The 57479-nt window shown below is 64.8% G+C and carries 50 protein-coding genes (1 of these 50 running past the window's edge); 22 read left to right on the plus strand and 28 right to left on the minus strand.

Annotated elements, in window-relative coordinates; all coding sequences use genetic code 11:
- Positions 1 to 394 precede the first annotated feature (394 nt).
- The 12 genes from B2246_RS27265 to B2246_RS27320 all read right to left on the minus strand — a co-directional run bounded on the left by B2246_RS27265 (position 395) and on the right by B2246_RS27320 (position 12030).
- Positions 395 to 1804, minus strand: a complete 1410-nt coding sequence (locus B2246_RS27265; protein ID WP_286882512.1) for a hypothetical protein — start codon at positions 1802 to 1804, stop codon at positions 395 to 397.
- 848 nt (positions 1805 to 2652) lie between these two features.
- Positions 2653 to 3846: an MFS transporter gene (locus B2246_RS27270; protein ID WP_286882511.1), complete on the minus strand. Its 1194-nt coding sequence runs from the start codon at positions 3844 to 3846 to the stop codon at positions 2653 to 2655.
- 18 nt (positions 3847 to 3864) lie between these two features.
- Complete coding sequence (gene arsH / locus B2246_RS27275) at positions 3865 to 4629, minus strand: arsenical resistance protein ArsH (RefSeq protein ID WP_286882510.1); 765 nt, start codon at positions 4627 to 4629, stop codon at positions 3865 to 3867.
- On the minus strand, positions 4626 to 5048 hold the full coding sequence (gene arsC / locus B2246_RS27280) for an arsenate reductase (glutaredoxin) (protein ID WP_286882509.1): 423 nt from the start codon (positions 5046 to 5048) through the stop codon (positions 4626 to 4628). The genes arsH and arsC overlap by 4 nt, the downstream gene beginning before the upstream one ends.
- Before the next feature lie 9 nt (positions 5049 to 5057).
- Positions 5058 to 6122: an ACR3 family arsenite efflux transporter gene (arsB, locus tag B2246_RS27285; protein WP_286882508.1), complete on the minus strand. Its 1065-nt coding sequence runs from the start codon at positions 6120 to 6122 to the stop codon at positions 5058 to 5060.
- Positions 6119 to 6631, minus strand: a complete 513-nt coding sequence (locus B2246_RS27290; protein ID WP_035881345.1) for an arsenate reductase ArsC — start codon at positions 6629 to 6631, stop codon at positions 6119 to 6121. The genes arsB and B2246_RS27290 overlap by 4 nt, the downstream gene beginning before the upstream one ends.
- Before the next feature lie 65 nt (positions 6632 to 6696).
- Complete coding sequence (locus B2246_RS27295) at positions 6697 to 7185, minus strand: ArsI/CadI family heavy metal resistance metalloenzyme (RefSeq protein ID WP_008645246.1); 489 nt, start codon at positions 7183 to 7185, stop codon at positions 6697 to 6699.
- Between the two features lie 3 nt (positions 7186 to 7188).
- Positions 7189 to 7518, minus strand: coding sequence for an ArsR/SmtB family transcription factor (locus tag B2246_RS27300; protein ID WP_008645248.1), 330 nt, complete (start codon positions 7516 to 7518; stop codon positions 7189 to 7191).
- Between the two features lie 193 nt (positions 7519 to 7711).
- Entirely contained in the window at positions 7712 to 8530 is an 819-nt protein-coding gene (locus B2246_RS27305; protein WP_008645250.1) for a class I SAM-dependent methyltransferase, read from the minus strand.
- A gap of 229 nt (positions 8531 to 8759) precedes the next feature.
- Positions 8760 to 10259, minus strand: coding sequence for a lytic transglycosylase F (locus tag B2246_RS27310; RefSeq protein WP_008645258.1), 1500 nt, complete (start codon positions 10257 to 10259; stop codon positions 8760 to 8762).
- A gap of 182 nt (positions 10260 to 10441) precedes the next feature.
- The gene (locus B2246_RS27315) at positions 10442 to 11248 is read right to left on the minus strand and encodes an IclR family transcriptional regulator (protein WP_286882507.1); all 807 of its coding nucleotides are present in this window, start codon (positions 11246 to 11248) and stop codon (positions 10442 to 10444) included.
- A complete protein-coding gene (locus tag B2246_RS27320; RefSeq protein ID WP_286882506.1) occupies positions 11245 to 12030 on the minus strand; it encodes an IclR family transcriptional regulator in 786 nt (261 codons plus the stop codon). The genes B2246_RS27315 and B2246_RS27320 overlap by 4 nt, the downstream gene beginning before the upstream one ends.
- A 217-nt stretch (positions 12031 to 12247) precedes the next feature.
- Here B2246_RS27320 and B2246_RS27325 point away from each other — a divergent pair, with 217 nt between their 5' ends.
- The 5 genes from B2246_RS27325 to B2246_RS27345 all read left to right on the plus strand — a co-directional run bounded on the left by B2246_RS27325 (position 12248) and on the right by B2246_RS27345 (position 17797).
- Positions 12248 to 13207 (plus strand): MBL fold metallo-hydrolase, encoded by a 960-nt coding sequence (locus tag B2246_RS27325; protein WP_008645261.1) that lies wholly within the window; start codon positions 12248 to 12250, stop codon positions 13205 to 13207.
- 102 nt (positions 13208 to 13309) lie between these two features.
- The gene (locus B2246_RS27330; protein ID WP_286882505.1) at positions 13310 to 15064 is read left to right on the plus strand and encodes an FAD-dependent oxidoreductase; all 1755 of its coding nucleotides are present in this window, start codon (positions 13310 to 13312) and stop codon (positions 15062 to 15064) included.
- A 25-nt stretch (positions 15065 to 15089) separates the two neighbouring features.
- On the plus strand, positions 15090 to 15299 hold the full coding sequence (locus tag B2246_RS27335) for a DUF2783 domain-containing protein (protein WP_286882504.1): 210 nt from the start codon (positions 15090 to 15092) through the stop codon (positions 15297 to 15299).
- An 83-nt stretch (positions 15300 to 15382) separates the two neighbouring features.
- On the plus strand, positions 15383 to 16744 hold the full coding sequence (locus B2246_RS27340; RefSeq protein ID WP_286882503.1) for an MFS transporter: 1362 nt from the start codon (positions 15383 to 15385) through the stop codon (positions 16742 to 16744).
- A 144-nt stretch (positions 16745 to 16888) separates the two neighbouring features.
- Positions 16889 to 17797, plus strand: a complete 909-nt coding sequence (locus tag B2246_RS27345) for a glutamate/aspartate ABC transporter substrate-binding protein (RefSeq protein ID WP_017510969.1) — start codon at positions 16889 to 16891, stop codon at positions 17795 to 17797.
- A gap of 12 nt (positions 17798 to 17809) precedes the next feature.
- On the opposite strand, the gene B2246_RS27350 is transcribed toward B2246_RS27345, so the two are convergent.
- The gene (locus B2246_RS27350; RefSeq protein WP_008644433.1) at positions 17810 to 18706 is read right to left on the minus strand and encodes a MurR/RpiR family transcriptional regulator; all 897 of its coding nucleotides are present in this window, start codon (positions 18704 to 18706) and stop codon (positions 17810 to 17812) included.
- Between the two features lie 203 nt (positions 18707 to 18909).
- Here B2246_RS27350 and B2246_RS27355 point away from each other — a divergent pair, with 203 nt between their 5' ends.
- The 3 genes from B2246_RS27355 (at position 18910) to B2246_RS27365 (ending at position 22396) form a co-directional block, all read left to right on the plus strand.
- Complete coding sequence (locus B2246_RS27355; protein ID WP_008644431.1) at positions 18910 to 20235, plus strand: aspartate aminotransferase family protein; 1326 nt, start codon at positions 18910 to 18912, stop codon at positions 20233 to 20235.
- A gap of 11 nt (positions 20236 to 20246) precedes the next feature.
- On the plus strand, positions 20247 to 21116 hold the full coding sequence (locus B2246_RS27360) for a 3-keto-5-aminohexanoate cleavage protein (protein WP_008644430.1): 870 nt from the start codon (positions 20247 to 20249) through the stop codon (positions 21114 to 21116).
- A gap of 80 nt (positions 21117 to 21196) precedes the next feature.
- Positions 21197 to 22396: a pyridoxal phosphate-dependent aminotransferase gene (locus B2246_RS27365; protein ID WP_186425937.1), complete on the plus strand. Its 1200-nt coding sequence runs from the start codon at positions 21197 to 21199 to the stop codon at positions 22394 to 22396.
- A gap of 60 nt (positions 22397 to 22456) precedes the next feature.
- On the opposite strand, the gene B2246_RS27370 is transcribed toward B2246_RS27365, so the two are convergent.
- Genes B2246_RS27370 through B2246_RS27390 form a run of 5 tightly spaced genes read right to left on the minus strand, consistent with a single transcriptional unit; the run spans position 22457 to position 27754 of the window.
- On the minus strand, positions 22457 to 23923 hold the full coding sequence (locus B2246_RS27370) for an efflux transporter outer membrane subunit (RefSeq protein ID WP_286882502.1): 1467 nt from the start codon (positions 23921 to 23923) through the stop codon (positions 22457 to 22459).
- 12 nt (positions 23924 to 23935) lie between these two features.
- Positions 23936 to 25090, minus strand: coding sequence for an ABC transporter permease (locus B2246_RS27375; protein WP_008644415.1), 1155 nt, complete (start codon positions 25088 to 25090; stop codon positions 23936 to 23938).
- The gene (locus tag B2246_RS27380; protein ID WP_286882501.1) at positions 25087 to 26085 is read right to left on the minus strand and encodes an ABC transporter ATP-binding protein; all 999 of its coding nucleotides are present in this window, start codon (positions 26083 to 26085) and stop codon (positions 25087 to 25089) included. Before B2246_RS27380 ends, B2246_RS27375 begins: the two co-directional genes overlap by 4 nt.
- On the minus strand, positions 26082 to 27044 hold the full coding sequence (locus tag B2246_RS27385; protein WP_286882500.1) for an HlyD family secretion protein: 963 nt from the start codon (positions 27042 to 27044) through the stop codon (positions 26082 to 26084). The genes B2246_RS27380 and B2246_RS27385 overlap by 4 nt, the downstream gene beginning before the upstream one ends.
- 17 nt (positions 27045 to 27061) lie before the next feature.
- Positions 27062 to 27754 carry a TetR/AcrR family transcriptional regulator gene (locus B2246_RS27390; RefSeq protein WP_008644410.1) on the minus strand — a complete coding sequence of 231 codons (693 nt, stop codon included), beginning with the start codon at positions 27752 to 27754 and terminating at the stop codon, positions 27062 to 27064.
- A 201-nt stretch (positions 27755 to 27955) separates the two neighbouring features.
- On the opposite strand from B2246_RS27390, the gene B2246_RS27395 reads away from it, so the two are divergent.
- Positions 27956 to 29362 carry a carbohydrate porin gene (locus B2246_RS27395; protein ID WP_286882499.1) on the plus strand — a complete coding sequence of 469 codons (1407 nt, stop codon included), beginning with the start codon at positions 27956 to 27958 and terminating at the stop codon, positions 29360 to 29362.
- A gap of 12 nt (positions 29363 to 29374) precedes the next feature.
- Here the strand turns inward: B2246_RS27395 and queF are convergent, their stop codons facing one another.
- Entirely contained in the window at positions 29375 to 30208 is an 834-nt protein-coding gene (gene queF / locus B2246_RS27400; protein ID WP_008644406.1) for an NADPH-dependent 7-cyano-7-deazaguanine reductase QueF, read from the minus strand.
- A gap of 11 nt (positions 30209 to 30219) precedes the next feature.
- Entirely contained in the window at positions 30220 to 31755 is a 1536-nt protein-coding gene (ilvA, locus tag B2246_RS27405; RefSeq protein WP_286882497.1) for a threonine ammonia-lyase, biosynthetic, read from the minus strand.
- 192 nt (positions 31756 to 31947) lie between these two features.
- Between ilvA and otsB the strand changes: the two genes are divergently transcribed.
- From otsB to otsA, 3 genes are read left to right on the plus strand one after another with little or no spacing between them, the layout of a single operon-like run.
- Positions 31948 to 32748 (plus strand): trehalose-phosphatase, encoded by an 801-nt coding sequence (gene otsB / locus B2246_RS27410; RefSeq protein WP_008644402.1) that lies wholly within the window; start codon positions 31948 to 31950, stop codon positions 32746 to 32748.
- The gene (locus B2246_RS27415; RefSeq protein ID WP_286882496.1) at positions 32745 to 34610 is read left to right on the plus strand and encodes a glycoside hydrolase family 15 protein; all 1866 of its coding nucleotides are present in this window, start codon (positions 32745 to 32747) and stop codon (positions 34608 to 34610) included. Before otsB ends, B2246_RS27415 begins: the two co-directional genes overlap by 4 nt.
- 31 nt (positions 34611 to 34641) lie before the next feature.
- A complete protein-coding gene (otsA, locus tag B2246_RS27420) occupies positions 34642 to 36036 on the plus strand; it encodes an alpha,alpha-trehalose-phosphate synthase (UDP-forming) (RefSeq protein ID WP_008644400.1) in 1395 nt (464 codons plus the stop codon).
- Between the two features lie 36 nt (positions 36037 to 36072).
- Here the strand turns inward: otsA and B2246_RS27425 are convergent, their stop codons facing one another.
- The 8 genes from B2246_RS27425 to B2246_RS27460 form a co-directional block, all read right to left on the minus strand.
- Entirely contained in the window at positions 36073 to 36675 is a 603-nt protein-coding gene (locus B2246_RS27425; protein ID WP_286882495.1) for a nucleotidyltransferase family protein, read from the minus strand.
- Positions 36672 to 37718, minus strand: coding sequence for an XdhC family protein (locus B2246_RS27430; protein WP_286882494.1), 1047 nt, complete (start codon positions 37716 to 37718; stop codon positions 36672 to 36674). Before B2246_RS27430 ends, B2246_RS27425 begins: the two co-directional genes overlap by 4 nt.
- On the minus strand, positions 37691 to 38260 hold the full coding sequence (locus B2246_RS27435) for a CoxG family protein (protein WP_286882493.1): 570 nt from the start codon (positions 38258 to 38260) through the stop codon (positions 37691 to 37693). Before B2246_RS27435 ends, B2246_RS27430 begins: the two co-directional genes overlap by 28 nt.
- Positions 38251 to 39450, minus strand: a complete 1200-nt coding sequence (locus B2246_RS27440) for a vWA domain-containing protein (protein ID WP_286882514.1) — start codon at positions 39448 to 39450, stop codon at positions 38251 to 38253. Before B2246_RS27440 ends, B2246_RS27435 begins: the two co-directional genes overlap by 10 nt.
- A gap of 89 nt (positions 39451 to 39539) precedes the next feature.
- Positions 39540 to 40436 carry an AAA family ATPase gene (locus tag B2246_RS27445; protein WP_008644391.1) on the minus strand — a complete coding sequence of 299 codons (897 nt, stop codon included), beginning with the start codon at positions 40434 to 40436 and terminating at the stop codon, positions 39540 to 39542.
- A gap of 76 nt (positions 40437 to 40512) precedes the next feature.
- On the minus strand, positions 40513 to 41313 hold the full coding sequence (locus B2246_RS27450; protein WP_286882492.1) for an FAD binding domain-containing protein: 801 nt from the start codon (positions 41311 to 41313) through the stop codon (positions 40513 to 40515).
- Between the two features lie 16 nt (positions 41314 to 41329).
- The gene (locus tag B2246_RS27455) at positions 41330 to 43708 is read right to left on the minus strand and encodes a xanthine dehydrogenase family protein molybdopterin-binding subunit (RefSeq protein WP_286882491.1); all 2379 of its coding nucleotides are present in this window, start codon (positions 43706 to 43708) and stop codon (positions 41330 to 41332) included.
- An 11-nt stretch (positions 43709 to 43719) separates the two neighbouring features.
- The gene (locus B2246_RS27460) at positions 43720 to 44214 is read right to left on the minus strand and encodes a (2Fe-2S)-binding protein (protein WP_008644388.1); all 495 of its coding nucleotides are present in this window, start codon (positions 44212 to 44214) and stop codon (positions 43720 to 43722) included.
- Between the two features lie 249 nt (positions 44215 to 44463).
- Here B2246_RS27460 and B2246_RS27465 point away from each other — a divergent pair, with 249 nt between their 5' ends.
- The 10 genes from B2246_RS27465 to B2246_RS27510 all read left to right on the plus strand — a co-directional run.
- On the plus strand, positions 44464 to 45042 hold the full coding sequence (locus B2246_RS27465; RefSeq protein WP_008644387.1) for a YqaA family protein: 579 nt from the start codon (positions 44464 to 44466) through the stop codon (positions 45040 to 45042).
- Between the two features lie 169 nt (positions 45043 to 45211).
- Complete coding sequence (locus B2246_RS27470; protein ID WP_286882490.1) at positions 45212 to 49186, plus strand: FAD/FMN-binding oxidoreductase; 3975 nt, start codon at positions 45212 to 45214, stop codon at positions 49184 to 49186.
- 77 nt (positions 49187 to 49263) lie between these two features.
- Complete coding sequence (locus tag B2246_RS27475; protein WP_035881359.1) at positions 49264 to 49698, plus strand: HIT family protein; 435 nt, start codon at positions 49264 to 49266, stop codon at positions 49696 to 49698.
- A 150-nt stretch (positions 49699 to 49848) separates the two neighbouring features.
- Entirely contained in the window at positions 49849 to 51759 is a 1911-nt protein-coding gene (locus tag B2246_RS27480; RefSeq protein WP_008644384.1) for an ABC transporter ATP-binding protein/permease, read from the plus strand.
- A gap of 70 nt (positions 51760 to 51829) precedes the next feature.
- Positions 51830 to 52246: a gamma-butyrobetaine hydroxylase-like domain-containing protein gene (locus B2246_RS27485; protein WP_008644381.1), complete on the plus strand. Its 417-nt coding sequence runs from the start codon at positions 51830 to 51832 to the stop codon at positions 52244 to 52246.
- A gap of 35 nt (positions 52247 to 52281) precedes the next feature.
- Positions 52282 to 53013: a bifunctional demethylmenaquinone methyltransferase/2-methoxy-6-polyprenyl-1,4-benzoquinol methylase UbiE gene (ubiE, locus tag B2246_RS27490; RefSeq protein ID WP_008644379.1), complete on the plus strand. Its 732-nt coding sequence runs from the start codon at positions 52282 to 52284 to the stop codon at positions 53011 to 53013.
- Between the two features lie 62 nt (positions 53014 to 53075).
- Positions 53076 to 54056: a Tim44 domain-containing protein gene (locus B2246_RS27495; protein ID WP_186425950.1), complete on the plus strand. Its 981-nt coding sequence runs from the start codon at positions 53076 to 53078 to the stop codon at positions 54054 to 54056.
- 120 nt (positions 54057 to 54176) lie between these two features.
- Positions 54177 to 54848 (plus strand): ubiquinone biosynthesis accessory factor UbiJ, encoded by a 672-nt coding sequence (locus B2246_RS27500; RefSeq protein WP_008645947.1) that lies wholly within the window; start codon positions 54177 to 54179, stop codon positions 54846 to 54848.
- A 41-nt stretch (positions 54849 to 54889) separates the two neighbouring features.
- Positions 54890 to 56467: a ubiquinone biosynthesis regulatory protein kinase UbiB gene (gene ubiB, locus B2246_RS27505; RefSeq protein WP_008645948.1), complete on the plus strand. Its 1578-nt coding sequence runs from the start codon at positions 54890 to 54892 to the stop codon at positions 56465 to 56467.
- Between the two features lie 333 nt (positions 56468 to 56800).
- Positions 56801 to 57479, plus strand: the beginning of a protein-coding gene (locus B2246_RS27510) for a sodium:solute symporter family protein (protein ID WP_008645949.1). The gene runs 758 nt beyond the window's last position; only the first 679 of its 1437 coding nucleotides appear in the window; it begins with the start codon at positions 56801 to 56803; its stop codon lies beyond the right edge, outside the window.

Here is a 57479-nt window from a genome sequence, read left to right on the forward strand (position 1 = left end):
TCACGCGCCCCGAAATACGCACTGAGGCTGAACCGCGTGACTGCAAACCGCATACAGCACCTTTTGCCAACCCGATGCTTCCCGTTCCGTCCGGGCCGGGAGAGGCGTCACCCTCTTCCAGCCTGACTTCCCCCACTTCGGGCACACAAAGCAGTTTTTGATGAACGGCTGCTATCAGCTGCGGATTCAACCGGTCAACGGGCCGGCCGCCGCGTGCGATGGGTCATGGCCGGCAAGCGCCTGTCGAGCCCGAGTCTCGCTACGCCTGCGCCAGGAGGCTGGAGCCGCCCCGTTACGGTCGCTCGCGGTTTCGGACCAGTGCCAGCTGAACGTCGCGCAGGAGCCATCGGGTATGGCTCACTCACTATTTCTTCGACACTGCCGAAGTCGCAAATCAGGGCTGGGGACTTTGAGTACCAGCGGAAACGACAGATTCTGCCTGTTCTCGAAGCGCCGCGAGCGCTTGCTCAATCAGTTGATCAGGATCGTTGCGAAGGTGGGTTCTGGTTAGCCCCTCCTCGAGATTCTCACCCGTGAGCAACAGAACTTCATAGTCTTTTGCCGCGCTAGCATGCACGATGTTCTCTCGCGGTACCCTGCAAACAAGCACAGCGACCGGATCAGTTAGATGGCTTGATGAACCAATTGCCTTCTTAAGAGCCTCTCTTCGATCGACAAGCTTCCCGATTTTGTTCTCAATCTCGCTGGTCTTGAAGGTACATTCGACTAACACCAGTCTGCCGCCAGGTGTCATGACAATCAAATCGGGGGCGTCAGTTTCATTTGGCGCAGCCGGAATGAAACCGAGCATGAAAAGCAATCCTGCGACAGCTTGCTCGAAGTGGCGCGACTGATCGGTATCGAATAATGCGGCTTTGAACCTCCGGAGATCCTTGTCGAAAGTATTCATTGCAACGAGTCTGAGGTTCGGAGCCTTGGTTGGATCCAAAAACCACTGCCGTCGAACGGTGTGCTTCCCCACGACCAGCATAACCAACGCGCTGTTCGCATCCTCAAGATCAACGGTCGCTACCCCCGTTTTCCGCCCGTCCAAGTCGGTCCATGTGAAATTGCCTGAGACGCGGTGTCGAAATTGCATGTTCTTGCCCGGAACGGCTCGCACCGATACGTCCAGGCAAGAAATTTCCAAGTTCGGATGAGCATGGATGACCAAGGTGAGCTCGTTGTTGCTCAGTTTGCAACTTTCCATGATCAAGTCGGCTGGAGGTGAAACCGATATTGAGATTGTCGGTTCGACCAGCGCACCCGCAATGTTGATACCAAGGGACTGTGCTACATCAGCAAGCCCGTCGAACGGCGGATCGGCACGCCGAAGGGCTGTATCGAGCGCGTAGACACTGCGCGTCGGGAATGGCGCCTGGAAATCAGCTCGTACGCGATAGTGCAGGGGCGAAAACCATGTGTCCCGTTCCGAAAGGATCTCAAAGCGCTTGGCTGCCGCCCCCAATCGTGAGTTCCTAGGATCATCGGCCAGCCAGAAGCTTTGATCTCGCACTCTTAGGATGCCTAGCGCCGCGTTCTGTAGAAATTCTTCAAGGTCTCCACGGGACTTCACGCGATACTCCGTATGCCCGAAGATTGCGTCATCGATCTGAATTTCGAAGTCAATACCTTCCCGCGGCGGCTCGCCGCTTACCGCGACCATCGCGCCCCAAAGTTCGGCGCGCGAACCTTGCTGCTGTTCCACCGTTCGAGCAACATAGCTAACTTTTACCGCGTAACCGTCGCATAACCACCCGGCGGCTCCATCTCTGAATGCCTGCCTAATGTCGTTTTCGGTCAATTGGCCCTCGCTCGTTACTCGTTGTTTGTATCGTTGTGATCGGCTGCGCGTTACGCCGAAATCTGCACAACTGCGCGGAAGCTCGTAGACGTTGGCTATGGTAAATCATTCGGATTTTGGCCGCCGCCTCGACTTGTTACGCAGCGCACGATATCCGCTTCAGCGTCTACGAGGACATAGACGTACTCAAGGTTCCCGGTACGTGAAACGCAAGGGTTGACAGGGGAGGACCGTCCCGTGAATGCCCGGCAACAGGCCTAGCCTGCGAGGTCACCCCTTTTGCGCCACTGGTGGCCACCCAAGTCGCCTACAGGCGTCGCTCCGGTCGCCAGGGAGCTCTGGCTACACTCGCATGGAGACCAGATATAGCTCGAAGCGTTGAAATCCATCACCCAGTGCTCGACGCAGAGTCCTAAGCAGCGCCGGGATCTCCTGGTCGCAGGCTGAAAGCGACAGCCGTTGCGCCTGCACACTGACGGCGGCGCTCGTCAGCCCAGCATTGGGTTGCATATCCAACTTTTTCAGAATACTAGTGTTGAATTTTGAGATTTTTCTATTTATGAATCAATATGTTAGGTGTTAATTGTATGTGAGGCGGTGGAAAGAACCATTCTAACCGTTCTAGGACCTCGTAACGGAAAGCTAGAAAGAAAACCCCCGCATTTGAGCGGGGGTTTTCTTTTTTATCAGTACTTTTTGGGTGGTGGTGCCTTGGGCCCCATCGATGAAAACATGGGTGTGGTGGTCCTGGAGGCGCTCACTGACTGGCCGGAGAATTCCGAGCGATTGAAGATGGCGGACGGGAAACGCTAGTTCATGGACCATGGTGCGTAGCGATTGCAGCAGGACTATGTTGCGCTGGTCTTGAGCGGAGCCGATTGCCTGACCGCCATGAGCGCCAAGATCGCCACCATGCCAAGCGCGGAAGACAACCACAGCGACTTCGCTCCGAACTGGTCCAGACACATCCCGAAAATCCAGGGTGCTAACGCTTGTGCGACGCGGGCCGGGACCATCAATACTCCCTGGCGATGACCATAGCCGCCCGGTCCGAAAATGACCAACGGCAGCGTGCCCTTGGCAATGGTGAGGATGCCGTTGCCGGCTCCGTGCAACACGCCGAACAAGGCCGCGGCAGGCGCTCCGACCAGGCCGAATGCAAGTGCGCCAAGGGGATGAAGTGCTGCCGCGATCCGGGCGGACAGCAAGGGATGGACCTTGCGCAGTAGGCCGAACTCCAGAATCCGGGCACCAACCTGCGCCGGGCCGATCAGCGCGCCCACCATAACGGCCGTGGCCAGAGACGCGCCACCCGCTTGAAGCAGCCGCGGCAAATGTGCCGCCATCGCAGTGCTGATAAACCAGGTCGCCGCGAAAACGAAAGCCAACGCATAGGAGTCCGCTCGTTGCGAACGCTCGTCAGCAGGTTGCGTCAGCTCGCTGACCGTTGGCGACGCAGGCCTGCTCGGTGCAGTTGCCGTGGCGGCTACGCGCGGCATGCTCAGGTTCAGCGCAAGTCCTAGCGTGAGATGCAACGCCGCCCAGGACAAGCAGGCCCCCCGCCATCCGATGTGCGCCTCCATAAAGGTGGAAAGCGGCCAGCCGACCGTGCTGGCAAAGCCAGCGATCAGCGTGATCCCGGTGATGGCACCGCGTGAGCGGTTGCCATAGAGCGCGACCAGTGTTGCGAATGCGGCTTCGTAGAGGCCGGCACCCATGCCGATGCCAAGAATTACCCATGCGGCAAAGAGTCCGACGACGCCCTGCGCCACGCCTAGCCCGGCAAGCCCGATGGCGAAAACAAGACTCGTTGCCACGAGGACAGATCGCCCACCGGTACGATCGATCATCCGTCCGGCTGTAGGTCCGAGCAGTGCCGATACCACCAGCGCGACGCTGAACGCCGCAAAGATCGTCGGCGTCGAGACGCCGAGATCCTGCGCCATCGGCGTTGCCAGCATGGCCGGCAGGTAGTACGTCGAACCCCAGGCCAGCGTCTGGGCGACTCCCAGCCTGGCAATCACGCTACTGCTCGGCTCCATGGCCCGTCCCGTGTCTTGTTATTCCACTTCGCCGCGATCGGTGTCGCTGATCTGGGCTTCGATCTCGTGACTCATGGCTGCTGCCGCGAGCGTCGTCGCGTTGACCGGAGCGGCTTCCTTGCGCTCGCTGTAGCGATCGGTCAGGTAGTCGCTGCGATCGCGCACCAGTAGCGTGAACTTGTAGAGTTCTTCCATGACATCGACCACGCGGTCGTAGTAGGACGATGGCTTCATTCGCCCGCTTGCGTCGAACTCCTGGTAGGCCTTGGCAACCGACGACTGGTTCGGAATCGTCACCATGCGCATCCAGCGTCCCAGCACGCGCAGCGCGTTGACGGCGTTGAAGGACTGCGAGCCGCCGCATACCTGCATCACGGCCAGCGTGCGGCCCTGCGTTGGGCGGATGCCACCCATTTCCAGCGGCAACCAGTCGATCTGATTCTTGAAGACGGCCGTCAGCGTGCCGTGGCGCTCGGGGCTGCACCACACCTGGCCCTCCGACCACTCAGAGAGCTTGCGCAACTCAACCACCTTCGGGTGATCGGCAGGCACGCTGTCGGCCATTGGCAACTCGCTTGGATCAAACACGCGGGTCTCCGCGCCGAAATGCTGAAGAATTCGTTCGGCTTCCTGCACCAGCAGGCGGCTATAAGACGTCTCTCGCAGCGATCCGTAGAGCAGCAGGATGCGCGGCGGGTGGGTGCTGATGCGTGCGGGCTCCAGCTTGCGGAGGTCAGGCGTATCGAGCACCGCAGGGACGACGTTGGGCAGATCCACGTTCATCGGATCCTCCGGCCTTGTGTGTCGATCACGGCCTCGCCGTCCTCCTTGGTGAAAGCGCCTTGTTGCGGCGCCGGCAGGATATCCAGCACGACTTCCGACGGCCTGCATAACCGCACGCCGAGCTCGGTGACCACAAAGGGCCGATTGATCAGGATCGGATGGGCCAGCATCGCATCAAACAGTTGGTCGTCGGTCAGCGCGGGATCGCCGAGGCCAAGCTCGGCGTAGGGCGTGCCTTTCTCGCGGATTGCTTCGCGCACGGAAAGACCGGCGGCGCGGATCATCGACTGCAAGGTCTGTCGGTCCGGCGGCATGTTCAGGTATTCGACGACAATCGGCTCGATGCCCGCATTGCGGATCATGGCTAGCGTATTGCGTGACGTACCGCACGCCGGGTTGTGATAGATGGTGACGGTCATGGGGATACCTCAGTGCGATTCGTACCAGTGCTGCGAGCGGTTCACGACGCCCACCACGAAGAGCATCACTGGCACTTCGATCAGCACACCGACGACAGTGGCCAGCGCCGCGCCGGATTGGAAGCCGAACAGGCTGATCGCGGTCGCCACGGCCAGCTCGAAGAAGTTGCTTGCGCCGATCAGCGCCGACGGGCCGGCCACGCAATGCGCTACGCCGAGCTTGCGGTTGAGCAGATAGGCCAGGCCGGAGTTCAACAAGACCTGGATCAGGATCGGTACGGCCAGCAGCAGGATGATCAGCGGCTGTTCGACGATGGCATTCCCCTGGAAGCCGAACAGCAGCACCAGCGTTGCGAGCAGTGCGGTGATCGAGTAGGGCCCGAGTGCGCCGACCACGCGCTTGTACGTAGCGTCGCCTCGGGCCAGCAACACCTTCCGGATGACCTGCGCGATCAGCACCGGCACGACAATGTAGAGCGCAACCGAGGTAATGAGCGTGTCCCACGGCACGGTAATCGACGACAGGCCCAGCAGCAGCGCGACAACAGGCGCGAAGGCCACGACCATGATCGCGTCATTGAGTGCCACCTGCGAAAGCGTGAAGTACGGATCGCCCTTGCAGAGCTGGGACCAGACAAACACCATCGCCGTGCAAGGCGCCGCCGCCAGCAGGATCAGGCCGGCGATGTAGCTGTCGAGCTGATCGGCCGGCAGCCAGCCCGCAAACAGATGGCGCACGAAGATCCAGCCCAGCAATGCCATCGAGAACGGCTTGACGAGCCAGTTCACAAAGAGCGTCACACCGATGCCACGCCAGTGGCCTGCCACTTGGCCCATCGCACCGAAATCGATCTTGATCAGCATCGGAATGATCATGACCCAGATCAGTATGCCGACCGGCAGGTTCACCTGAGCGACTTCCATCGCGCCGATGGCGTGGAACGCCGCTGGCAGCCATTGGCCGAGCAGGATGCCGGCCACGATGCAAAGCGCCACCCAGACCGTCAGGTAACGTTCGAAGAAGCCGATGGCACTGGGTTGGGAGGCTCCTGCCGTCCTTTGTGCCATGCTCATTGCGCGGACTCCACGGGTTGCTCGCCAATGGCGTGCATCTCCTTCTGAATGGCGTTCCGATCCAGCACGTGCAACGGCAGGTTCACGAACTGGCTGACTCGATTCAGAATCTGCCGGAAAACCTGGTCAAATACCTTGCGCTTCTCGTCATCGGCGCCCTGTATGGCTGCCGGGTCCATGAAGCCCCAATGTGCCGTGATGGGTGTACCCGGCCAGATCGGGCACACCTCGCCTGCGGCCTGGTCGCAGACGGTAATGACGAAGTCCATCCTGGGCGCGTCTGGCAGTGCGAACTCGTCCCAGCTCTTGCTACGCAGGCCAGTCGTGTCGTAGCCGATTGCCTGGCATCGTTCGATGGCGAAGGGATTGACCGTGCCAGATGGATGGCTGCCGGCGCTGTAGGCGTGAAAGCGTCCCTTGCCGAGGACATTGAACAGCGCTTCGGCCATCACGCTGCGGGCGGAGTTGCCGGTACACAGCACCAGCACGTTGAAAGTCTTGTCGGTCATGGTCGTAGGGGCGCGCGGATGCCTCCTCGCCCGAGGTATCGGTACGGGAAGCCGTTAGCGAAAGTTCAGCAGCAGCCGGATTCCGGCGTACAGCAGGCGGTCTTGGTTGATGGCTTCGGCGTGGCGTTCAATTGAACCGGCACGCAGCAAGCGGAGGCCTCGGCATTGCGATCGCGCGATTCGCCATAGGTCGGCGCGTTGCCCAGCGTGTGGAACGATTCCCAGGCGATACCCGTTGGGTCCACTGACCAATGCTTGTTCGAGGTCGCGTAGCAGCAGTTTGTCTCGGACTGGGACTGCATGGGCAGGTCGGCGTTGGCCAGCCGCCCCTGCATCTCGGCAAGCTCGGCGTCCGTCTCCACCTGGATCCCGAGATGATCCACGCCCAGCTTCTCGGTGCGATTGGATATGGCGAAGTTCACGCGTGGATCGTCCAGCGCCCACTTGGCATAGTCGTCCCGGACGACAGTCGGTTCTGCATCGAAGAGGGCCGAGTAATAGCGGATGCTGGCCGGCAGGTCGGCCACGCTGACGTGGACGTGGAAGCGCTTCATGGTTCAGGACTCCGTGGCGACTGAACAGGAGGACACCGGCGAACACGGCGCGCCGCCGCAACAGTTCTCGGTGAGATAGCCCAGCAAGGCGTTCATGGTCTCGAATCGAGCCATGTAGATGATCGAGCGGCCCTCCTGGCGGCTCGCCAGCAGTCCGGCGCGGTGCAGTTCCTTGAGGTGGAACGACAGCGACGACGCTGGCATCTCCATCAGCTCGGCAATGCGGCCAGCCGGCAGGCCTTCGGGCCCGGCCTGCACAAGCAGGCGGAAAACGGCCAGGCGGATGCCGTGGGCCAGCGCGGCGAGGGCTTCGAGAGCGTTATCGGTTTCCATGTTTCGAATATAGTCGAAACATGGAAACCGTGCAATGGAAGATTGGAAGTGTCGGTGACCGCCAACGCGTGGCGAATGGGCACAAGCGTGTTGATCGTCACCAGTTCGGCCTCAGCGAAGGCCGCGACAGCCGCAGCAAGGATCCCCGCGCGAGGCGAGGGTCCTTGTGCTCGAAACACCGCTGCCGCAGCGTCTACAACTTTCGCGCCACGAAGTGGAACCAGTTGACGTCGTCGAGGGGGTCGCCGGGCTGAAACGCCTTGTCGTTCAAGTTGCCGAACACCGCTTCGGTCTGCAGGCCGCAGGCCTTCAACTCGCGCAACTGGGTGGGCACGTCCGTATAGACGATGACGATGCCGAACTTGTGGGCAGCGCACACCCGCACCGCGTAGCCATCGAACTCGCGGTTCAGTTGTGAGTTACGCAGGAAGTTGATGGTGGCCAGCGGCAGGTTGACGACTGCGCGCGCGACGTTGAAGCCGAGTCGTACCGGGTTGTTGGACCATGCGGGCAAGCGCAGGAACTGTGTCAGGTTCTCGCGATAGGTGGGGCCGTGCAGGTTATGCGTGGAGAACACCAGCATACCGCCCGGGCGCAGCACGCGGGCGAACTCGGCAAGCACGGCGCGGCGTCCGGCGTAGTCCACGGCATCGATGCCATTGAAGCTGAACACCACCAGGCCGAAGGTATTGTCTTCAAATGCTGACAGGTCACGCGCATCCATTTGACTGACGCGTATATCAGGATGATTGTGCTGGCAGATCTCCACCATCTCCGGCATGTAGTCGATGGCCTCGTAATGCTGGCTCAGCTTGCGCAGCATCGGTACCGTTCTGCCGCCACCTACGCCGACGTCGAGGATGGGTGTGTCGCGCACGGCATCGGCCACGAAGGCTATCGCCGCGGCTTCTCCGGGGTCTGTCCAGTCCGAAAGGATCTTGAACCACCTCCTGGCTCCCCAGCTGCGCCATGCCTTGCGATTGATGGTGTCCTGCGCGACGGCCGTGCTCATGGTTGTCTCCCGACGATCGGTGCATCGCCCTGATGGCGATGGCAGAGAGAGTGTTCCGGCCGTGCACGACGTTCGGTGCGAAACCCCACATCCGTTTTATACACAGAGCGGGCTCAATCCATTGACCCCATCCATATGCATGAGGGCGACGGGCAAGGCGATGGCATCGGTGATCCCAGATACGCCGTCGGTATGAGCCGGGCACCAGACCCGGTGCCGTGGCCAGGCTTTACCCGGTCACCTTCTCCATGGCGCGGCTTCGTTCTTCCTGCGCATCCTCGATCAGCTTGTAGGCGGCGTAGTACTTGTAGATGTTGCGCACGTAGGTGGTGGTCTCGATGCCGATCCGCTCGGAGGTCACGATCTCGACGTTGTTGAACCACTTGTCCGGGTTCAGGCCCCGAGCCTTGGCTTCGGTGCGCATCTTGGAGATATTTCCCGGCCCGGCGTTGTAGCTGGCGAATGCAAACAGTGGCCGGTCCGATTCCGAGAAATTCGCATCGGAGAAGTACCTCGTCATCAGTTGGTCAAGGTATTTGGTACCCGCGTGGATATTGGATTCGGTGATCCTGATGCTGCCGACGTTCAGTTCCTTCCCAGTGGCCGGCATGATCTGCATGACACCGATCGCTCCCACATGGCTACGCGCGTTCTGATTGAGCTGGGACTCCTGGAAGCCCTGCGCCGCCAGCATCAGCGGATCGAAATGGTAGAGCTTGCCGTACTTCTCGAAGAACGCCAGGGTGTCCTGGAACCGCTTGATCTCCGCGCCGTTGGTGTTGTCCGAGATCTGCTTGATGACCTTCATGTATTGCTTCAGCCGGTAGTCGGCGATGCCCTGCTTCTTGATGAAGTTGTCGTTGTAGTCCGAGAGGACCGCGTTCAGCTTTGGACTGCCTTTGCGGATTGCCCAGCCGATCTTGCTGCCTTCACGTACCGCGAGGTCATCGCGAACCTTGATGCGCTTCAGGATCTGGGCCCAGATGCGCGCCTTCCAGTCGTCGACCACCAGGATCTGCAGCGTGCCGGCGTTGAGCATTTCCAGTGCGTCTTCGTCCTCCAGCGCGTCGGGTAGCAGCACCAGGCGCATCTGCGGTTTGCCGGCCTTACGGAAGCGGTCGTTCAACGCGGTCAGGCTTTCGTAGTAGCTGCTGCTGGGGCGCACGTGCACGGCCTTGCCAGCCAGGTCGTCGAGCGTGGCAAGCGTGGGGGATTTCGGGCCCGTGATGACCAGCTCCCGGATCGGCTTGCTGGTCTGCCCGACAACAAAGTCCGCTTGCTTGAGCCGGGAGTCGGTGACCGTGAGATTGCCGGCTGCGATGTCGCCAAGACCGGCATTGAGATCGGGCAGCAAACGGTCGCGCGTGACCGGAATCATGTAGACCGTGAGCGGCCGCTTGGCAAGCTGATCGGCCATGGTCTTGTTGATATAGCGCTCGAAATCCCGCACGGTGTCCGCCGTGACGCCCCGCTCGCGTCCCCGGTCGTTGAAGTACAGGGTGCGGCTGTAGGGCACCAGCACGCGAATGGTGCGGTGCTTGAACATGCCATCGAAGTCACCGGTCCAGGGCTTGTTCGTCAGGTTGAGCTGGCGCGGAGGGGTGAGCCGCTTTTCCTTGGGGGCTGGAATGGCGGGCGTCGCTGCCGCCGCCAGTCCTGACCACGTGATGGAAGCGCCGGCCAGTGCGCGGGCGCCGATGACAAGGAACCGCCTTCGATCGTTGACCATTGCACACCTCGCGACAGTCAGGTCCTGCTGGCACGCGGATGCCGGCCACCGGGAGCGGGCCCGGATGCGCAGGCAATCGCCGTCCGTTGACTAAGCATAGACGGGCAATTGGCGATCGTAGAGGTTCCGTAGAGGTTCCGATGAGGGCAGGCCGCGAAGCCGGCGGTGGCCGGTGCGCCAGGTCAGGCGGGCGCCGTGCCGCTCGCGCCGAATCGCCATGACAGCCGCCGCGCGGCCTGCCGCACCACTTGGGCGGTATCGCTGTCGAGCCGGCTGTCGAAGCTGCCGCTACTGCCCATCACCGCGATCACCAGGGCGAGGGCGCCGGTGTGGTCGAACACCGGTGCGGCCAGCGTGTCGATGCCGGGCACGGGCCGGCTCACGGCGTGGTCGATGCCGCCGGCGCGGATGCCGCGCAGCCGTTCGAGGTATCCGGATGGCAACGGGCCGTCGAAGGCAGTGCCCGCCATGCGGATAGCATCCTGCGCGAGCGCGTCGGCCAGCAGGTCGTCGGGGAGATGCGCCGCCACCACGCGGCCAATCGCCGTATTGACCATCGATAGCACGGTACCCACGCGCAGGCTCACGTGCTGCGGACGGGCCGATTCCTCGAGCCGGATCACGGTGGGACCTAGCGGCCCCTGGACGGCCATCGCCACCGACAACCCCGTGGCATGGGCCAGAGCGATGACCTCCGGCTCCGCCTCGCGCGTCGGGGAGAGCCGCTGCAGCGCAATCAGGCCGAGTTCCAGACCCAGCGTACCAGCCAGGAAGTCGCCATCGGCGTTGCGGGAAATCAGTCCGATTTTCTGCAGGCTGACCAGATGCGGAAATGCCTTGGCCGGCACCATGCCCGCCGCGCGCGCCAGTTCCCCAAGCGAGAGTGGCTGCCCCGCATCGACCAGCGCGCCGAGCAACTGGCCTGTGTTGTCGAGCGACTGGATGCCGCGTTGGGGTTTGGCGGCGTCCGCCAGCATCTCGTCGCTCATGCGTCACCTTCCTTCATCGCGCGGGCAATATCGCCGATCGCGGCACGTAGCGCGCCAGCCACCGGGCCATCCCACGCGACGTCGATCGCCCCGGTGGAGCCGATGGCGGTCAGCACCAGTCGCAGCGTGCCGTCGTCGTCGAGCAATGGCATCGCCAGACTGCTCACGGCCGGGCTCGGCGAATCGATGCTGCGCTCCGTGCCGCGTGCGCGGACGGCGGCAAGTGTTTCGAGAAAGGCGGGCAGGGTGGAGGCCGTGGCCGGTGTCTGCTGCTGCGCCCAGATCGGCTGCCAGTGCGATTCGGGCTGGAACGCGCAGTAGGCGCGTCCCGTCGCGGTGGTGGCCAGCGCCATCACCGTGCCGACGTGCAGGTTCAGATGCAGCGAGGTGCCGGCCGGTGCGTAGTCGACGATGGTCGGCCCTTGCGGCGTGGGCAGGCTGATGGCGACGTTGAAGCCGATATCGGTGGCCAGCGTCCGCACGCGCTGCACAGCGGCACGGTAGGCCGGCTCATTGTCGAGCCGCATCACGCCAAGCCGCAGCGCCAGCGGGCCCGGTTCGTAGTAGCCGTCCACGTGCTCGCGCTTGATCAGTCCCAGCCGCATCAGGCTCACCAGATAGGTGTGCGCCTGCGCCGGGGCCAGTTGCGCGGCAGCCGCCAGTTCGGCCAGCGGCAGTGGACGTCGCGCATCGGCGAGCGCCTGCAACAGGCGGCCGCCGACCTCCACGCTCTGGATGCCGCGTTGCGTCTTGCCCGAACCCTCGCCCGGCGTGCGTGCCATGCCTGTGCCTTGCCTGAAAAGTCCAAATGGTAATCCATGCGCCTCGCAAGGCGCCCCCTGTTGCCATGCTGGATGAGGGTTTTCCCGGGGCGGGTCACGTCAATACAAGGGTTTGCGGGGTATTTAGCGAATAGCAATTGAATTTGCCATTGACTAAAAATAGCCGAATTCCTAAGATTCCCATACCGCTCCCCACGATTCCCATAAAGAGACAGACATGGCAAAAGCATTCGCATCCCAGGCCGACCTGGAAGCCAAGCAGATCACCTTCACCCAGCTTTCCGAAAACGCCTACGCCTACACGGCCGAGGGCGACCCCAATTCCGGCGTGATCATCGGCGATGACGGCGTGATGATCATCGACACCACCGCCACGCCCGCCATGGCGCAGGACCTGATCGCCAAGATCCGCGCGATCACGGACAAGCCGATCAAGTACGTGGTGCTGTCGCACTACCACGCGGTGCGTGTGCTCGGCGCGTCGGCGTACTTCGCCGAAGGCGCGCAGCAGATCATCGCCAGCCGTGGCACCTACGAAATGATCGTCGAGCGCGGCGAAGCCGACATGAAGTCCGAGATCGAGCGCTTTCCGCGTCTGTTCGCCGGCGTGGAAACCGTGCCGGGTCTGACCTGGCCGACGCTCGTGTTCGAACGCGAAATCACGCTGTTCCTGGGCAAGCTCGAAGTCCGCATCGCCCATCTGGGCGCGGGCCATACGAAGGGCGACACCGTGGTGTGGCTGCCGCAGCAGAAGGTGCTGTTCTCGGGCGACCTGGTCGAATACGACGCGGCCTGCTATTGCGGCGATGCCCAGCTCGAGCAATGGCCCGCCACGCTCGACGCGCTGGCCGCGTTGCAGCCCGAGAAGCTGGTGCCGGGCCGTGGCCCTGCATTGACTACGCGCGAGGACGTGGCCAAGGGCCTGGCCTACACCAAGGATTTCGTCTCCACGCTGTTCCAGGCTGGCAAGGAAGCCGTGGCCGGAAAGATGGACCTGAAGGCGGCGATGGCGCATACGCGCAAGTCGATGGACCCGAAGTTCGGCCAGGTGTTCATCTACGAACACTGCCTGCCGTTCGACGTGTCGCGCGCCTTCGACGAGGCGGCCGGCGTCACGCATCCCCGTATCTGGACGGCGCAGCGTGACCAGGAGATGTGGGCGGCGCTGCAGGACTGAGCGTTGTTAGGTTGTTGATTGTGGTCCCCATCTCCCATGAAGTGGAGAGGGGAGCAAACAGAAAGCAGTATCAAGCGCCGCAAGTGCGTGGATGGAGACACCATGAGCAGTACCAAGGTCGACATCGACTACCAGCGCATCCAGTACGACTACGTACCATGCGCCGAGCAGCGGGGGGCATCGACCAATGCCGCCCCGCATCCCGTGATCGTGGTCGGGGCCGGGCCGATTGGCCTGGCCACCGCTATCGACCTGGCCCGCCACGGCGTGCCGGTGGTGGTGGTCGACGACGACTGCATGCTCTCGGTCGGATCGCGTGCAATCTGCTTCGCCAAGCGCACGCTGGACATCTTCGATCGGCTCGGCTGTGGCGACCGCATGGTCGACAAGGGCGTGCGCTGGAACCTGGGCAAGGTCTTCCTGCGGGACAGCCAGGTCTTTGCGTTCGACCTGTTGCCCGAATCCGACCACCAGCGGCCGGCGTTTATCAACCTGCAGCAGTACTACCTCGAGGGCTATCTGCTCGAATGCGCGCAGACGATGCCCAACATCGAGATCCGCTGGAAGAGCAAGGCAGTTGCCATCGAGCAGCATGCGGACCACGTGGCGCTGACGATCGAAACGCCCGATGGCTGCTACGCGCTGCGCGGTGCCTACGTGGTGGCTGCCGATGGCTCGCGCAGCCCGCTGCGCAAGATGCTGGGCCTGGAGAGCCACGGTCATACGTTCCGAGACCGCTTCCTGATTGCCGACGTGAAAATGGAAGCGCCGTTCCCGGCCGAGCGCTGGTTCTGGTTCGACCCGCCGTTCCATCCGAACCAGTCGGTGCTGCTGCACCGGCAGCCCGACAACGTCTGGCGCATCGACTTCCAGCTCGGGTGGGATGCCGATCCTGCATTCGAGAAGACGCCAGAGCGCGTGCTGCCGCGTGTGCAGGCGCTGCTTGGCCCCGATGCGAAATTCGAGCTCGAATGGGTCAGCGTCTATACGTTCTCGTGCGTGCGGATGGACAGCTTCCGCCACGGTCGCGTGTTATTCGCGGGCGATTCGGCCCACTGCGTCTCGCCGTTCGGCGCGCGCGGCGCGAACAGCGGCGTGCAGGATGCCGAGAACCTTGCCTGGAAACTGGCCTACGTGCTGCAGGGCAAGGCGCCGGAAAGCCTGCTGGATACCTACGCCAGCGAGCGCGAATTCGCGGCCGACGAGAACATCCTCAACTCGACGCGCTCGACCGATTTCATTACGCCGAAGAGCGCGGTCAGCCGCATCTTCCGCGACGCGGTGCTGACACTGGCGCGCGACCACGCGTTTGCGCGGCAACTGGTCAACAGTGGCCGGCTGTCGGTGCCGGCGGTGCTGCGCGACTCGCCGCTGAACACTGCCGATGCGGAATCGTTCTCCGGCCAGATGGTGCCGGGCGCAGCATGCGTCGATGCCCCCGTGGCCGGCGCGCAAGGCAAGCCGTGGCTGCTGCCGCATCTGGGCGATGACTTCGTAGCGCTGATCTTTGGCGCGCCGGCTGGCATCGACGTCGCCTGCCGCGAAGCGCTGACGCAATTGCAGCAGGGAGACATTCCGCTGCGCGTGGTGTTCGTGACCGATGCGGCCATCTCGGCATCGGCCGAAGCCTGGCCCGGAGCGATCGTGCTGCGCGACGCGGGCGGCGTGGCGGCCAGGCGCTATGACGCCCGCGCGGGCACCTGCTACCTGATTCGCCCCGACCAGCACGTCTGCGCGCGGTGGCGCGCGGTCGATGCGAGCCAGATCGCCGGGGCGATCGCTCGCGCCACATGCAATGCCGCAGCAAGCGCCGCGGCGCAATCGCCAGCCGCGGCACGCACGCCGGCATTGGCCTGATCGACAGTCACCAGGAGACAGGCCCATGCCGCTCAACACCGCTCCCAATCTGGTCCATCCCGACGAGTTCTACGAAGCGCTCATCGAGATGCATCACGACCTTGATGACGCCGAAAGCCAGGCCGTCAACGCGAGACTGATCCTGCTGCTGGCCAACCACATCGGTGATCTCGACACGCTGCGCGAAGCGATGCGCCTGGCGCGCGATGTCGCGCTCGAGCCCGCCGCAACTTAGCCACTTCATTCCTTCCCGCCGGTGACCCGACAGGGGCGCGACAGACGCCCCGGGGCCAACTCGACCCTATTCCGGAGACAACCATGCATACCCAGAGCCTGGGCGCCGCCCCCGTCTTGCCTGAAATCTCGTCACACGCACTACCGCAAGTCCTTCCCGCGCAGCAGGAGGACGCGCTGTACCGCAAGGTCTGGCTGCGCATCATCCCGTTCCTGTTCATCTGCTACGTCGTGTCGTTCCTGGACCGGATCAACATCGGCTTCGCGCAATTGCAGATGAAGCATGACCTTGGGTTCAGTGACGCGATGTACGGGCTGGGCGCCGCAGTGTTCTACGTTGGCTACGTGCTGTGCGAAGTCCCCAGCAACATGCTGTTGGCACGCTTCGGCGCGCGCCGCACGTTCACGCGGATCATGCTGCTGTGGGGTGTCGCATCGGTGGGCATGATGCTGGTGTCGCAGCCGTCGCACTTCTATCTGCTGCGCTTCCTGCTCGGCGTGTTCGAAGCGGGCTTCTTCCCGGGCATCGTGCTGTACCTGACCTACTGGTTCCCGGCGCGCCGCCGCGCGGCGGTGATGGCGATCTTCTTCGCGGGCGTGGCCGTGGCCGGCGTGCTCGGCGGGCTGATCTCGGGCTGGATCATGCGCGACATGGCCGGTGTGCTTGGGATGCGCGGCTGGCAATGGATGTTCGCGATCGAAGGCGCGCCGGCAGTGCTGCTGGGCCTGATCGCCGCCGTGTGCCTCGTCGATGGCCCGCGCCAGGCGCGCTGGCTGACGCCGGCCGAGCAGGATTACCTGGTGGCCCAACATGAGGCGGAATCGCAAGGCGCGGGTGGCCACGCCCATTCGATGCAGGCCCTGCGTCAGGCCCTGGCCAACCCACGGGTTTATCTGTTCGCGTTCATCTACTTCGCGCTGACGTGCGGTTCACTGACGCTGTCATTCTGGATGCCGCTCATGATTCGCGATTTCGGCATCCAGGACGTGGTGGCCGTCAGCCTCTACTCTGTCATCCCGAACGCCATCGGCGCGGTGGGCTTGATCCTCATTGCGCGGCGCTCAGACCGCCTCGGCGAGCGTCACGGGCATTTTCTCTGCTGCACTGCAGGAGGCGCACTGGCGCTGGCCGCGTTGACGCTACATGTGCCGAGCCTTGGCGTGTCGTTGGCGATCCTATCTGTTGCCGCCGTGCTGATCTTCGCCGCGCTGCCGATCTTCTGGGCGCTGCCGCCAAGCCATCTGCCGGCCCAGACCGCCGCCACCGGCATTGCCTTCATCTCCAGCATCGGCATCACCAGCGGCATCGTCAGCCCCTGGGTCATTGGCCAGATCAAGGCGCACACGGGCAGCATGGACAACGCGCTGTACCTGTTGGCCGGGCTGCTGCTGGTCAGCGGGCTGGCGCTGTGGAAGGGCGTGCCGCGCACACCGACGGCGCACTAGCCGGGTGGTGTTCCCCGATACCGGGCGCTTCATGCCCGATATCGGGGAAAAATCATTTGTTTCATGGTTATCCATGATGGAACACTTGTTGCTATATGCCTAGCATTGCAACACCTGACGCTTTCCATCAACAGGAGTGTTCCCATGAACCAGTTCTTCATGACCCGTGCCGCCGTGCTGATGGCGGTGTCGCTCGGCGCCGGTTCGGCGCTTGCGGTCGACGTGGCCGCCAGCCCGACGCTCAGTAAGATCAAGTCGTCCGGCACGATTTCGATCGGTCACCGCACATCGTCGATCCCGTTCTCATACTACGACGCGAACCAGAAGGTGATCGGCTTCTCGCAGGACATCTGCGATCGCGTGATCGATGCGGTCAAGAAGGAAACCGGCACGCCGAATCTGCAGGTGCGCATGGTGCCCGTGACGTCGCAGAACCGGCAGTCGCTGGTCCAGAATGGCACGGTGGACCTGGAGTGTGGCGTGACCACCAACCTGAAGTCGCGCCAGCAGCAGGTGGCGTTCTCCACCACGTTCTTCGTGGCCGGCACGCGACTGCTGGTGAAGAAGGGCAGCCCGGTCCATGACTTCGGCGATCTGTCGGGCAAGGCCGTGGTGACGAACGCCGGCACCACGTCGGAACGCATCCTGCGCAAGCTCAACGACGAGAAGGGCGCCAACATCACGATCCAGAGCGCCAAGGACTATGGCGAGTCGTTCCTGATCCTGCAGTCGGGCCGCGTGGCCGCGTTCATGATGGACGACGTGCTGCTGTCCGGCTCGCGCACGCTGGCGCCGAACCCCAATGACTGGGTGGTGGTGGGCACGCCGCAATCGTTCGAGGCGTACGGCTTCATGATGCGCAAGGATGACCCCGGCTTCAAACAAGTCGTGGATGCCACCATGACGGGCCTGATGCGCAGCGGCGAGATCAACACGCTCTACACCAAGTGGTTCCTGAAGCCGGTGCCGCCGAAGAACCTCAGCTTCGACTTGCCGCAGAGCGAGCAGATCAAGAAGGCCTACGCCAATCCGAATGACGAGGCGTTCGAGTAACGCACTGGCGTTTCAGCCGCGCCGCGACGGGAGGTAGGCCCCCGTCCGGTGCAGTTGCCCCTCTGTCTGTTCCAACGCCCGGATCGCCCCCTTGCCCTTCTTCGCCAGCAGATGCTCGACCAGCGCCTCCACCATCGCCACGCCGCTGGTGATCGACGGGAAGAACGATGGGCTGTCGATGGCAAAGAGCAGTGTGCAATCGGCTTCCAGCGCGATTGGCGCCACCGTGCTGTCGGTCAAGGCGATCACCGTGCAGCCAGCCTCGCGCGCGGCGGTGGCCACGCGCATGCTTTCCTGCGAGTAGGGCGCGAAGCCGGCTACCAGCACCGCGTCCTTGGGGCTCAAGGCGCGCAGTTCCATCTCCAGCGTGCCTGCGTCGCCACGGATCAGGCGCACCGAACTGCGGAACAGCCCGTAGATGTAGTGGAACGAGAACGCGATCGGAAAGCACGAGCGGAAGCCCGCCACGTGGACCATGGGCGCCGCCGCCAGCAGTTCGGCCGCGCGTGGCAGCGCGTCGGCGTTGCTGGCCAGCAGCGCGTCGAGGTTGTGATGCTGCACTTCGATCATTTCCGCGAACATGCGGCTCGAGCCACTTTCCCGCACCACCTTGCGGGCGCGCCTGGCGTAAGGCTGGCTGTCGCCGTCGCGCACTGCCTCGACGAACAGTTCGCGCAATCCCTGCCAGCCTTCGAACCCGAGCGCCTGCGACAGTCGCACCAGCGTGGCGGGCTGCACCCCGGCGTTGCCGGCCACCTTGCGCATCGACTGGATGGCGATGTCGCGCGGGTGATCGAGCAGGTATCTGGCGCCACTCTGGAACTGCGCGCTCAGATTCGGGAAATCGGCGCGGAGTTGCGCCAGCAGCGCATCGAGCGACTGCGGCGGCTTGGGCGTGGAGGCGGGCATCTCTGGTTCAGGATTCTTGTGATGCAACGATTGTTGCACAGCTTGGCCCGCCGCAGGGCGCCCTTGTGTTGTGAACGGGTGGCGCCAGTGAGGCATCGTATGTTTCGTGCCGATGCTTCAATGAAACACTTGTTGCGTTGCCGGGACGTTGTTCCTATACTCACACCTGTTTCCGGGCAGACCCCCGCATCCCGCACCTCACCATGACGCACGTATTCCACCGCAATCCGAAGCAAACCTTGCCGGTCGCCGTTGGCGGCCAGGGTATCGAACTGATCGACAGCAATGGCAGGCGCTACCTCGACGCTTCGGGCGGCGCGGCGGTTTCCTGTCTCGGTCATGGCCACCCGCGCGTGATCGAGGCGATCAAGGCGCAGGTGGACACCATTGCCTACGCGCATACGTCGTTCTTTACCACCGAGGTGTCCGAGACGCTGGCCCGGACGCTGGCCGATGCGGCCCCCGGAGATCTCGATCATGTGTACTTCGTGTCCGGTGGCTCCGAGGCGGTGGAAGCCGCATTGAAGCTGGCGCGCCAGTACTTCGTGGAGATCGGCCAGACGCAACGCCGCCACTTCATCGCGCGGCGCCAGAGCTATCACGGCAATACGCTTGGCGCGCTGGCGATCGGCGGCAATGCGTGGCGTCGCGAGCCGTTCCTGCCGCTGCTGGTGCCGGCGCACCATGTGTCGCCGTGCTATGCCTACCGAGATCAGGCGGCCGGCGAAACCGACACGCAGTACGCGCAGCGTCTGGCCGACGAACTGGAAGCAAAGATCCTCGAACTCGGCCCCGACTCAGTGGCCGGCTTCGTCGCCGAGACTGTGGTCGGCGCTACTGCAGGGGCGGTGCCGCCGGTGGCCGATTACCTGAAGCGTATCCGCGCCGTGTGCGACAAGTACGGCGTGCTGCTGATCCTTGACGAAGTGATGTCGGGCATGGGCCGGACGGGTTACCTGTTCGCGTGCGAAGAGGACGGCGTGGTGCCCGATATCGTGACGATCGCGAAGGGCCTCGGCGCCGGCTACCAGCCGATCGGCGCGATGTTGTCGACGTCGCGCATCTATGACGCGATCATCGGTGGCAGCGGCTTCTTCCAGCACGGCCACACCTATATCGGTCATGCGACGGCCTGCGCGGCAGCGCTGGCCGTGCAGCGCACGATTGTCGAGGACAAGTTGCTGGACAACGTGCTGGCGCGTGGCGAACAGCTGCGCGCGCGCCTGCGCGAATCGCTCGGCGACCATCCGAACCTTGGCGACGTGCGGGGCCGTGGGTTGTTCGTCGGCGTGGAGTTCGTGGCCGATCGCGCCACCAAGGCCACGCTCGACCCGGCGAAGAAGACGCACGCCGTGCTCAAGCGCACCTGCATGGAGCATGGCGTGCTGGTTTATCCGATGGGCGGCACGGTCGATGGCATCCACGGTGACCACGTGCTGTTTGCGCCGCCGTTTATCTGCACGCCCACCGACATCGACAACATCGTAGACCGCTTCACGCAGGCCGTGAAAACGGTACTGCCGGCCTGAGGAGCGCGACGATGCCGAACCAGAATCCTGTCGCTACCGCTGACACCTTGCGCCGCCCGTTCGCCCTGGCGGTGGCCCCGAATGGCGCGCGCAAGACGCACGCGGACCACGCGTGCCTGCCGGTCACGCCCGACGAGCTGGCGCAGTGCGCGCGCGAATGCGTGGATGCCGGCGCTGCGATGATCCATCTGCACGTGCGCAAGGCCGACGCCACGCACAGCCTCGAAGTGGCCGACTACGAGCCGGCCATCGCCGCGGTGCGCAAGGCCGTGGGCAATGCGCTGGTGCTGCAACTGACCACCGAGGCGGTCGGTATCTACCAGCCGGCGCAGCAGATCGCGACCGTGCGTGCGCTGCGCCCCGAGGCCGCATCGGTGGCCATTCGCGAACTCGTGCCCAATGCCGCCGCGTTGCCTGCCGCCGCAGAGTTCTTCCAGTGGATGCACCGCGAGCACGTAGTGGCGCAATACATCCTCTACGATGCCGACGACGTGCGCCGCTATGCGGCCCTGCGCGAAAGCGGCGCGATTCCGGCCGGGCGGCACTGGGTGCTGTTCGTGCTGGGACGGTATTCGGCCGGACAGAAGTCGTCGCCGGCGGACCTGCTGCCGTTCCTGGCCGCGTGGCGCGAGACCGGACTCGATCAGTCTGGCGTCGAATGGGCGGTCTGCGCATTCGGCAAGCAGGAGGCCGATTGCGCGGCCACGGCCGTGATGCTGGGCGGCCACGCACGTATCGGCTTCGAGAACAACATGACTTTGCCCGATGGCGCGATGGCGCCGGACAATGCCGCGCTGCTGCAAGCGGTGCGCACGCCGCTCGTCGCGCTTGGCTATGCCGCGATGACGGCTGATGCGCTGCGCGAGCGTTTCGCGGGCTGAGAAAGCCGTCTGGCGACGACAGCAGGGCAGGGCGGATTCCGGTACGCTAGGCGTTTCATCGTTCCCCAGAAGGAGTGCCGATGTCGACCAGCCCGTCCCGCCAGTCTTCCCTGACCGAAGCGCCGCCACGGGCGCGTGACGTCGTGCACGCGCTGCGCGCGTCGCGCATCCGTGAAGTGGCCAATGCAGGGATCGGCCTGCCTGACGTGCTGCCGTTCTGGTTCGGCGAATCGGACCAGGTCACGCCGTCATTCATCCGCGATGCTGCGAGCCGCGCGCTCGCCAACGGCGCCACCTTCTACAACCACAATCTTGGCATCGCGCCGCTGCGGGCGGCGTTGTCCGAGTACGTGACCCGATTGCACGGGGCCACGCCAGTCGACCATATCGCCGTGACCAGCGCGGGCGTCAATGCGCTGATGCTCGCCGCGCAACTCGTCACCGGCCCCGGCGACCGTGTGGTGGCGGTGACCCCGCTGTGGCCCAATCTGGTCGAGATTCCGCGCATCCTTGGCGCGACCGTAGAAACGGTGACGCTGGACTACGGCGCGGATGGCTGGACACTCGATGTCGACAAACTGCTGGCCGCGCTGACGCCGGGCACGCGCGCCGTGATGATCAATTCGCCGAACAACCCGACCGGCTGGGTCATGCCCCGCGCCGCGCAGCAGGCCGTGCTCGACCACTGCCGCCGCCACGGCATCTGGATCATCGCCGACGAAGTCTACGAGCGGCTTTACTACGGCGACGAGGGAGCGGTCGCGCCATCGTTCCTTGATATCGCCGGCCGCGACGAGCGCGTCATCGCGGTCAACTCGTTCTCGAAGGCATGGCTGATGACCGGCTGGCGGCTCGGCTGGATGGTGGTGCCATCTTCGATGATGGACGACCTGGGCAAGCTCATCGAATACAACACGTCCTGCGCGCCGTCATTCGTGCAGGAGGCCGGCGTGGTGGCCGTGCGTGAGGGCGAGGCATTCACTCGGGATCTGGTCAGACGGCTGCGCTCGGCGCGTGATCATCTGGTGAGCGCGCTATCGGCATTGCCCGGTATCGACGCGCACGCGCCGGATGGGGCGATGTATGTGTTCTTCCGCCTGAAAGGCGCGACCGACAGCCTCGATCTGTGCAAGCGGCTCGTGCGCGATGCCCATCTCGGGCTGGCGCCGGGGAGCGCGTTCGGCGACGAGGGCGAGGGCTTTGTGCGGTGGTGCTATGCGTGCGACGAGGCGCGGCTCGATGAGGGGGTGAAGCGGTTGCGGGGCTATCTGGGGCGGTAGCGGTTGATGGGCCTGACCCTCTGGCTCGGCCCCTCCCGCGCTAACGATCGCTAACCACCTCTATTTCAAACTTCCCACCGTTTCCGACTCTCCCCACCATCCACCACCAAGCGCCTGCATCAGCGCGGCTGAATCGGCCAGCCGCGTGGCGCGGGCCTGCGCCAGATCCAGCGCCGCCTGTCGTGCCTGCCGCTCGGCGTCGAGCACCGTGAACTGGCTTACGCCGCCAAGCCGATACTGCTCGTTGACGATTGCCAGTGTGTCGCGCGTTTGCTTTGCGTTGTCCGCGCGCGCCTGCAGCGTGCCAGCGTCGGCGTCCAGCGCACGCAGGGTGTCGGCAACGTTCTGCAGCCCCTGGAGCACCGCCTGCCGATAGGCGCCCAACGACGCTTCGTACGCAGCTTCCTTCGCACGTTTCTGCGCACGCAACTCGCCACCGTGGAACACCGGCTGCACGACGCCGGCAGCCAGGCTCCACACATTGAAGCTGTTGAACAGGTCGCTCATGCGCATGGCCTGCGTGCCGCCGCTGGCGGTCAGCGTGATCTGCGGATAGAGGTTGGCCGTGGCCACGCCGATATCCGCCGAGGCCTGATGGAGCAGTGCTTCTGCCGCCTGGATATCGGGGCGGCGCCGCGCCAGCTCGGAGGGCAGGCTTACCGGCAGTGTCTCGGGCAACTGCATGTCTTCGAGCCGGAATTCGGGAAGCTGAGCGGCGGCAGGGGTCTGGCCGGTGTAGACGGCGAGTTGGTGACGCGTGGCATCGATCTGCTGCGACAGTCCCGGAATCAGCGCCTGTGTCTGCGCCAGTTCGGCCTGCTGGCGCTGCACGTCGACGCGCGCGACACCACCCTGGCCGAGGCGCTGCTGCATGATGGCTAGCTGGCGTTTCTGCGCGTCGGCCATGGCCACGGTATCGGCCAGTTGCGCGCGCAGCCCGGCCTCGCGAATCGCCGCCGTGGCGACGTTGGCCGCGAGCGAAAGCCGGGCCGCCTCGAACTCGTAGCGCTGGTAGTCGACTGCGGCCTGCAAGCCTTCCAGTTCTCGACGCTGACCACCGAACAGATCCAGCGCATAGGACACCTGCACACTCGCGTTGTAGAGCGTGAACGGCCCAGGGCTCGGGAACTGCGTGATGCCGACCGACTGCAGGTTGACCTGCTGCCGCGTTGCGTTGAAGTTTGCGTCTACCTGCGGGAAGCGCGTGGCGCCGGTACGGGCCGCGAGATTCTCCTGCGCCTCGCGCAGCTTGGCCTGCGCTTGCGTCAGCGTCGGGCTATTAGCCAGGGCCACGCGGATGGTTTCATCGAGCTGCGGATTGCGGAACAGCGTCCACCATTGCGCGGGGACGTCGCCTTCCACCAGCGATTGCGATGGGTAGTCCTTCGCGTCAAGGCGTTCAGGCTGCGGGCCCGATGTGTAGCGAGCGTCAGCTGGCGCATCGGGCGTGCGGAAATCCGGGCCGACCGCGCAGCCGGCCATCGACATCGCGGCGGCGCACATCAACAGCGTGGGGATCGCGCGCATGGCGGTCTCCTTTCAGTCGAGCGTGCGCTTGTAGAAGCGCACGGCAATGGTGAGGACGATCACCGTGAACAGCGCCACGGGCCACACGTTCGGCCAGAGTTCGATCCAGCCGCTGCCCTTGAGCATGATGCTGCGGATCATCCGGTTGAAGTAGGTCATCGGCAGCACGTTGCCGATCCACTGCGCCCACGTTGGCATGCCCGCGAACGGGAACATGAAGCCGGACAGCAGGATATTGGGCAGGAAGTAGAAGAACGTGAGCTGCAGCGCCTGCAACTGGTTGGCCGCCAGTGAGGACAGCGTGATGCCCACGGTCAGGTTGGCCGCGATGAACAGCAAGGCGGCCAGATACACGGCCACGGGTGACCCGACGAACGGCACGCCGAACACGAAGTGCGCAGCCAGCAGGATGATCGTCGCCTGAATCAGTCCGATGAAGATGTACGGGATGATCTTGCCCGAGATCACTTCGAGCGGCTGCACCGGCGTGGCCAGCAGGTTTTCCATCGTGCCGCGCTCGCGTTCGCGCGTCATGGCCAGGCCGGTCATCATGACCATCGTCATCGTCAGGATCGTGCCCATCAGCCCCGGCACGATGTTGTACTGCGTGATGCCCTCCGGGTTGTAGAGCCGCTGCACGTTGACGTCGAAGGCGGGTTGCCCGCCGGCCAGTGGCGCCAGCGCGCCCTTCAGGTCGATCCGGGCAACGGTGGCCGGGAGTTGCGCCAGTGCGGCAATGGCCTGGCCCGTCGCGGAAGGATCGGTGGCATCGGCCTCGACCAGGATGGAAGGGCGATCGCCATGCAGCAGGCGTCGCGAGAAATCGGCCGGAATGCTGACCACGAACTGCACATCGCCGCGCATCAGCGCCTCGCGACCGGAGGCCTCGTCCGGCATTGTGCGCACCACCTTGAAGTACGTGGTGTTGTCCAGCGCGGCAATGAAGGTGCGGGAGAAGTCGCTGTGCTCGGCCACGATGACCGCGGTGGGCATATGGCGTGGATCGCTGTTGATCGCAAAGCCGAACAGCAGTAGCTGGATGATCGGTATCCCGATCATCATCCCGAACGTGACGCGATCGCGCCGCAGTTGCAGGAATTCCTTCAGGACGATGCTCCACCAGCGTTGCGCCGAGAAGCGGGAGATCTGACGGCGCACGGCTTTCACGCGTCCCCCTTCGGCCCGGCGGCCCTCTCTGCGCTCTCCTTGGTGGCTTCCTTGGCGGCTGCCTTGGCGGGAACGGCCATGTTGTCCTGCGCGTCACCCATCATGTGGATGAAGACGTCCTCCAGGCTCGTCTCCACCGGCTCGATGCGGTGATCCCGGCCGGCGTACTGCCTGAGCGTCTGTTCGAGCGCGGTGCCGTCCTTGCCCGTGACATGCAGCGCCGTGCCGAACGCGACGGTCTGGTCCACGCCGGGCTTGCCCTGCAACTGGGTCGACAGTTCGGCCAGTTCGTCGCCCGATACGCTCCACGTGGTCAGGTTCTGGCTGGCGACGACTTCGGCCGAAGTGCCTTGCGCCAGCAGCTTGCCGTAGGCGATATAGGCGAGCTTGTGGCAGCGCTCTGCCTCGTCCATGTAGTGCGTGCTGACCAGCACCGAGATGCCACGGGCGGCCAACTGGTGCAACTGCTCCCAGAAGTCGCGACGGGCCTTGGGGTCCACGCCGGCCGTGGGTTCGTCGAGCAGCAGCAACTGCGGTTCGTGCAGCAGGCACGCGGCCAGCGCCAGGCGCTGCTTCCACCCGCCGGAAAGCGAACCGGCCAGTTGTTCGGCACGCGACGCCAGCCCGAGGTCCTCGAGCGCGCGGTCCACGACCTCGCGCCGGTTCGGCATGGCATACACGCGTGCGACGAAGTCCAGGTTCTCGCGGATCGACAGGTCTTCCCAGTAAGAGAAGCGCTGCGTCATGTAGCCCACATTGCGCTTGATCTCGGCGGACTCCTTGATGATGTCGAAGCCCAGGCAGGTGCCCGCGCCGGAGTCCGGCGTCAGCAGTCCGCACATCATGCGGATCGAGGTGGTCTTGCCGCTGCCGTTCGGGCCCAGGAAGCCGAAGATCTCGCCACGGGCGACCTGCATCGTCAGGTCGTTGACCACGTGCTTGTCGCCGAAGTGCTTGTTAAGGCCGTGCACGTCGATAGCCAGTTCGTCGCTCATGATTGCGTGACCTCGACAGGCTGGCCCGGGCGCAGCTTCGGTGCTTCGGCAGGGTCCGGACGTGCCTCGATCAGGAATACGAGCTTGCGGCGTGTCTCGTTGCTGTAGATGACCGGTGGCGTGAACTCGGCTTCGTTCGAGATATAGGTGATCTTTGCCGCCACCGGGGCCGCGCAACCGTCGCAGCGGATATGGACGGCCTGCCCGTTCTTGAGCGCGCCGACCACGGTCTCAGGTACGTAGAAGCGCACCTTGACGTTGGCGGCGGGCAACATGCGGACCACGGTGCTCCCCGCGGGCACCCACTCGCCGGGGCGGAACGGCACGTCGTAGACCAGGCCCGGCACCGTGGCATTGACGAACTTGCGCGATAGCTTCCACTCGGCCTGCGCCAGCGCGGCGCGCGCGGCATCCACCTGCGCGCTTTGCGCGGCAAGCTGGTCCTTGCGACCCGGCAGGCGCGCGACGTCGATATCGCGCTGCAACTCGCGCACGCGTGCCGCGTCCGCATCCGCCGTGGCGCGGCTGTCGTCAAGCTGCTGTCTGGAGACGCCGCCGATCTCGAACTGGGCTTCGTCGCGCCGGCGTTGCGCCGCGCTGCGTTGGGCCTGCGCCTGCGCCTGCGACAGTTGCGCCTGGGTCACGGCCACTTCCACGGGGCGCTTGCCGATCTGGATATCGGCAAGCTGCGCCTCGGCCGCGCGTAGCTGCTCGGCGGCCTGTTGCCGCGCGGCGCGCTCGTCGTCGGATTCCAGCACGAATAGCGGCGCACCATCGGCCACCTGCTGGCCACGGTCGACCGACAGCTTTTCCAGGCGGCCCGCGAATGGCGACGCCACAGAGACGAACTCGCCCTCCACGTAGCCTTGCCAACTGACGGGCTTGTCATTGCTGCACGCGGCCAGTGTCGTGGCCATGAGGAGCAGGGACCACGCATGACGGGGGACAGGATTGAACATACGGGCTCCGGATGGGCTTATTTGTCTTGGGACGGGGTGCCGGCGGACAGCCCGTGGGTGAGCAGGGCGGTGACGTGGCGCACGAGCGTTTCGGTATCGATATCGGCCGCGCCGGGAAGGCCGCGCCAGATGTGCGTGGTGGCGGGCGGCAGCAGCGCCAGCCCGATCAGCGACACCATGACGAGGGCCGGTTCGAGCCCCGGGGTCAGCTTGCCTTGCGCGTGGGCGGCTGCCAGTGGTCCCATGATCAGCGAGGCACGCCGCAGGGCTACGCGCTCGACCATCCGCTCGCGCAGATGGCCATCGGTACCGACGATCTCCCGGATCCACAGGCCCGGAAACCACGGCGTGGCAGACGCCGTGCGGATCAGTTGGCCCGCCAGCGCCGGGATCACCGTCACGATGTCACCGGCGTGCCCGGCCAGGGTGTCGAACACCTGCTCGAACAGCGGCTCCAGCCGTTCGTCGAAGACGGCATCGAGCAGTAGCTCCCGATCGTGGAAGTAGTAGTGGACCAGTGCTGGCGTGACGCCAGCTTCGGCGGCGATCGCTTTGGTGGAGGTGGCGGCCACGCCGTGGCGCGCGAACAGAGTGACAGCGGCGTCGATCAGGCGGTTGCGCTGATCGGCATCATTGGCGTTGGCCGTAGGGCGTCCCGGCCGGCGCTGTCGCGGTGCCGGGGACGTATCGGGCGAGGACTTGGCTGGCATCAGTCAACTCCAGACGGTATCGAGTAGATATTAATTTTCGAATTAATTAATTCAAGATCGGTTACAAAATCGAGTGAGAGCGCAGCGCGCTGGATATGCTGCGCTGCAACAATGCACGGTAGACATGTCATGGGGCTTTGGCTAAGCTGCCCGCCAATCCACTGGATGCCTGCATGCGCGCATCCACTGCCCCCAATTCCTATGTCGCGTTCTTGCCCGCCAGCCGCTCCGCAGCGGTTGCGCCCGAGCTTTGCCCGCCGCTTTGCCGTCCCGTTTGCCGCCGTACTGGTGGTGGGCGGGCTGGCATTGCCGTGGGCGGCGCACGCGCAGGAAGCCACCGGGCCCGGGCAGGAAGCCGTGTCCGATGTGGAAAGCCCGTTCGCCATCCATGGGCAGACCACGTATATCTGGCAGCGCAAGCCGTCTTTCGGCGCGGGGTACTCCGGCGAGAACAGCCTGACGCCCGATCGTGCCAAGAGCTATTCGTTCACGGCCACGCTCGACCTGGGATTGCGGCTCTGGCAGGGCGCCGAGTTCCATTTCAATCCGGAGGTGGCCCAGGGCGTGCCATTCTCCGAACTGCATGGCGTGGGTGGCCCCTCCAATGGCGAACTGGCCAAGACGGCCAGCACCAACCCGAAGTTCTACCGCGCGCGGGCCTTCATTCGTCAGACGTGGGGGCTGGGGGGTGGCGAGGAAAAGCTCGAGGCCGATTTCAACCAGTTCGCCCGCACCGTAGACAAGCAACGCGTGGTGCTGACCGCCGGCAACTTCAGCGTGCTCGATGTGTTCGATCAGAACCCCTACGGGTCCGATCCACGCACGCAGTTCATGAACTGGTCGTTCCTGACGCACGGTTCGTTCGACTACGCGGCTGATGCGCGGGGCTACAACTGGGGGGCTTCAGTCGAGTACATCGGCGATGGCTGGTCGGCGCGTTTCGGCCGTTTCCTGCAGCCGCTCGAATCCAATGGCCAGGAGCTCGACACGCGCATGTTCGAGCACTACGGCGACGTGCTGGAACTCGAAAAGCGCTACCAGATCGGTGGCCGCCCGGGCCAGGCCCGGCTGCTGCTGTGGCGTAACAAGGCGAAGATGGGGGCGTTCAACGATGCCATCGCTTTCGGACTGGCCAACAACGTGACACCGGACGTGGCCGACGTGCGCCGCGAACACGCGAAGGTGGGCGTGGGGCTTGCGTTCCTGCAGGAGGTCAACGATTCGCTGGGCCTGTTCCTGCGGGCCAACTGGTCCGACGACAAGACCGAAACCTACGCGTTCACGGAAATTGGCCGGCAGGTGTCGTGGGGCGGCACGCTCAGGGGAACGGCGTGGGGTCGCCCCAATGACGAGGTGGGGCTGGGGATGGCGATCAACATGCTGGGGGCCAACCATCGCAACTATCTGGCGGCGGGTGGCCTGGGCGCGTTCCTGGGGGATGGGGCGCTCAACTACGGCCCCGAGCAGGTATTCGAGATCTACTACAGCTTCGCGGTCTGGAAGACGCTGAGCCTGAGCCCGGACTTCCAGTACATGCGGAACCCGGGCTACAACCGGGATCGCGGGCCCGCCAGGTTCATCGGCATCCGGGCCCACGCGGAGTTTTGAGTCAGTGCGGTCCTACTGCCGCGCATTGCGCCGGTTATCCGGCCACGGCGTGTTGTAGTTGGTGCGGAACGGATTGATGTCCAGCCCGCCGCGGCGCGTGTAGCGTGCGTAGACCGCGAGCTTCACCGGCTTGCACATGCGCATGACGTCCGTGAAGATCCGCTCGACGCACTGCTCGTGGAACTCGTTGTGATTCCGGAACGAGATCAGGTACTTGAGCAGGCCTTCCTGGTCGATCGGCGCGCCCACGTAGCGGATCTGCACGCTGCCCCAGTCTGGCTGGCCCGTGACCAGGCAGTTCGACTTGAGCAGGTGCGACACCAGCGTTTCCTCCACCGGCGACTCTTCCTGCTCGGCCGACAGCAGCGTCGGATCGGGTTCGTAGACATCGGTCTCGATGTCGAGCCGGTCCAGCAGCAGCCCGTCCAGTTCGCCCATCTTCTGCGTGCCGAGGTCGGCCTCGGTCACCAGCCGGACCTGCACCGTGCCGCCCGTGGCCTCGGAGAGGTCGTGATGCAGCAACTGCTGCAGCGCCTCGGGCGAAGCGATCCTGGTCTGGTTGAACGAGTTCAGGTACAGCTTGAACGACTTCGACTCGACGATGTTCGGCGTATCGGCAGGAATGATGAACGTGGCCAGCGCCACCTGCGGCTTGCCCTTCAGGTTCAGCCACGATACCTCGTAGGCATTCCAGATATCCACGCCGAAGAAGGGCAGCGCGCGCCCTTCCGGCAGGCCGATCTCCGCGCGTTTCGGCTGGCGCGGGATCGGGAACAGTAATGATGCGTCGTATTCGGTCTTGTACGCCGAGGGCTTGCCCAGCGGCGAGTGCTCAGGAAGCGTCATGATCGGGGGCGTCAGGAAAGGAACAGCTTGTAGACGGGGTTGTCGGTCTCATCCCAGTGTACGTAACCGAGCGTCGAAAGGAAGCTGCGGAACGCGCGCTTCTCGTTCTTCGGCACCTGGATGCCGACCAGGATGTTCGACGTGTCCGCGCCCTGGTTCCGGTAGTGGAACAGGCTGATGTTCCAGTTCGGGCTCATGCTGGACAGGAACTTCATCAGCGCGCCCGGGCGCTCCGGGAATTCGAAGCGATACAGCAGCTCGTCATGCGCCAGCGGCGAATGTCCGCCGACCATGTAGCGGATGTGCTGCTTGGCCAGTTCGTCGTTCGACAGGTCGAGCGTATCGAAGCCATGGCGGCGGAAGTTGGCGGCGATCTTGTCGCTCTCCGCGCGGCTGGCGATCTGCACGCCGACGAAGATATGCGCCACGCCCTTGTCGGCGATGCGGTAGTTGAACTCGGTCACGTTGCGCGTGCCGACCTGTTCGCAGAAGCGCTTGAAGCTGCCGCGTTCCTCGGGGATCGTCACGGCGAAGACCGCTTCGCGCGCTTCACCCACTTCGGCGCGCTCGGCCACGAAGCGCAGGCGGTCGAAGTTCATATTGGCGCCGCAGGCGATCGCCACCAGGTGCTGGTGCTTGAGCTTCTCGCGCTCGGCGTACGCTTTGAGGCCGGCCACGGCCAGCGCGCCGGCCGGCTCGAGGATGCTGCGGGTGTCCTGGAACACATCCTTCAGGCCCGCGCAGATCGCATCGGTATCGACCAGGATGATGTCGTCGACCAGTTCACGCGTGATGCGGAACGTCTCCTTGCCCACCAGCTTCACGGCGGTACCGTCCGAGAACAGGCCCACATCCTTCAGTTCCACGCGCTTGCCGGCGTCCACCGAGCGCTTCATGGCATCGGAATCGAACGTCTGCACGCCGATCACCTTGATCTCGGGGCGCACCGCCTTGACGTAGGCGGCGATGCCGGAGATCAGGCCGCCGCCGCCGATGGCGACGAAGATCGCGTGGATCGGGCCAGGGTGCTGGCGCAGGATCTCCATCGCGATGGTGCCCTGACCAGCGATGACCTCGGGGTCGTCGAACGGGTGGATGAACGCGAGCTTGTGCTTCTTCTCGAGTTCGGCCGCGTGCAGGTAGGCATCGCTGTACGACTCACCGTGCAGAACGATCTGCACCCACTCGCCGCCGCGCTCGCGCACGGCGTCGATCTTCACCTGCGGCGTGGTGGTCGGCATGGCGATGATCGCCTTGCATTGCATGCGGGCCGCCGCCAGCGCCACGCCCTGCGCGTGGTTGCCTGCCGAAGCGGCGATCACGCCGCGCTTGAGTTCCTCGGGCGTGAGGGACGCCATCTTGTTGTACGCCCCCCGCAACTTGAACGAGAACACCGGCTGGGTGTCCTCGCGCTTGAACCAGACCGCATTGCCGGTGCGCGCCGACAGCGCGGGCGCATAGGTCAATTCGGTTTCCTGGGCCACGTCATAGACCTTGGCAGTCAGGATTTTTTTCAGATAGTCGGGCTTGGCGGGCGTGCGGGTCATGGTCAGCGGGGTGCGGCGCCGGGGGCAGCGGCAAAAAAACCGGAAAAATCGGCGGAAACCGCCAATGATAATGGATGGCGCACTTGGCAGTGCCAGGTTGGCAGTTGCCGTGCGACGGGTGCAGTGACAGCCACAGTTGTAGGACAGCGTCCGGCTGACACCTTCCAAATCGACGTGTTACGGTCTTGCGTGATGTCTTCGCTACCTCTCATCGAACCCGATACCGCGCTGTTTCTGGATTTCGACGGCACGCTGGCCGACCTCGCGCCGCGCCCCGAGCTGGTGCAGGTCGAGCCGGAACTGGTTGGCACGCTGCGCGCGCTGCACACCTGCCTGGACGGCGCCCTGGCCATCATCTCTGGCCGGCCTGTTGCCGAGCTCGATGGCTTCCTGCAGCCGCTGAGGCTCCCCGCGGCAGGCGTGCACGGCGCCGAGCTGCGCCATGACGGCGAAGCGCTGTTTATGCCACCGGCGCCCGGCATCACGGCATTGATGCCGAGGCTCGAAGCCTTCGTCGCGCGCCATCCCGGCCTACGCATCGAGCGGAAATCCGTGGCAGTCGCCATTCACTATCGACAGGCCCCGGAACTCGAGGCGCAGGTGCGCGCGATGGTGGCCGACACCCTGCACGACGTGGATGGGCTGGAAGGCTTGCCCGGAAAAATGGTCGTGGAGATCAAGCCTGCCGGCGTCGACAAGGGGGGGGCGATTGCCACGTTCATGCGCATGGCCCCCTTTGAAGGACGCAAGCCGCTGTTCGCGGGTGACGATGTCACCGACGAAGCCGGTTTTGTCGTGGCGCGTGAACTCGGTGGGGTGGGCGTGCTGGTTGGCGAGCGCGCCACGGCCGCCACGGTCAGCGTGACCGGGCCCGCTGCGTTGCGTTGCTGGCTTCATCGATCCGCCCATGCTCTCCTGGCGCTCAGGGCGCAACGCGGCGGCAAGCCGCAGTCCGTCTCATCCACTTCGTCCGAAACGGAGGACTCGCTGTGAACGCCCCCGCCACTACACCTGCCGCGCATCATCCTGAAGCGCCCGCTTTCAATACAGATACCAACTGCACAGGCCGTCACGCCGATCCGTCGCTATCGCTCGGGATGATTGGCAACTGCGCATTCTCGGCACTGGTCGACGGACGCGGCCGCATCGTCTGGTGTTGCCTGCCGCGCTACGATGCCGACCCCGTTTTCAATGCGCTGCTCGACTCGAGCGAGAATGGCGGCCACTTTTCCATCGAGGTGGAAGACCTGGCGAAGTCCACGCAGTGGTACGAGCCGAATACGGCCATCCTGCGCACGCGCCTGTACGACAAGCATGGTCACTGCCTGGAGATCACCGACTTCTGCCCTCGGTTTTTCCGGCTGGGCCGCTATTTCCGCCCGCTGACGCTGGTGCGGCGGATCCGGCCGGTTCGTGGCGCGCCACGGGTACGGGTCACAGTGGCGCCGCGCTTCAACTGGGGCCGGATCAAGCCGCAGATGACGCGCGGCAGCAGCCATGTGCGCTATATCGGCGAGGACCTGACGCTGCGGATGACCACTGACGCGCCGCTGGCCTATGTGCTGTCGAACACGCCGTTCCTGGTCACGCGCAACTACAACTTCATTCTCGGGCCAGATGAAACGCTGGCGCATGGGGTGGAGGAGACCGCGCGTGACTTCGAGCAGGAGACCACGTCCTACTGGCGCATCTGGAGCCGCCGGCTGGCCGTGCCGCGCGAATGGCAGGACGCCGTGATCCGTGCGGCGATCACGCTGAAGATGTCGCTCTACGAGGAGACCGGCGCGATCGTCGCGGCGATGACAACGAGCATTCCCGAGGCGCCCGGCAGCGGCCGGAACTGGGACTACCGCTACTGCTGGTTGCGCGACGCGTTCTTCGTGGTGCGCGCGCTCAACAGCCTGTCCGAGGTCGGCACGATGGAGGACTACATGCGCTGGCTGACGAATGTCGTCGTGCAGGCGCAGGATGGCCATATCCAGCCGCTCTACGGCATCGGGCTCGAACGAGAGTTGCCGGAGAGCGTCCTCGATCATCTGGGCGGATATCGCAACATGGGCCCGGTGCGCGTGGGCAACCAGGCGCAGGAGCACTTCCAGCACGATGTCTACGGCAACGTGGTGCTCGGCGCCGCGCAGGCGTTTCACGACCACCGGCTGCTGCATCGTGGCGGCCTGACTGAATTTCACCGGCTCGAGGACGTCGGCGAGCAGGCGGTGCGCGTGTTCGGCACGCCGGACGCGGGCATGTGGGAGTTGCGCACGCGCGCGCGGGTCCATACGTCTTCTGCGCTGATGAGCTGGGCAGCCTGCGACCGGCTGGCCAAGATCGCCACCAAGCTCGAGCACCCGCAGCGTGCGGCGTACTGGACGGAACATGCCGACCGCATGAAGCAACGCATCCTGACCGAATCGTGGAGCGAGTCGCGACAGGCTTTCGCGGAGAGTTTCGGCGGCAACGTGCTCGACGCCAGCGTGTTGCTGATGGCGGAAGTGAATTTCATCGATCCAAAGGACCCGCGTTTCATTTCGACGCTGAAGGCGCTCGAGGACACGCTCTGCGACGGACCGTACATGCGGCGCTATGAGGCGCCGGACGACTTTGGCAAGCCCGAGACGGCCTTCAATATCTGCACGTTCTGGCGCATCGACGCGCTGGCGCGCATCGGCCGTCGCGAGGAAGCGCGCGAAATCTTCGAGGCCATGCTGGCGGCGCGCAATCCGCTAGGGTTGTTGTCGGAGGACACGCACCCGGTCACGGGCGAGATGTGGGGCAACTTCCCCCAGACCTATTCGATGGTCGGCCTGATCAATGGCGCCGTACGGCTGTCGGCCCCCTGGGACAGCGTGATTTGAACGAGGAGTGGACATCAACCAGAAGCGAGATATGGGAAGACTAGTAGCAGTATCGAACCGGGTTGCCGACCCGCGGAATCATGCAGCGGGTGGACTTGCCGTCGCGTTGTCCGACACGTTGAACAAGACCGGTGGATTGTGGTTCGGCTGGAGCGGCAAGGTGGTGGACGCCAGCCGCGGCGGCACGCCCGGAGAGGGCGAGCTGCACCAGATCCAGGCCGGCAACGTCACGCTGGCCACGGTGGATCTGAGCCGGGAGGACTTCGAGTCCTACTACCTGGGCTACAGCAATGGCGTGCTGTGGCCGGTATTCCACTATCGGGTGGATCTGGCCGACTTCGATTCAGGCGGCAACCTGAATGCCTACCGCCGCGTGAACCAGCTTTTCGCGCGCAAGCTGGCGCCGCTGCTCAAGCCCGACGACGTGATCTGGATCCACGACTATCACCTGATTCCGCTGGCCGCGGAGTTACGGGCGATCGGTTGCGGCCAGCGCATTGGCTTCTTCCTGCATATCCCGCTGCCGCCACGGCTGATCCTGGCCACCATTCCGCAGCACGAGTGGCTGATGCGCGCGCTGTTTGCCTATGACCTGCTCGGCTTCCAGAGCCACGACGATGTCGAGCACTTCTCCCGCTACGTGCAGGGCGAGGCCGGCGCCGAGCCGATGGGCGAATACCGCTTCCGTGCATTCCATCGCACCGTGCGCGCGCAGGCGTTTCCGATCGGCATCGATGTCGACGAGTTCATCGAACTGGGCCGCGCCGACGAAGCGCGCGAGACCTACGAGATGATGCGCGGCCAGTACGCGCGACGCAGGCTGCTGCTCGGCATCGACCGCCTCGATTACTCGAAGGGCCTGCCCCAACGGCTCAAGGCTTTCCAGACGCTGCTGGCCGAGTACCCCGAGAACCGTTCAAGCGCCACGCTGATCCAGATCGCCGCGCCGTCACGGGAATCGGTCGACGCCTATGCGGACCTGCGGCGCGACATGGAAGGCATCACCGGCGCGATCAACGGCGAGTATGGCGAGCTGGACTGGATGCCGGTGCGCTACATCCACCGCTCCACCGCGCGCCGCCGCCTGCCGGGCCTGTGCCGTGCGTGCAACGTGGCGCTGGTGACGCCATTGCGCGACGGCATGAACCTCGTCGCCAAGGAATACATCGCGGCTCAGGACCCGGAGGATCCCGGCGTGCTGGTGCTGTCCCGCTTCGCGGGCGCGGCGGAACAGATGAAGGAAGCGCTGCTGGTCAATCCGTATGACACGCGCGCCACCGCGCAGGCGATCCAGCAGGCCCTGCATATGTCGCTGTCAGAGCGCCAGGCGCGTCACCAGAAACTGCTGGAGCGGATTCGCCAGCAGGATGTGCACTGGTGGAGTGGAGAATATCTGCGGGCGCTTATGGAGACCGAAGGGGGCTGATGGTTGAGGCTGCAGGCGCCGCAAATTCCGCGGCGACTACGCCTGCTTCAGATCCCCCGGCACATCCACGTCTCGGAACGGACCATCGTCGTCGGTCAGGATGCGCGTCACCGGCTGCGACTTGAGCAGTGCCCGGGCGCCTTCGTCGCCGTCAAGCTTCAGCAGTTCCTCGCGCCATGCGGCGCCAAAGCCTACCGGGTGTCCACGCTGGCCATCGCGCCACGGCGCGGCGATGGTGTCGCGCGACGTGATCGTCAGTGCCACGGCACGCACCAGTTCCATCGACAGCCACGGCATGTCCGCCAGTGCCACGACCCAGCCGCGCGCATCGGCGCAGGCCGTCACGCCAGCGCGTAGCGCCGCGCCCATGCCGGCCTCGGCGTCTGCGGATTCGACTACCTTGCAGCCGCCGCGGCGCAGCTCTTCCGATAGCTCGGGATTGCCGGGGCGCACCACGGCGATCGAACCCGGCAGCGCCGCCGCAAGCGTTCGCGCGCTGCGCCATGCCACGGTGCGGCCGTCGGGCAGTTTCTCGAGCAGTTTGTTGCGTGCGCCAGCCGGGTCGAAGCGTCGGCCAAAGCCGGCCGCAAGCAGGATGCCGATGGGCAGGTCGGATTGAGAGAGCACGGGCTTCGTCATGGCTGTGCCGCCGAAGCGGTGGGCAGGATTGGACAGGCCGCCTCGCCAGCGGCGATTTCCCGTGCCGCTTTCGCGCCTTCGACTTGAAGGATGTCAGGGAGCGAGACGTGGTTCTTGGCCGCGATCACTTCGGCCAGGATCGAGATCGCGATCTCGGGCGGCGTGCGGCTGCCGATGTAGATACCCACCGGCCCATGCAATCGCGCGAGCTGCAGCTCTGTCAGGTCGAATTCCTTGAGCCGCTCGCGGCGCGCGTGGTTGTTGCGTCGCGAGCCTAGCGCTCCGACATAGAACGCCGGCGTGCGCAGCGCTTCCATCAGGGCCAGGTCGTCGAGCTTGGGGTCGTGCGTCAGCGCGATCACCGCGCAGCGCTCGTCGAGCTTCATGTCCATGACCGTGTCGTCCGGCATGGTGCGGACCATCGTCACTCCGGCGATGTCCCAGGTCTCGGTGTATTCCTCGCGCGGATCGCAGACGGTGACCTGGAAGCCAAGCCCCACGGCGATCTGGCACAGGTACTTCGACAGCTGGCCGGCGCCGATCACCAGCATCCGGTAGCGCGGGCCGTGGATCGTCAGCAGGGTCTTGCCGTCGAACGCCAGGCCGTCGGTGGCCTCGGCTGGCCCAAGCGTTGCCGCGCCGGTTGCCATGTCGAGCGTGCGGGCGATGAGCCTGCCGCTCTCCACCGCGTCGAGCAGATCGGCGATGCCGCTGGCCGCCGACAGCGGCTCGGTCACCAGCTCGATCGTGCCGCCGCAAGGCAGGCCGAAGCGGTGCGCTTCCTCCGCGCTGATGCCGTACTTGATCGTTTCGGGGAGGCCCGAATGGATGCCCTCGTGCCGCACGCGGTCGATGATGTCGTCCTCGATGCAGCCGCCGGACACCGAGCCCACCACGAGGCCGTCGTCACGCACGGCCAGCATCGCGCCTTCGGGGCGGGGCGACGACCCCCAGGTTCTGACGACTGTCACCAGCAATACGCCATGCCCTTCCTGCTGCCAGCGCACGCTGCATTTCAGGACTTCGAGATCCACGCTGTCCATGATCGTTTCCGCTTTGTTCCTGTGTCATCGCCGCCGTCGGTCGTTTTCCCCGCGTCGGCTGATTGTTCCGTTTCCGTACTGTTGTCGTCTTCGTTCGCGCCACCGCCACCGACGGCCTCGGTGAAGCGGGCGAAGAAGGTATCGGCCATCTTGCGCGCGGCGGCATCCACCAGCCGCGAGCCGATCTGCGCGATCTTGCCGCCGACCTGCGCGTGAACCGCGTAGGTGAGCAGCGTCTCGTCGCCTTCGGGCGTGAGCTTGACCTGCGCCGTCCCCTTGCCGAATCCGGCCGCGCCGCCCTGTCCGTCGAACTGGATCGTGTAGCTCTCCGGCGCCTGGATGTTCTGCAGCGCCATGCGCCCCTTGAAGCGCGCCTTGACCGGTCCGACGGCGGCGGTCAGCGCCAGTTGGTAGGCGTTGTCGCCGTCGGGCTCGATGCTCTCACATCCCGGAATACATTGCTTGAGCAGCGCTGTGTCGTTCAGTGCATCCCAGGCGACCTGTTGGGGCACGGGCAGTCGCTGGGTCTGGGTCATTTCCATGATGAATATCCTGGTTGGGGGCGTAATGCATTGACAGGCGGGACGCGCGCGGGATCGGCCAGCAGCGATTCCAGCGCGAACAGGCTGTCCAGGTTGTGCGCCGCACGCAGCGCGTCGACGTGGGGCAGGATCGCCTGAATGCCGCGCGCCTGCGGCGTGAAGCCTTCATAGCGCAGCAGCGGATTGAGCCAGATGATGCGATGCGCAAAGCGGCGCAGGCGGGCCATCTCCTGTTCGAGTAGATCGATGTGCTCCAGATCGATACCGTCGCTGACCAGCAGCACCGTGGCGCGGCCGGATAGCGTGCGACGCGCCCATTGCCGGTTGAACGTTGCCAGCGCGGCACCGATGCGGGTGCCGCCAGCCCAGTCGCGGACCTGTTCGGTGATCAGGTTCACCGCGTCGTCCGGATCGCGTTCGCGTAGCGCGCGCGTCACGTTGGTCAGCCGCGTGCCGAACAGGAAGACGTGCAGTCGCTCGCGGGACTGCGTCAGCGCATGGCAGAAGTAGAGGACGGCGCGCGAGTACTGGCTCATCGAGCCAGAGATATCGAGCAGCAGGACCACGGGCGGCTTGCGCTCGGCACGCTTGCGGTACTTCCAGCGCAGCCATTCACCATGCTGGCGCACCGCCAGTCGCGCGCTCGCGCGCAGGTCGGCGTGCGTCCCGCAGGTGGATGGGCGCAGACGCCGTGTCTTCTGCAGGGCCAGACGCGCGCGCCGTGTGCGCACCAGATGCTGGAGCGCGCGCCACTCTTCGGCGTTCAGGGTTTCGAAGTCGCGCCCCGCCAGACGCTCCTGATCGGAGAACGTAAGCGGGGCGGTGAAGCGTTCCTCACGGGGCGGCTGGTCCGGCTTTGGCGATGGCGGTTGCCGGGCGGCCAGGGCGTCGGCCAGGCGGTTGCTGCGTCGTGGCGGCGGAATCCCCGCATCGACGCGCGGCAGCAGCATCGCCCGCAGCTTGCTTTCCCAGTCGGGGTCGCGCCAGAACAGGTCGAAGGCGGCATCGAACAGCGGGCGCTGATCGGGGCCCGATAGCACCAGTGCCGCCAGCGCGGCCCGCACTTCGTCGCGCGCGCCGATATCGATATGCCGCAGGGCTTCCAATGCATCGACGGCATGAGCCGGCGACAGCCCGAACCCGGTGTCACGCAGCAGCCGCATGAAATGCGTGACGTTGCGGGCCAGCATCGGCAGCGGGGGTGGCGTGCCCGATGTGTCTGGTCGGGCAGAGGGGGCAAAGGGGGCAGAGGGGGCGGACGGTGCGGCGCGTGGCATGGTCAGCCTGCCGGTGCTGCCCCGGCGAGCAGTTCGGCGATGGTCGGTCCGTCCGCGCGTGCCAGGTCGTCCTGATACTTGAGCAGGACGCCGAGCGTGTCGCGCACCGATTGCGGATCGAGTTCGGTCACGCCCAGCGCGGCCAGCGCGCGGCACCAGTCGATGGCCTCGGCGATGCCGGGAGCCTTGAACAGGTCGATGCCACGCAGCCGGTGGATGAAATCGACGGCCTGCCGTTGCAGGGCCATCGCCGCTTCGGGCGCGCGCGCCGCGACGATCTGCAGCTCGCGGTCGCGGCCCGGGTAACCCATCCACTGGTAAAGGCAGCGACGTTTGAGCGCGTCATGCACCTCGCGCGTGCGGTTCGATGTGATCACGATCAGTGGCGGACGTTCGGCCTGGACCACGCCGATTTCGGGGATCGACACCTGGTATTCCGACAGGACTTCGAGCAGGAACGCCTCGAACGGTTCGTCGGCGCGGTCGATTTCGTCGATCAGCAGCACGCGCGGCACGTTCGGCGCGGCAGGGTCCGGCAACAGCGCCTCGAGCAGCGGTCGCTTGAGCAGGTAGTCGTCGTGATAGAGCGATTGCTGCTCCGGCCGTTCGCCACGCGCTTCGGCTAGCCGCAGCGCCATGATCTGGCGCGGGTAGTCCCATTCGTAGAGCGCGCTGGCGGCGTCGAGACCTTCATAGCATTGCAGGCGCAGCAGCCGCGTGCCGAGCGCGCGCGCCATGGCTTGCGCCAGCGCTGTCTTGCCGACACCGGGCTCGCCTTCGAGAAAAAGCGGGCGTTGCATCCGAAGCGCGAGATACAGCACGGTGGCCGTCTCGCGGTCGGCGAAATATTGCTGCTTTTCGAGCAGCGAGAGGGTTTGGTCGATCGAGGTGGGGAGCATGGTGAGAATGCGGGTTCCGTCGCTATGCGCACCTCTCTCCCGCCGCGCGGGAGAGAGGTACAAACACGACGCAGCCTTAGCCCTTCAGCGCCTGCTCCACGGCTCGCGCCGCCAGCACCGGGATCAGATGCGCGCGGTACTCGGCAGACGCATGCAGGTCCACGTTAAGGCCGGACGGATCCATCTTCACGGCTCGGGCGGCCGCTGGCGTGAAGCTGGCCGCCAATGCCTGCTCGAGCGCCGGCGCCCGGAACACGCTGTCTGCCGCGCCGGTCACCGCCACGCGCACGCTCTTGCCGGTGCGCGCGACCATCACGCCAACCAGCGCGAAGCGCGATGCGGGGTTGCGGAACTTGATGTAGGCAGCCTGATCCGGCGACGGGAAGCGCACCGCGGTGATCAACTCGTCGGGCTCGAGCGCCGTTTCATAGAGCCCCTTGAAGAAGTCGTCCGCCGCGATGCTGCGACGATCGGTGACGACTGTCGCGTTCAGCCCGAGCACGGCGGCGGGATAGTCCGCTGCCGGGTCGTCATTGGCGAGCGAGCCACCGATCGTTCCCATCGCGCGTACCTGCCGGTCGCCGATGCCGTTGGCCAGCGCGGCCAGCGCCGGAATACGGCGCATCACGTCGGCATTGGCCGACACATCGGCATGGCGCGCGGCGGCGCCGATCACCAGCGCGTCACCCTCGACGCGAATTCCGTTCATGCCCGGAATGCGCGACACATCGACCAGCGTCGACGGCGAAGCCAGGCGCAGCTTCATCGCCGCCAGCAGGCTTTGACCGCCAGCCAGGAACTTGGCGTCGCCATCGGCCTTCAGCTTGGCCACCGCGGCATTGGCGTCGGCGGCACGTTCATACTGGAATGCATACATGTTGTGCTCTCCCCGGTTACGCGGTGCCAGATTGCGCGGACTGGATGGCTTGCCACACGCGATGCGGCGTGGCGGGCATCTGCAGATCGTGCACGCCGAGCGGCGACAAGGCATCGACCATGGCGTTGATGAAGGCCGGTGGCGAGCCGATCGCGCCGGCTTCGCCGCAGCCTTTCACGCCGAGCGGATTGTGCGTGCACGGTGTGCCGGCGGACGTCTCCACGGTGAAGTCGGGCAGGTCTCCGGCGCGTGGCATCGCGTAGTCCATGTACGAGCCGGTCAGGAGCTGGCCGCTCTCGGGGTCGTAGACGCACTGTTCGAGCATCGCCTGACCCAGACCCTGGCCAATGCCGCCATGCACCTGGCCTTCCACGATCATCGGGTTGATCACGTTGCCGAAGTCATCCACAGCGGTGAACTTGACCACGTGCGACTCGCCGGTATCGGGATCGACCTCGACTTCGCAGAGGTACGCGCCGGACGGATACGTGAAGTTCGTCGGATCGTAGAACGCGTTCTCGTTCAGGCCTGGCTCGAGCTTGTCGAGCGGGTAGTTGTGCGGCACGTACGCCGTCAACGCCACCTCGCCAAACGTCTTGGTGCGATCGGTGCCGGCCACGCGGAACACGCCGTCCTTGAACTCGATGTCGGCGTCGGATGCCTCAAGCAGGTGCGCGGCGATCTTCTTGGCCTTGGCCTCGATCTTGTCGAGCGCTTTCATGATCGCCGAGCCGCCCACTGCCAGCGAGCGGGAGCCATAGGTCCCCATGCCGAACGGCACGCGGCCCGTATCGCCATGCACGACCTCGACGGCATCCAGTGCGATGCCCAGGCGGTCCGCCACGATCTGCGCGAACGTGGTTTCGTGGCCCTGACCGTGGCTGTGCGATCCGGTGAAGACCGTCACGGTGCCCGTCGGATGCACGCGGATCTCGCCCACCTCGAATAGCCCGGCACGCGCGCCCAGCGCTCCGGCGATATTCGACGGCGCCAGCCCGCAGGCCTCGATGTAGCACGAGTAGCCGAGCCCGCGCAGCTTGCCGCGTTGCTTCGCTTCCGCGCGCCGGGCCGGGAATCCCGCCACGTCGGCCAGTTCTTCCGCGCGAGCCAGGCAGGGCTCGTAGTCGCCGGTGTCGTAGGTCAGACCCACCGGGGTGGCATACGGGAAGGTGCGGATGAAGTTCTTGCGGCGCAGCGTGGCCGGGTCGACGTTGGTCTCGCGCGCGGCGGCTTCCACCAGCCGCTCGACGACGTAGGTGGCCTCGGGGCGTCCCGCGCCGCGATAGGCATCGACGGGGGACGTGTTGGTGAATACCGCGTGGACTTCGGCATAGATCGCCGGCGTGGCGTACTGGCCGGCCAGGAGTGTCGCGTAGAGGATCGTCGGCACGCTGCTGGCGAACGTCGACAGGTACGCGCCCATGTTGGCGATGGTGTGCACGCGCATCGCCAGGAAGTTGCCGTCGGCGTCGAGCGCAAGTTCAGCCTTGGTCACATGATCGCGACCATGGGCGTCGGTCAGGAAGGACTCGGAGCGTTCCGCAGTCCACTTGATCGGACGTCCCACCTTTTTCGATGCCCAGGTCAGTGCCACGTCCTCGGGGTAGAGGAAGATCTTCGAGCCGAAGCCGCCGCCCACGTCCGGCGCGATGATGCGCAGGCGCGACTCGGGCAGGCCCAGCACGAACGCCCCCATCAACAGCCGCTCCACGTGCGGGTTCTGGTTGGCCACGTAGACCGTGTAGCCGTCATCCTGGCGCGTATAGCTGGCATTGACCGCGCGCGGTTCGATCGCGTTCGGGATCAGCCGGTTGTTGACGATCTGCAGCGTGGTCACGTGAGCGGCCTTGGCGAATGCCGCGTCCGTGGCTGCCTTGTCGCCGTGGCCCCACGTGTAGCAGGTGTTGGCGGGGACATCGTCGTGGACGAGCGAAGCTGCCGACGAGGCATCGGTCAGGCCGATCACGGCCGGCAGTTCCTCGTAGTCGACAACGATCTTCTCGGAGGCGTCGCGTGCCTGCTGGAGCGATTCGGCGACGACCAGCGCCACCTGGTCGCCCACGTGGCGCACCTTGCCGTGCGCCAGCGAGGGGTGGGGCGGTTCTTTCATCGGCGAGCCGTCGATGCTGTGGATCAGCCAGCCGCAGGGCAGGCCGCCGACCTTGTCGGCTGCCATGTCATCGCCGGTCAGCACGGCGATCACGCCGGGCGAGGCCGCCGCCTCGGACGTGTCGATCGACTTGATGCGCGCGTGAGCATGCGGCGAGCGCAGGAAATAACCGTAGCTCTGGTGCGGCAGGACGACATCGTCGGTGTACTGGCCGTTGCCGGTCAGGAAGCGATAGTCTTCCTTGCGGCGGACCGGCGAACCGATCAGCTTTTCGGGTGCGTTCATGGCCGGTCTCCTTATTCCGCGCTGGCCACGGCCGCCGAGCCCTGCATGGCCGCCTGACCTTGCTGCACCGCACGCACGATGTTGTGATAGCCGGTACAGCGGCACAGGTTGCCTTCGAGCTGGTCGCGAATCGCCTGCGCATCGGCATTGGGGCGGTCCTTGAGCAGGGCCGTGGCCGCCATCACCATGCCCGGCGTGCAGAAGCCGCATTGCAGGCCGTGGCATTCGCGGAACGCCTGCTGCACGGGGTGCATTTCGCCGTTGACGGCCAGGCCCTCGATCGTCGTCACGCTGGCGCCGTCTGCCTGCACCACGAGCACGTTGCACGACTTCACCGCGCGGCCATCCAGGTGGACGGTGCAGGCGCCGCACTGGGCGGTATCGCAGCCCACGTGCGTGCCGGTGAGGCGCAGGTGTTCGCGCAGGAACTGGACGAGTAGTGTGTGAGGTTCGACCTGGGCGTCAACGGGCTTGCCATTGACCGTCAGGCGGATCGGAATCGCCATGCTTGTCTCCTGTGTGGGTCCACGCATGGCCAGCCCCATCCATCCCGATTCACTGCGCGGGACTGGCCACGACGCGGTACTGCCGTTTGGTTGAGACGGCTATTTCGTGATATTGGTGCTGCCGGGTTTGCCCGGTTTGCGAAAGCGTTGTGAACGATTGGACGCAAAAGGCTCTCCCAGTTAAACACAAAACCACCGGTGCTGCCATGCGGGTTCTCCTGCGATTCGCGGCCCTATGTTTCCTAGCGCATGGACGCCTTCATCCACTGGCTGTTTGACACCCTTGCCCTCCCGACGGTGGGGTTGCCCGCCATTTTCGTGGTCAGCCTGGTGTCGGCCACGCTACTGCCGCTCGGCTCCGAGCCGGCCGTGTTCGGCTACGTCAAGCTCAACCCCGATATGTTCTGGCCGGCCGTGCTGGTGGCCACGCTCGGTAACACGATCGGCGGGGCCATCGACTGGTGGATGGGCTACGCGGCCAAGCTAGCCGTGGTGCGCTACCGGCTGCGGCGCCAGAATCGGCAGCATGAGCGCGAACACGCGCAGCACCTGGAACACCCGAAGAAGGCCAGCAAGCCGGCGCTCGATGCCAAGTATTTCCGCTGGATGCGCCGCTGGGGGCCCCCGACGATGCTGGTGTCCTGGCTCCCCGGTATTGGTGATCCATTGTGCACTTTGGCGGGTTGGCTGCGGATGCCGTTCTGGCCCAGCGTCGGTTATATGGCCATCGGCAAGTTCCTGCGTTATCTGGCGATGACGGGCAGCCTGTTGTGGATTCCGGACTCCTTCTGGCACGGCGTGGGCCAGATCTTCCACCGGTTGTTCTGAGCGGGAATGCGCCGGACGGGCAGAAAACGGCGAGATCCCTGACGAAACCAAGGGTTATAGGGGGGTTTCGGGGTTGTTGCGGTGCGGCAAACATGGGCGTTGAAGTACAATCGCGCTTTAAAGACGAAATCGCGCACCGTCCCCGTGCGCAGCAGGAAGCGGTCCCGCCATGAACGCCCCACTCGTGCTCGATGCCAAGCTCGCCGCCAAGGACGCACCCCCGCGTCTGCGCGAGATCCCCTATAACTACACGTCATTTTCGGATCGCGAGATCGTCATCCGCCTGCTCGGCGAGGAAGCCTGGCGCATCCTGGACGAACTGCGCGGGGAACGCCGCACCGGCCGCTCGGCGCGGATGCTCTACGAGGTGCTCGGCGATATCTGGGTCGTGCGCCGCAACCCGTACCTGCAGGACGACCTGCTCGAAAATCCCAAGCGCCGCCAGATGCTGGTGAGCGCGCTGCACCACCGCCTGGGTGAAATCGAAAAGCGCCGCGCCGCCGACCGTGCCGAGCACGCCGAGCCCGCCGCGGAAGATCGCTCGCACCGTGTGGAGCAGCTGGTCGCGTTCGCCAAGCAGGCGATCGAGGCCTTCAAGCAGGAATTCTCCGACGCGTACGCGCTGCGCAAGCGCGCCCAGCGCGTGCTGGGCAAGGTGACGCAGCACGACAACATCAAGTTCGATGGACTCTCGCGCGTCTCGCACGTGACCGACGCCACCGACTGGCGCGTCGAGTACCCGTTCGTGGTGCTGACCCCGGATACCGAGGAAGAGATCGCGGGCCTGGTGAAGGGCTGTTTCGAACTGGGTCTCACCATCATCCCGCGCGGAGGCGGCACCGGGTACACCGGCGGCGCCGTGCCGCTGACGCCGTTTTCTGCCGTCATCAATACGGAAAAGCTGGAGCAGCTTGGCGAAGTCGAGCAGACCGATCTGCCCGGCGTGTCGCGCAAGGTGGCGACGATCTTCTCCGGCGCCGGCGTGGTCACGCGCCGCGTGGCCGATGCCGCCGACAAGGCCGGGCTGGTGTTCGCGGTCGACCCGACCTCGATCGACGCATCGTGCATCGGCGGCAACGTGGCGATGAATGCGGGCGGCAAGAAGGCCGTGCTGTGGGGTACCGCGCTGGACAACCTGGCGTGGTGGCGCATGGTCGATCCCGAGGGCAACTGGCTCGAGATCACCCGGATGGACCACAACCTCGGCAAGATCCACGACGTGCCGGTGGCCACGTTCGAGCTGAAGTGGTCGGACGGCAACCGCAAGCCGGGCGAGAAGGTGCTGCGCACCGAGACGCTGGCGATCGAAGGCCGCAAGTTCCGCAAGGAAGGTCTGGGCAAGGACGTCACCGACAAGTTCCTGGCCGGCCTGCCCGGCGTGCAGAAGGAAGGTTGCGACGGCATCATCACCAGCGCGCGCTGGGTCCTGCACCGGATGCCGAAGCATATGCGCACGGTCTGCCTGGAGTTCTTCGGCCAGCCGCGCGACGCGATTCCGAGCATCGTCGAAATCAAGGACTTCCTCGACGCCGAGTCAAAGCGCGAGGGCGGCGCCATTCTGGCCGGTCTGGAGCATCTGGACGAACGCTATCTGCGCGCGGTGGGCTACGCCACCAAGAGCAAGCGCAACGCGTTCCCGAAGATGGTGCTGATCGGCGATATCGTCGGTGACGACGAGGACGCCGTGGCCCGCGCCACCTCGGAAGTGATTCGCATGGCCAACGGCAAGAGCGGCGAGGGCTTCATCGCCGTGAGCCCCGAGGCCCGCAAGAAGTTCTGGCTCGACCGCTCGCGCACTGCCGCCATCGCGCGCCATACCAACGCCTTCAAGATCAATGAAGACGTGGTGATCCCGCTGCCACGCATGGGCGAGTACACCGACGGCATCGAGCGCATCAACATCGAGCTGTCGATCAAGAACAAGCTCAAGCTGACCGACGAGCTCGAGGCGTTCTTCGCGCGCGGCAACCTGCCGCTTGGCCGCAGCGACGACGCCAACGAGATTCCCAGCGCCGAACTGCTGGAAGACCGCGTGCAACACGCGCTGACGCTGCTGCGTGAAATCCGCGCGCGCTGGCGCTACCTGCAGGACCACCTCGACACGCCGTTGGCCGCCACGCGCGCCGCGCTGATCGGGCATGGCCTGGGCCTGCTCGGCCCGGCGTTCGAGCAGCGTCTGCAAACGCAGCCGGACGCGACCGTGTTCCACCTGATGCAGGACCGCACGATCCGCGTGAGCTGGAAGAACGAGATCCGCGCCGAGCTGCGCAAGATCTTCTCCGGCGGCGAGTTCAAGCCGATCCTCGACGAGGCGCAGAAGATCCACAAGCAGGTGCTGCGCGGCCGCGTTTTCGTGGCGCTGCACATGCACGCCGGCGACGGCAACGTCCACACGAATATCCCCGTGAACTCGGACGACTACGACATGCTGCAGGACGCGCACCGCGCGGTGGCCCGCATCATGACGCTGGCGCGTTCGCTGGACGGCGTGATCTCGGGCGAGCATGGCATCGGCATTACCAAGCTCGAGTTCCTGACCGAAGACGAGATCTCCGAATTCCGCGACTACAAGCAGCGCGTCGATCCGCAGGGCCGCTTCAACAAGGGCAAGCTGCTGCCGGGCGCCGACCTGCGCAATGCCTATACGCCGTCGTTTGGCCTGATGGGGCATGAGTCGATCATCATGCAGCAGAGCGACATCGGGGCGATCGCCGAGAGCGTCAAGGACTGCCTGCGCTGCGGCAAGTGCAAGCCGGTGTGCGCCACGCACGTGCCGCGCGCCAACCTGCTGTACAGCCCGCGCAACAAGATCCTGGCCACGTCGCTGCTGATCGAGGCTTTCCTGTACGAGGAACAGACGCGCCGTGGCGTGTCGATCAAGCACTGGGACGAGTTCTCTGACGTGGCTGATCACTGCACGGTCTGCCACAAGTGCGTGACGCCTTGTCCGGTCAAGATCGACTTCGGCGACGTGTCGATGAATATGCGCAACCTGCTGCGCAAGATGGGCCAGAAGAAGTTCAACCCGGGTACCGCCGCGTCGATGTTCTTCCTGAACGCGACCAATCCGCAGACGATCAACATGACCCGTGCGGCCATGATCGGCTGGGGTTACAAGGCGCAACGCCTGGGCAACGAACTGCTGAAGAAGTTCGCCCGCAAGCAGACCCAGCATCCTCCCGCCACGGTCGGCAAGCCGCCCGTGCAGGAGCAGGTGATTCACTTCATCAACAAGAAGATGCCGGGCAACCTGCCGAAGAAGACCGCGCGCGCGTTGCTCGATATCGAAGACAACGAGATCGTGCCGATCATCCGCAACCCGAAACAGACCACGGCCGAAACGGAAGCCGTGTTCTATTTCCCGGGCTGTGGCTCGGAGCGGCTGTTCTCGCAGGTGGGTCTGGCCACCCAGGCCATGCTCTGGCACGTCGGCGTGCAGACCGTGCTGCCGCCGGGCTACCTGTGCTGCGGCTACCCGCAGCGTGGCGCCGGCCAGTTCGACAAGGCCGAGAAGATGGTCAGCGACAACCGCGTGCTGTTCCATCGCGTAGCCAACACGCTTAACTACCTCGACATCAAGACCGTGGTGGTGAGCTGCGGCACGTGCTACGACCAGCTCGCCGGATATGAATTCGACAAGATCTTCCCGGGCTGCCGCATCATCGACATCCACGAGTATCTGCTCGAGAAGGGCGTGAAGCTCGAAGGCGTCACCGGCACGCGGTACATGTACCACGACCCCTGCCATACGCCGATCAAGACGATGGACCCGACCAAGCTCGTCAATGACCTGATGGGCGGTAACCAGGGTGGCGGCAAGATCGAGAAGAACGAGCGCTGCTGCGGGGAATCGGGCACGCTGGCCGTTACGCGTCCGGATATCTCGACGCAGATCCGCTTCCGCAAGGAAGAGGAAATGCGCAAGGGCGCCGACAAGCTGCGTGACGGCGACTTCAATGGCGACGTGAAGATCCTGACGAGCTGCCCGTCGTGCCTGCAGGGTTTGTCGCGCTACAACGAGGATGCGTCGGTGACGGCGGACTATATCGTCGTGGAGATGGCCAAGCACCTGCTGGGAGAGAACTGGCTGCCGGAGTACGTGGCAAAGGCCAACGCGGGTGGTATCGAGCGGGTGCTGGTTTAAACCGCCGGCCGTAGTCATGAGCTCCTCTCTCCCATGTATGGGGAGAGGAGCAAAACAACACTCTCCAGTCAATCCACATGACCCGAGCCCCCAACTGCCCCCTCTGTGAAGCCGATGGTGGAGAACTCGTCTGGATGGGCGACCGCGCGCGCGTCATCCTGGTCGAGCATGATCGCTTTCCCGGCTTCTGCCGCGTGGTCTGGAACGACCATGTGGCCGAGCTGACCGATCTGGACGAGCACGACATGGCCTGGCTGATGCGGCTGGTGGCGCGTGTGGAGCGGATCGTCCGCGAGGTGATGACGCCGGACAAGGTCAATCTGGCCGCGTTCGGCAACATGGTGCCGCACCTGCACTGGCACATCATTCCGCGCTATCGCTGGGATTCGCATTTTCCGGAAGCGATCTGGGCCGCGCCGCAACGGACGGCCGACGCGGCGCGCGTCGCCGAACTTGCCGACCGGCTGCCGGCGCTGCGTGCAGCACTTTCGGCGCTGGATTCGGCCGACTGAAGCATCCCTCGGCACGACGCCGTGCCACCTTGGTAAAGTGCCGTTGCAGTCTGGTAAGGAACCCACCGCCGTGGCGGTGCGTCTGACACCAGTCAAACAACAACATGCCTGCCGGCGTCCCCAGGCCGCGGGCCATTCCGGGCGTCTTCCATGTCCACCACACCGTCGTCTGTCATCGTCCCCGGCCCGGCCGTACCGGCCAAGGCGCTCAAGGACCAGAGCCGCCTGCGCCTGGCTGCCACCTGGGCGCTGATCATGCCCTACTGGAAGTCTGAAGACCGCAAGGCGGGGCTTGGCCTGCTGACCCTGGTCGTAGCGCTGAACCTCGGTATCGTCTATATCAACGTGCTGCTCAACGAGTGGAACCGCGTGTTCTACAACGCCATCGAGCAGCGCGACTTCGTCTCCTTCAAGGCATTGCTGCTGCGATTCTCCTGGATCGCGGCCTGTTTCATCGTGCTGGCGATCTCGCGCCAGTACTACCAGATGATGCTGCAGATGCGCTGGCGTACATGGATGACCGGCCGGTTCATGCAGCGCTGGCTTGGCCACCAGGCCTACTACCGCATCGAGCAGACCCATTCGACCGATAACCCCGACCAGCGTCTGGCCGACGACCTGCGCCAGTTCACGGATGGCGCGCTCTCGCTGTCGATGGGGCTGCTCAACTCAGTGGTCACGCTGGTGTCGTTCATCGGCATCCTTTGGGTGGTGTCCGGGCCGATCAGTCTGGCGCTCGGCGGGTCCGAACTGACCATCCCGGGTTATATGGTGTGGTTCGCGATCGGCTACGCCGTGGTCGGTTCGCTGATTACCCACTTCGTCGGCCGTCCGTTGATCGGCCTGTCGTTCCAGCAGGAACAGTACGAAGCAAACTTCCGTTTCATGCTGGTTCGCCTGCGCGAAAACAGCGAGCCGGTGGCGCTGTACCGTGGCGAGGCGACCGAGCAGGCTGGCCTGCGCGCGCGTTTCGAACGCATCCGGGAAAACTGGAACCAGTTGATGCGCTATACGCGACGGCTGACGTTCGTGAACTCGGGCTACGGCCAGTTCGCGATCATCTTCCCGCTGCTGGTGGCGGCGCCGCGCTACTTCTCCGGCAAGCTGACGCTGGGCGGCCTTATGCAGATCAACTCTGCGTTCGGGCAGGTACAGGGCGCCCTGTCATGGTTCGTCGATAGTTACGCCACGCTGGTCGGCTGGAAGGCGGCCGCCAACCGTCTGATCGACTTCCAGCAAGCGATTCGCGTGGCTGAGCGCGAGGATCTGACCCACGAGGGTCCGGGCGATATCGAGGTGGTCGAGTCCACCGACAAGGCCGACAACAGCATCACGATTACCGGACTTGGTCTGGCCCTGCCGGTGCGCGGCGGCCCCGGCCCGGACGACGAAGGCGTCGATCCGCTGAAGCGCCCGGGACAACGTCCACTGGTGGCGCCGTTCTCGCTGTCGATCGGGCCAGGCGAGCGCTGGCTCGTCAATGGCCCTTCCGGTTGCGGCAAGAGCGTGTTGTTCCGCGCGCTGGCGGGCATCTGGCCGTACGGTCATGGCCAGATCACGGTGCCGCACAAGCGCATGCTGTTCCTGCCACAACGCAGTTACCTGCCGATCGGCACGCTGGCCGATGCGCTGTCGTACCCCGATGCCGGCAACGCGCATTCGCGCGAAGCGCTGGCCAACGTGCTGCGCCAGGCTCGCCTCGGTATGCTGATCAAGCATCTGGATGTGTTCGACAACTGGTCGCTGCGGCTGTCGCCGGGAGAACAGCAGCGGCTGGCATTCGCGCGTGCATTGCTGCAGAAGCCCGACTACCTGTTCCTCGATGAGGCCACGAGCGCGCTCGACGAGGAAACCGAAGGCGCCATGTACCGGCTCATGGTCGAGACCCTGCCGGATGCCGCGATCATCAGCATCGCCCACCGTAGCACCGTGGCCGCGTTCCACGACCGCCGCCTGCATTACCTGCCGGTCGGCGATGCCTCGGATGAGAGCGGCGGCGGGCCGCGGGATGGGCAATTGGAGGGCGGTGGAGTAAGCTATCGGGTCGTACAAGACGCGTGACGGCGCCGTCGCGGCCGGCCTCGCAGCAGTGGCGGAGGGTGGTCGGGTCGCGGCATCGTGCCCTTCATCTATGGCTGGCCTCGAAAAAGACACCCCTCATCCCACCGCGCTGACCGTGCATACGCAGTCGCGCGTGCTCGAAATCGGCTTCGACAATGGCAACACCTGGCGGCTGCCGTTCGAGTTACTCCGCGTATACTCGCCGTCCGCCGAGGTCCAGGGTCATGGCCCGGGACAGGAAACGCTGCAGACCGGCAAGCGCGACGTCGGCATTGCCGCCGTGGAGCCGGTGGGCAACTACGCCATCCAGATCCGGTTCGACGATGGCCACGACACCGGCATCTATTCGTGGGAGTTGCTGTACCGGCTGGGCGACCAGCAGGAAGCCCTCTGGGCCGACTACCTGAAGCGTCTGGCAGACGCGGGGCTGGATCGCGATGCGCCCATGGCGCCCGGCGGCGGCCATGCATGTGGTCATCACCATTGACCACTATTGATTGAAAGAATCCTGGAGTCCGAGAGATGAGCGAAACCCACTTCGGTTTCGAGAAGGTCGACGAATCTGAAAAAGCCGACAAGGTTGCTGGCGTTTTCCATTCGGTGGCAAGCAAGTACGACGTGATGAACGACCTGATGTCCGGTGGGATGCACCGGCTCTGGAAGGTGTTCACCATCGCCCAGGCCAATGTGCGCCCGGGCCAGAAAGTGCTCGACATTGCCGGCGGCACCGGAGATCTGGCCAAGGCCTTCGCGAAGCAGGCCGGCCCCACAGGCGAAGTCTGGCTGACCGACATCAACGAGTCGATGCTGCGCGTCGGCCGTGACCGCCTGCTCAACAAGGGTATCGTGACGCCGGTGGCGCTGTGCGATGCCGAGAGGATCCCGTTTCCGGACAACTACTTCGACCTCGTCACGGTGGCGTTCGGCTTGCGGAACATGACCCACAAGGACGCCGCGCTGGCCGAGATGCGCCGGGTGATCAAGCCGGGCGGCAAGGTCATGGTGCTCGAGTTCTCGAAGGTCTGGAAACCGCTCGAGAAGTTCTACGACGTCTATTCCTTCAAGGTTCTGCCGTGGCTTGGCGAGCGCGTGGCGGGGGATGCCCCTAGCTATCGTTATCTGGCCGAATCGATCAGAATGCATCCGGACCAGGGTTCACTTGTACGCATGATGGAACAAGTTGGGCTCGAACAGGTCGAATACTTCAATCTGACGGCCGGAGTAGTGGCGCTCCACGTCGGGAGAAAGTATTAATTCGCCATGTTCGGTCGGCAATGCAAGGCATGTTGATCGAGAATGACAGGGGATAGAAAAATATGTCATCTTTTCGCGGAAAATTCCTGGCCATGTCGCTCATCGCGACACTGGCTCTCGGGGCAGCGCTCGACGCCAATGCCAAGCGTCTGGGTGGATCGCGCAGTATCGGCAAGCAGTCGTCGGGCGTGACGCAGCAGCGCCAGCAGGCGCCGGCGCAGCAAAACACGCCGCCGGCCCAGCAACCGGCGCAGGCAGCACCGGCTACGGCGGGTGCGGCAGGTGGCGCAGCCGCCGCGGCGGCGCCCAAGCGTAACTGGGGCGGGATGTTGGGTGGTCTGGCAGCCGGCCTTGGCATCGGCTACCTGCTTTCGCACTTCGGCCTGGGCGGTGCGGCCGCCAGCATCCTGTCCAACGTGATCCTGTTCGGCGTGATCGCGCTGGTCGCAATGTGGCTGATCCGCAAGTTCCGCGGTGGTTCGGCTCGCACGCAGCAGCCTTCGTACGCCGGCATGGGCGGCAATGGGTCGAATTACGGCGGTCCGTCGCACGCCGAACCGACGCTGCGCACGGCCGAGCCTGTTGGCAATGGCGGCGCCGCGAGCAATCCGGTGATGGGGGGCGCGGCAGCGGCCGCAACCGCGGCGGCCGTCCAGCAGCCGTGGGGCGTGCCGGCGGATTTCGACACCGAGTCCTTCCTGCGTAACGCCAAGGTTCACTATGTGCGTCTGCAGGCTGCTTGGGATGCGGGCAATCAGGACGACATCCGCGAATTCACCACGCCGGAAATGTTTGCCGAGATCAAGATGGACCTGTCCGAGCGCGGCAGCGAGGTCAACAAGACCGACGTCGTGACGCTGGACGCCCAGTTGCTCGGTATCGAGTCGGCCCCGACCCAGCACATCGCCAGCGTGCGTTTCTCGGGCATGATCCGCGAGAAGGCAGGCGAGCCGGCCCAGCCGTTCGGCGAGGTCTGGAACCTGGCAAAGGCGACGTCGGGCAACGGTGGCTGGCTGCTCGCCGGCATCCAGCAGGAATCCTGAGCGCCGCATGAATCCTCCGCCGCATCGGTGACATGATGCGGCGGGCGAGTAGCTTAGAATGGAGGCCCGCGCATTGCGTGGGCCTTTTTATTTGGGCTGTCTGCCCGAGCACCGGATGCCATGAACGCATTGCCGACCCCGCTGGCCGCACCGATCGTCGCCGCGCTGAATCACCTGATCGAACAGGAGCCGTGGGCTTGCAGCCTGCTCACGCCGTTTGCCGGACGTGTGATCCGGTTCGACGCGGCAGCGTTCGCGCTGTCGCTCAAGGTCACGGAGCAGGGCGGTATCGACCAGGCACCTGAGGCCGAAGCGGCCGCAGTCACGCTGATCGTGCCATTGCAGCAGTGGCCGCTGGTCGTGGCCGATGTTGCCGAAGGCGGCCAGGCGGCCGCGATGCGTCACGTGCGCATCGACGGCGACGCGGAACTGGCCAATGCGGTGTCGACGCTCGCACGCAACCTGCGCTGGGATGCGGCCGAGGACTTGTCCCGCGCGCTGCGTGGCGTGATGGGCGGGCCAGTCAGTGACAGCGTGGCGCAGCGCGTGGTCGACGGCGCGCGTCAGGTGCACGAAAGCGCGACGCGAGCCGGCCGCGCCTTGCTCGACAACGTCACCGAATACCTGCTGGATGAACAGCCGACGCTGGTACGACACGCTGCGCTGGATGGCTTCGGCGACGACCTGGCGCGGCTGCGCGACGATCTGGCCCGCCTGGAAAAACGGCTCGAACGGCTGGAGCGTGCTCCGGGCGCGGGCTCCCCGGATGCCTTGCCCTCGGCCCATCGCTGACCTGCCCTGACCCGCCACGTGTCGTTTCCTGAAGATTTCGCATGACCCGCCTGCTGCGTCTCTGCAAGATACTGTTTGTCATCCTGTACTACGGGCTCGATGAACTCGTGCTGTCCGGCTTCAAGAACCGGCGCATCAAGTTCCTCGTCCGAGTCATCACCATCGGCCGCAAGCTCGATCAGCCGCGCGGCGAACGCCTGCGTATGGCGCTGACGACGCTGGGCCCGATTTTCGTCAAGTTCGGCCAGGTGCTGTCCACGCGCCGTGACCTGATGCCGCCCGATATCGCCGACGAACTGGCCAAGCTGCAGGACCAGGTGCCGCCATTCGAGTCAGCGGTGGCGGTGAAGATCATCGAGAAATCGCTGGGCCGCCGACTGACGGAGCTGTTCGAGACATTCGAGCACGAGCCCGTGGCCAGCGCGTCGATCGCCCAGGTTCACTTCGCCACGCTGCGCGGCGGCCCGAGCCATGGCCGCGAGGTGGCCGTGAAGGTGCTGCGTCCGGGCATGTTGCCGGTAATCGATAGCGATCTGGCGCTGATGCGCGACATGGCCACGTGGCTCGAGCGCGTCTGGGTGGACGGTCGTCGGCTCAAGCCCCGCGAGGTGGTGGCGGAGTTCGACAAGTACCTGCACGACGAACTCGACCTGATGATCGAGGCCGCCAACGCCAGCCAGTTGCGCCGCAACTTTGCCGAAAGCGATTTGCTTTGCGTGCCCGAGGTGTTCTGGGACTGGTGCACGAGCAGCGTCTTCACGATGGAGCGGATGCATGGCATTCCGATCTCCCGCACCGAATCGCTGAAGGCCGCGGGCGTCGACATGCACAAGCTGGCCGAAGAGGGGGTCGAAATCTTCTTCACGCAGGTGTTCCGCGACGGGTTCTTCCACGCGGACATGCACCCCGGCAACATCCTGGTATCGGTCAGGCCCGAGACGTTCGGCCGGTATATCGCGCTGGACTTCGGCATCGTTGGCGCGTTGTCCGAGTTCGACAAGAACTACCTGGCGCAGAACTTCATCGCGTTTTTCCGCCGCGACTACCACCGCGTGGCGCTCTTGCACGTGGAGTCGGGCTGGGTGCCGCCGGAGACCCGGGTCGAGGAACTCGAATCCGCCGTGCGTGCCTGCTGCGAACCGTACTTCGACAAACCGCTGCGCGAGATTTCGCTCGGCATGGTGCTGATGCGGTTGTTCCAGACCTCGCGCCGCTTCAACGTCGAGATCCAGCCGCAACTCGTGCTGCTGCAGAAGACGCTGCTCAATATCGAAGGCCTGGGCCGGCAGCTTGACCCGGACCTCGACCTCTGGAAGACCGCCAAGCCCTTCCTGGAACGCTGGATGTACGAGCAGGTGGGCTGGCAGGGCGCCTGGGAGCGGATCAAGATCGAAGCGCCGCAATGGGCGAAGATGTTGCCCGACTTTCCACGGCTGGCCCACCAGTTCCTGGAGCGCCGCGCGCTGCAGAACAGCGAAGGGCAGGAGCGACTGCTTTCCCAACTGGTGGCCGAGCAGCGCCGCACGAACCGCCGGCTGTCCACGGCCCTGCTGCTGATGGGCGGATTCCTGGCCGGCATCGTGATCGTCCAGGCACTGGCCTGGGCGGGATACTGGTAGTCACTGCGCCTGAAGCGTCCCTGGTTCCCCTTTCCCCCGCAGTCGGTGGGAGGGGAGAACCACCATACAACACCCAAGTGAACCAAGATGGGGATTTGCCCGCCCTCGGGGGAATTTTTGCCCCCCGGATGGGGGCGCGTCGCTATAATCCGCGTTTTGATTCGGCTACGACCGCCAAATGCCCGCCCGGGCGCCCGCGGCCCCGACCGATGAATTGGACTCCGGCTGGCCCCAACCCTTGACCCGGTCAAGGGCGTCAGGTGCCCCGCCGGCATTCGGTTTTTCGCCGCCAGGGCACATCAATTCTGGCCATTCTGGGATAAGGGCAGCGGTATGCTGATCTGGTTCGTCATCATCTATTGGATCATCTCGGTCGGTATCGGCCTGTGGGCGGCGCTTCGCGTCAAGGGAACCGCCGACTTCGCCGTGGCTGGCCGCAGCCTGCCGTTCTATATCGTCACCGCCACGGTTTTTGCCACCTGGTTTGGCTCTGAAACTGTGCTCGGCATCCCGGCCGTGTTCCTCAAGGAAGGCCTGTCCGGGGTGGTATCGGATCCCTTCGGTTCCTCGCTCTGCCTGATCCTGGTTGGCCTGTTCTTCGCCCGGCCGCTGTACCGGATGAACCTGCTGACGATCGGCGACTACTATCACAACCGCTATGGCCGGCTGGCCGAAGTGCTGACCACGCTATGTATCGTGGTCTCGTATCTGGGCTGGGTGGCTGCGCAGATCAAGGCGCTGGGGCTGGTGTTCTATACGGTGTCGGATGGCGCGCTGTCCCAGGATGCCGGGATGATGATCGGCGCGGCCAGCGTGCTGGTCTATACGCTGTTCGGCGGCATGTGGTCGGTGGCCGTGACCGACTTCATCCAGATGATCATCATCGTGATCGGCATGCTCTATATCGGTTACGAAGTCAGCGGCCAGGCGGGTGGCGTGACAGCCGTGGTGTCGCACGCGGCGGCGGCCGGCAAGTTCGAGTTCCTGCCGTCGCTGGACCTGGTGCAGATCA

It is taken from the genome of Cupriavidus sp. UBA2010, from assembly GCF_002335265.1.
GTDB lineage: Bacteria > Pseudomonadota > Gammaproteobacteria > Burkholderiales > Burkholderiaceae > Cupriavidus > Cupriavidus metallidurans.

Bases quoted from the DNA above. Each gene is read 5' to 3' on its own strand.
- B2246_RS27270 (WP_286882511.1), bottom strand. From the start codon at position 3,846: ATGGAGCCGAGCAGTAGCGTGATTGCCAGGCTGGGAGTCGCCCAGACG.
- arsH (WP_286882510.1), bottom strand. From the start codon at position 4,629: ATGAACGTGGATCTGCCCAACGTCGTCCCTGCGGTGCTCGATACGCCT.
- arsC (WP_286882509.1), bottom strand. From the start codon at position 5,048: ATGACCGTCACCATCTATCACAACCCGGCGTGCGGTACGTCACGCAAT.
- arsB (WP_286882508.1), bottom strand. From the start codon at position 6,122: ATGAGCATGGCACAAAGGACGGCAGGAGCCTCCCAACCCAGTGCCATC.
- B2246_RS27290 (WP_035881345.1), bottom strand. From the start codon at position 6,631: ATGACCGACAAGACTTTCAACGTGCTGGTGCTGTGTACCGGCAACTCC.
- B2246_RS27295 (WP_008645246.1), bottom strand. From the start codon at position 7,185: ATGAAGCGCTTCCACGTCCACGTCAGCGTGGCCGACCTGCCGGCCAGC.
- B2246_RS27300 (WP_008645248.1), bottom strand. From the start codon at position 7,518: ATGGAAACCGATAACGCTCTCGAAGCCCTCGCCGCGCTGGCCCACGGC.
- B2246_RS27305 (WP_008645250.1), bottom strand. From the start codon at position 8,530: ATGAGCACGGCCGTCGCGCAGGACACCATCAATCGCAAGGCATGGCGC.
- B2246_RS27310 (WP_008645258.1), bottom strand. From the start codon at position 10,259: ATGGTCAACGATCGAAGGCGGTTCCTTGTCATCGGCGCCCGCGCACTG.
- B2246_RS27315 (WP_286882507.1), bottom strand. From the start codon at position 11,248: ATGAGCGACGAGATGCTGGCGGACGCCGCCAAACCCCAACGCGGCATC.
- B2246_RS27320 (WP_286882506.1), bottom strand. From the start codon at position 12,030: ATGGCACGCACGCCGGGCGAGGGTTCGGGCAAGACGCAACGCGGCATC.
- B2246_RS27325 (WP_008645261.1), top strand. From the start codon at position 12,248: ATGGCAAAAGCATTCGCATCCCAGGCCGACCTGGAAGCCAAGCAGATC.
- B2246_RS27330 (WP_286882505.1), top strand. From the start codon at position 13,310: ATGAGCAGTACCAAGGTCGACATCGACTACCAGCGCATCCAGTACGAC.
- B2246_RS27335 (WP_286882504.1), top strand. From the start codon at position 15,090: ATGCCGCTCAACACCGCTCCCAATCTGGTCCATCCCGACGAGTTCTAC.
- B2246_RS27340 (WP_286882503.1), top strand. From the start codon at position 15,383: ATGCATACCCAGAGCCTGGGCGCCGCCCCCGTCTTGCCTGAAATCTCG.
- B2246_RS27345 (WP_017510969.1), top strand. From the start codon at position 16,889: ATGAACCAGTTCTTCATGACCCGTGCCGCCGTGCTGATGGCGGTGTCG.
- B2246_RS27350 (WP_008644433.1), bottom strand. From the start codon at position 18,706: ATGCCCGCCTCCACGCCCAAGCCGCCGCAGTCGCTCGATGCGCTGCTG.
- B2246_RS27355 (WP_008644431.1), top strand. From the start codon at position 18,910: ATGACGCACGTATTCCACCGCAATCCGAAGCAAACCTTGCCGGTCGCC.
- B2246_RS27360 (WP_008644430.1), top strand. From the start codon at position 20,247: ATGCCGAACCAGAATCCTGTCGCTACCGCTGACACCTTGCGCCGCCCG.
- B2246_RS27365 (WP_186425937.1), top strand. From the start codon at position 21,197: ATGTCGACCAGCCCGTCCCGCCAGTCTTCCCTGACCGAAGCGCCGCCA.
- B2246_RS27370 (WP_286882502.1), bottom strand. From the start codon at position 23,923: ATGCGCGCGATCCCCACGCTGTTGATGTGCGCCGCCGCGATGTCGATG.
- B2246_RS27380 (WP_286882501.1), bottom strand. From the start codon at position 26,085: ATGAGCGACGAACTGGCTATCGACGTGCACGGCCTTAACAAGCACTTC.
- B2246_RS27385 (WP_286882500.1), bottom strand. From the start codon at position 27,044: ATGTTCAATCCTGTCCCCCGTCATGCGTGGTCCCTGCTCCTCATGGCC.
- B2246_RS27390 (WP_008644410.1), bottom strand. From the start codon at position 27,754: ATGCCAGCCAAGTCCTCGCCCGATACGTCCCCGGCACCGCGACAGCGC.
- B2246_RS27395 (WP_286882499.1), top strand. From the start codon at position 27,956: ATGTCGCGTTCTTGCCCGCCAGCCGCTCCGCAGCGGTTGCGCCCGAGC.
- queF (WP_008644406.1), bottom strand. From the start codon at position 30,208: ATGACGCTTCCTGAGCACTCGCCGCTGGGCAAGCCCTCGGCGTACAAG.
- ilvA (WP_286882497.1), bottom strand. From the start codon at position 31,755: ATGACCCGCACGCCCGCCAAGCCCGACTATCTGAAAAAAATCCTGACT.
- otsB (WP_008644402.1), top strand. From the start codon at position 31,948: ATGTCTTCGCTACCTCTCATCGAACCCGATACCGCGCTGTTTCTGGAT.
- otsA (WP_008644400.1), top strand. From the start codon at position 34,642: ATGGGAAGACTAGTAGCAGTATCGAACCGGGTTGCCGACCCGCGGAAT.
- B2246_RS27425 (WP_286882495.1), bottom strand. From the start codon at position 36,675: ATGACGAAGCCCGTGCTCTCTCAATCCGACCTGCCCATCGGCATCCTG.
- B2246_RS27430 (WP_286882494.1), bottom strand. From the start codon at position 37,718: ATGGACAGCGTGGATCTCGAAGTCCTGAAATGCAGCGTGCGCTGGCAG.
- B2246_RS27435 (WP_286882493.1), bottom strand. From the start codon at position 38,260: ATGGAAATGACCCAGACCCAGCGACTGCCCGTGCCCCAACAGGTCGCC.
- B2246_RS27440 (WP_286882514.1), bottom strand. From the start codon at position 39,450: ATGCTGGCCCGCAACGTCACGCATTTCATGCGGCTGCTGCGTGACACC.
- B2246_RS27445 (WP_008644391.1), bottom strand. From the start codon at position 40,436: ATGCTCCCCACCTCGATCGACCAAACCCTCTCGCTGCTCGAAAAGCAG.
- B2246_RS27450 (WP_286882492.1), bottom strand. From the start codon at position 41,313: ATGTATGCATTCCAGTATGAACGTGCCGCCGACGCCAATGCCGCGGTG.
- B2246_RS27455 (WP_286882491.1), bottom strand. From the start codon at position 43,708: ATGAACGCACCCGAAAAGCTGATCGGTTCGCCGGTCCGCCGCAAGGAA.
- B2246_RS27460 (WP_008644388.1), bottom strand. From the start codon at position 44,214: ATGGCGATTCCGATCCGCCTGACGGTCAATGGCAAGCCCGTTGACGCC.
- B2246_RS27465 (WP_008644387.1), top strand. From the start codon at position 44,464: ATGGACGCCTTCATCCACTGGCTGTTTGACACCCTTGCCCTCCCGACG.
- B2246_RS27470 (WP_286882490.1), top strand. From the start codon at position 45,212: ATGAACGCCCCACTCGTGCTCGATGCCAAGCTCGCCGCCAAGGACGCA.
- B2246_RS27475 (WP_035881359.1), top strand. From the start codon at position 49,264: ATGACCCGAGCCCCCAACTGCCCCCTCTGTGAAGCCGATGGTGGAGAA.
- B2246_RS27480 (WP_008644384.1), top strand. From the start codon at position 49,849: ATGTCCACCACACCGTCGTCTGTCATCGTCCCCGGCCCGGCCGTACCG.
- B2246_RS27485 (WP_008644381.1), top strand. From the start codon at position 51,830: ATGGCTGGCCTCGAAAAAGACACCCCTCATCCCACCGCGCTGACCGTG.
- ubiE (WP_008644379.1), top strand. From the start codon at position 52,282: ATGAGCGAAACCCACTTCGGTTTCGAGAAGGTCGACGAATCTGAAAAA.
- B2246_RS27495 (WP_186425950.1), top strand. From the start codon at position 53,076: ATGTCATCTTTTCGCGGAAAATTCCTGGCCATGTCGCTCATCGCGACA.
- B2246_RS27500 (WP_008645947.1), top strand. From the start codon at position 54,177: ATGAACGCATTGCCGACCCCGCTGGCCGCACCGATCGTCGCCGCGCTG.
- ubiB (WP_008645948.1), top strand. From the start codon at position 54,890: ATGACCCGCCTGCTGCGTCTCTGCAAGATACTGTTTGTCATCCTGTAC.